At 55.8% G+C, this 52,631-nt stretch carries 54 protein-coding genes, 1 pseudogene and 2 riboswitches; of the genes and pseudogenes, 9 read left to right on the forward strand and 46 right to left on the reverse strand.

The features are described 5' to 3' along the window. Window positions 1–290, forward strand: a 290-nt coding sequence (locus BLO51_RS22700) for a transposase (protein ID WP_174551302.1), incomplete at its 5' end; no start/stop codon positions are given. Window positions 291–304: 14 nt separating this feature from the next. Here the strand turns inward: BLO51_RS22700 and BLO51_RS22705 are convergent. From BLO51_RS22705 to BLO51_RS22715, 3 genes are all read right to left on the reverse strand, one after another. Beyond that, the gene (locus tag BLO51_RS22705) at window positions 305–760 is read right to left on the reverse strand and encodes an alpha/beta hydrolase (RefSeq protein ID WP_090675469.1); all 456 of its coding nucleotides are present in this window, start codon (window positions 758–760) and stop codon (window positions 305–307) included. A 195-nt stretch (window positions 761–955) separates the two neighbouring features. Then, window positions 956–1,282, reverse strand: a complete 327-nt coding sequence (locus tag BLO51_RS22710; protein WP_090675471.1) for a hypothetical protein — start codon at window positions 1,280–1,282, stop codon at window positions 956–958. Window positions 1,283–1,409: 127 nt separating this feature from the next. Continuing rightward, on the reverse strand, window positions 1,410–2,213 hold the full coding sequence (locus BLO51_RS22715; RefSeq protein WP_090675472.1) for an RDD family protein: 804 nt from the start codon (window positions 2,211–2,213) through the stop codon (window positions 1,410–1,412). 73 nt (window positions 2,214–2,286) lie between these two features. Between BLO51_RS22715 and BLO51_RS22720 the strand changes: the two genes are divergently transcribed. Continuing rightward, on the forward strand, window positions 2,287–3,342 hold the full coding sequence (locus BLO51_RS22720; protein WP_090675474.1) for a stage II sporulation protein M: 1,056 nt from the start codon (window positions 2,287–2,289) through the stop codon (window positions 3,340–3,342). Here BLO51_RS22720 and BLO51_RS22725 read toward each other — a convergent pair. From BLO51_RS22725 to BLO51_RS22750, 6 genes are all read right to left on the reverse strand, one after another. Next, the gene (locus tag BLO51_RS22725; protein WP_245719782.1) at window positions 3,320–4,699 is read right to left on the reverse strand and encodes a DUF58 domain-containing protein; all 1,380 of its coding nucleotides are present in this window, start codon (window positions 4,697–4,699) and stop codon (window positions 3,320–3,322) included. The two genes, BLO51_RS22720 and BLO51_RS22725, sit on opposite strands and share 23 nt — an antisense overlap. Then, window positions 4,650–5,570 (reverse strand): AAA family ATPase, encoded by a 921-nt coding sequence (locus BLO51_RS22730; protein ID WP_090675477.1) that lies wholly within the window; start codon window positions 5,568–5,570, stop codon window positions 4,650–4,652. The genes BLO51_RS22725 and BLO51_RS22730 overlap by 50 nt, the downstream gene beginning before the upstream one ends. A gap of 5 nt (window positions 5,571–5,575) precedes the next feature. Then, complete coding sequence (locus tag BLO51_RS22735; RefSeq protein WP_090675479.1) at window positions 5,576–6,709, reverse strand: DUF4350 domain-containing protein; 1,134 nt, start codon at window positions 6,707–6,709, stop codon at window positions 5,576–5,578. After that, window positions 6,702–7,334, reverse strand: a complete 633-nt coding sequence (locus BLO51_RS22740) for a DUF4129 domain-containing protein (RefSeq protein WP_167670289.1) — start codon at window positions 7,332–7,334, stop codon at window positions 6,702–6,704. Before BLO51_RS22740 ends, BLO51_RS22735 begins: the two co-directional genes overlap by 8 nt. After that, window positions 7,327–8,430 (reverse strand): DUF7847 domain-containing protein, encoded by a 1,104-nt coding sequence (locus tag BLO51_RS29395; protein ID WP_090675482.1) that lies wholly within the window; start codon window positions 8,428–8,430, stop codon window positions 7,327–7,329. The genes BLO51_RS22740 and BLO51_RS29395 overlap by 8 nt, the downstream gene beginning before the upstream one ends. Window positions 8,431–8,561: 131 nt before the next feature. Further along, window positions 8,562–9,563 (reverse strand): ABC transporter substrate-binding protein, encoded by a 1,002-nt coding sequence (locus tag BLO51_RS22750; RefSeq protein WP_090675483.1) that lies wholly within the window; start codon window positions 9,561–9,563, stop codon window positions 8,562–8,564. 231 nt (window positions 9,564–9,794) lie between these two features. On the opposite strand from BLO51_RS22750, the gene BLO51_RS22755 reads away from it, so the two are divergent. From BLO51_RS22755 to BLO51_RS30900, 4 genes are all read left to right on the forward strand, one after another. Then, the gene (locus BLO51_RS22755; RefSeq protein WP_090675485.1) at window positions 9,795–10,805 is read left to right on the forward strand and encodes a FecCD family ABC transporter permease; all 1,011 of its coding nucleotides are present in this window, start codon (window positions 9,795–9,797) and stop codon (window positions 10,803–10,805) included. Continuing rightward, the gene (locus BLO51_RS22760) at window positions 10,802–11,854 is read left to right on the forward strand and encodes a FecCD family ABC transporter permease (RefSeq protein ID WP_090675486.1); all 1,053 of its coding nucleotides are present in this window, start codon (window positions 10,802–10,804) and stop codon (window positions 11,852–11,854) included. The genes BLO51_RS22755 and BLO51_RS22760 overlap by 4 nt, the downstream gene beginning before the upstream one ends. 181 nt (window positions 11,855–12,035) lie before the next feature. Beyond that, window positions 12,036–12,872, forward strand: coding sequence for an ABC transporter ATP-binding protein (locus BLO51_RS22765; RefSeq protein ID WP_090675552.1), 837 nt, complete (start codon window positions 12,036–12,038; stop codon window positions 12,870–12,872). Between the two features lie 102 nt (window positions 12,873–12,974). Next, window positions 12,975–13,106, forward strand: a complete 132-nt coding sequence (locus tag BLO51_RS30900; protein WP_281180415.1) for a hypothetical protein — start codon at window positions 12,975–12,977, stop codon at window positions 13,104–13,106. A gap of 64 nt (window positions 13,107–13,170) precedes the next feature. Here BLO51_RS30900 and purD read toward each other — a convergent pair whose 3' ends face one another. The 14 genes from purD to BLO51_RS22835 all read right to left on the reverse strand — a co-directional run bounded on the left by purD (window position 13,171) and on the right by BLO51_RS22835 (window position 28,209). Then, window positions 13,171–14,430, reverse strand: a complete 1,260-nt coding sequence (gene purD, locus BLO51_RS22770) for a phosphoribosylamine--glycine ligase (RefSeq protein ID WP_090675488.1) — start codon at window positions 14,428–14,430, stop codon at window positions 13,171–13,173. A gap of 13 nt (window positions 14,431–14,443) precedes the next feature. Beyond that, window positions 14,444–15,178, reverse strand: coding sequence for an IMP cyclohydrolase (locus BLO51_RS22775; RefSeq protein WP_090675490.1), 735 nt, complete (start codon window positions 15,176–15,178; stop codon window positions 14,444–14,446). Between the two features lie 90 nt (window positions 15,179–15,268). Beyond that, on the reverse strand, window positions 15,269–16,456 hold the full coding sequence (locus BLO51_RS22780; protein ID WP_090675492.1) for a phosphoribosylaminoimidazolecarboxamide formyltransferase: 1,188 nt from the start codon (window positions 16,454–16,456) through the stop codon (window positions 15,269–15,271). Then, window positions 16,453–17,085 carry a phosphoribosylglycinamide formyltransferase gene (gene purN, locus BLO51_RS22785; protein ID WP_090675494.1) on the reverse strand — a complete coding sequence of 211 codons (633 nt, stop codon included), beginning with the start codon at window positions 17,083–17,085 and terminating at the stop codon, window positions 16,453–16,455. The genes BLO51_RS22780 and purN overlap by 4 nt, the downstream gene beginning before the upstream one ends. After that, a complete protein-coding gene (purM, locus tag BLO51_RS22790) occupies window positions 17,082–18,122 on the reverse strand; it encodes a phosphoribosylformylglycinamidine cyclo-ligase (RefSeq protein ID WP_090675496.1) in 1,041 nt (346 codons plus the stop codon). Before purM ends, purN begins: the two co-directional genes overlap by 4 nt. A gap of 289 nt (window positions 18,123–18,411) precedes the next feature. Continuing rightward, window positions 18,412–19,950 (reverse strand): amidophosphoribosyltransferase, encoded by a 1,539-nt coding sequence (purF, locus tag BLO51_RS22795; protein ID WP_090675499.1) that lies wholly within the window; start codon window positions 19,948–19,950, stop codon window positions 18,412–18,414. Then, on the reverse strand, window positions 19,932–22,178 hold the full coding sequence (purL, locus tag BLO51_RS22800; RefSeq protein WP_090675500.1) for a phosphoribosylformylglycinamidine synthase subunit PurL: 2,247 nt from the start codon (window positions 22,176–22,178) through the stop codon (window positions 19,932–19,934). The genes purF and purL overlap by 19 nt, the downstream gene beginning before the upstream one ends. Next, window positions 22,156–22,851, reverse strand: coding sequence for a phosphoribosylformylglycinamidine synthase subunit PurQ (gene purQ / locus BLO51_RS22805; protein ID WP_090675502.1), 696 nt, complete (start codon window positions 22,849–22,851; stop codon window positions 22,156–22,158). Before purQ ends, purL begins: the two co-directional genes overlap by 23 nt. 19 nt (window positions 22,852–22,870) lie before the next feature. After that, window positions 22,871–23,119: a phosphoribosylformylglycinamidine synthase subunit PurS gene (purS, locus tag BLO51_RS22810; protein WP_090675503.1), complete on the reverse strand. Its 249-nt coding sequence runs from the start codon at window positions 23,117–23,119 to the stop codon at window positions 22,871–22,873. A gap of 95 nt (window positions 23,120–23,214) precedes the next feature. Continuing rightward, window positions 23,215–24,108 (reverse strand): phosphoribosylaminoimidazolesuccinocarboxamide synthase, encoded by an 894-nt coding sequence (locus BLO51_RS22815; RefSeq protein WP_090675505.1) that lies wholly within the window; start codon window positions 24,106–24,108, stop codon window positions 23,215–23,217. Window positions 24,109–24,136: 28 nt separating this feature from the next. Next, window positions 24,137–25,432: an adenylosuccinate lyase gene (purB, locus tag BLO51_RS22820; protein ID WP_090675507.1), complete on the reverse strand. Its 1,296-nt coding sequence runs from the start codon at window positions 25,430–25,432 to the stop codon at window positions 24,137–24,139. A 28-nt stretch (window positions 25,433–25,460) separates the two neighbouring features. Beyond that, the gene (gene purK, locus BLO51_RS22825) at window positions 25,461–26,654 is read right to left on the reverse strand and encodes a 5-(carboxyamino)imidazole ribonucleotide synthase (RefSeq protein ID WP_090675509.1); all 1,194 of its coding nucleotides are present in this window, start codon (window positions 26,652–26,654) and stop codon (window positions 25,461–25,463) included. After that, on the reverse strand, window positions 26,651–27,136 hold the full coding sequence (gene purE, locus BLO51_RS22830; RefSeq protein WP_090675510.1) for a 5-(carboxyamino)imidazole ribonucleotide mutase: 486 nt from the start codon (window positions 27,134–27,136) through the stop codon (window positions 26,651–26,653). Before purE ends, purK begins: the two co-directional genes overlap by 4 nt. Window positions 27,137–27,294: 158 nt before the next feature. Further along, window positions 27,295–27,396: riboswitch (purine riboswitch) on the reverse strand. A 114-nt stretch (window positions 27,397–27,510) separates the two neighbouring features. Further along, a complete protein-coding gene (locus BLO51_RS22835; RefSeq protein ID WP_090675512.1) occupies window positions 27,511–28,209 on the reverse strand; it encodes a DUF6483 family protein in 699 nt (232 codons plus the stop codon). 162 nt (window positions 28,210–28,371) lie between these two features. Further along, a riboswitch (cyclic di-AMP (ydaO/yuaA leader) is annotated at window positions 28,372–28,526 on the forward strand. 4 nt (window positions 28,527–28,530) lie between these two features. Between BLO51_RS22835 and BLO51_RS22840 the strand changes: the two genes are divergently transcribed. Continuing rightward, complete coding sequence (locus tag BLO51_RS22840) at window positions 28,531–29,406, forward strand: stalk domain-containing protein (RefSeq protein WP_090675514.1); 876 nt, start codon at window positions 28,531–28,533, stop codon at window positions 29,404–29,406. Between the two features lie 83 nt (window positions 29,407–29,489). Here BLO51_RS22840 and BLO51_RS22845 read toward each other — a convergent pair whose 3' ends face one another. After that, window positions 29,490–31,373 carry an FAD-dependent oxidoreductase gene (locus BLO51_RS22845; protein WP_245719783.1) on the reverse strand — a complete coding sequence of 628 codons (1,884 nt, stop codon included), beginning with the start codon at window positions 31,371–31,373 and terminating at the stop codon, window positions 29,490–29,492. A 257-nt stretch (window positions 31,374–31,630) separates the two neighbouring features. Between BLO51_RS22845 and BLO51_RS22850 the strand changes: the two genes are divergently transcribed. Further along, window positions 31,631–32,395 (forward strand): AAA family ATPase, encoded by a 765-nt coding sequence (locus BLO51_RS22850; protein WP_090675516.1) that lies wholly within the window; start codon window positions 31,631–31,633, stop codon window positions 32,393–32,395. 77 nt (window positions 32,396–32,472) lie between these two features. Here BLO51_RS22850 and BLO51_RS22855 read toward each other — a convergent pair whose 3' ends face one another. Both BLO51_RS22855 and BLO51_RS28770 read right to left on the reverse strand, forming a co-directional pair. Continuing rightward, complete coding sequence (locus BLO51_RS22855) at window positions 32,473–32,670, reverse strand: hypothetical protein (protein ID WP_090675518.1); 198 nt, start codon at window positions 32,668–32,670, stop codon at window positions 32,473–32,475. A gap of 135 nt (window positions 32,671–32,805) precedes the next feature. Continuing rightward, entirely contained in the window at window positions 32,806–33,471 is a 666-nt protein-coding gene (locus BLO51_RS28770) for a hypothetical protein (protein WP_143006944.1), read from the reverse strand. A gap of 139 nt (window positions 33,472–33,610) precedes the next feature. Between BLO51_RS28770 and BLO51_RS28775 the strand changes: the two genes are divergently transcribed. After that, window positions 33,611–33,793, forward strand: coding sequence for a hypothetical protein (locus BLO51_RS28775; RefSeq protein WP_143006945.1), 183 nt, complete (start codon window positions 33,611–33,613; stop codon window positions 33,791–33,793). 13 nt (window positions 33,794–33,806) lie between these two features. On the opposite strand, the gene BLO51_RS22865 is transcribed toward BLO51_RS28775, so the two are convergent. From BLO51_RS22865 to BLO51_RS31275, 20 genes and pseudogenes are all read right to left on the reverse strand, one after another. After that, entirely contained in the window at window positions 33,807–34,496 is a 690-nt protein-coding gene (locus BLO51_RS22865; RefSeq protein WP_090675521.1) for a hypothetical protein, read from the reverse strand. Next, window positions 34,493–34,978 carry a VanZ family protein gene (locus BLO51_RS22870; protein WP_217266774.1) on the reverse strand — a complete coding sequence of 162 codons (486 nt, stop codon included), beginning with the start codon at window positions 34,976–34,978 and terminating at the stop codon, window positions 34,493–34,495. Before BLO51_RS22870 ends, BLO51_RS22865 begins: the two co-directional genes overlap by 4 nt. A 22-nt stretch (window positions 34,979–35,000) precedes the next feature. Further along, entirely contained in the window at window positions 35,001–36,344 is a 1,344-nt protein-coding gene (tuaD, locus tag BLO51_RS22875) for a UDP-glucose 6-dehydrogenase TuaD (protein ID WP_090675524.1), read from the reverse strand. A gap of 3 nt (window positions 36,345–36,347) precedes the next feature. Further along, window positions 36,348–37,250 (reverse strand): UTP--glucose-1-phosphate uridylyltransferase GalU, encoded by a 903-nt coding sequence (gene galU / locus BLO51_RS22880; protein WP_090675525.1) that lies wholly within the window; start codon window positions 37,248–37,250, stop codon window positions 36,348–36,350. Beyond that, window positions 37,237–38,406: a DegT/DnrJ/EryC1/StrS family aminotransferase gene (locus BLO51_RS22885; protein WP_090675527.1), complete on the reverse strand. Its 1,170-nt coding sequence runs from the start codon at window positions 38,404–38,406 to the stop codon at window positions 37,237–37,239. Before BLO51_RS22885 ends, galU begins: the two co-directional genes overlap by 14 nt. Before the next feature lie 16 nt (window positions 38,407–38,422). Continuing rightward, window positions 38,423–39,073 carry an acetyltransferase gene (locus tag BLO51_RS22890; protein ID WP_090675529.1) on the reverse strand — a complete coding sequence of 217 codons (651 nt, stop codon included), beginning with the start codon at window positions 39,071–39,073 and terminating at the stop codon, window positions 38,423–38,425. 1 nt (window position 39,074) lies between these two features. Beyond that, window positions 39,075–39,680, reverse strand: a complete 606-nt coding sequence (locus BLO51_RS30515) for a sugar transferase (RefSeq protein WP_281180417.1) — start codon at window positions 39,678–39,680, stop codon at window positions 39,075–39,077. 120 nt (window positions 39,681–39,800) lie between these two features. Next, window positions 39,801–40,850 (reverse strand): annotated as a pseudogene (locus BLO51_RS30520) (glycosyltransferase family 4 protein); the annotation flags it as partial. Then, the gene (locus tag BLO51_RS22900; RefSeq protein WP_090675532.1) at window positions 40,847–41,863 is read right to left on the reverse strand and encodes an NAD-dependent epimerase; all 1,017 of its coding nucleotides are present in this window, start codon (window positions 41,861–41,863) and stop codon (window positions 40,847–40,849) included. The pseudogene BLO51_RS30520 and the gene BLO51_RS22900, both read right to left, overlap by 4 nt. Further along, window positions 41,860–43,056 carry a glycosyltransferase family 4 protein gene (locus BLO51_RS22905; RefSeq protein ID WP_090675534.1) on the reverse strand — a complete coding sequence of 399 codons (1,197 nt, stop codon included), beginning with the start codon at window positions 43,054–43,056 and terminating at the stop codon, window positions 41,860–41,862. Before BLO51_RS22905 ends, BLO51_RS22900 begins: the two co-directional genes overlap by 4 nt. 14 nt (window positions 43,057–43,070) lie before the next feature. Further along, window positions 43,071–43,475, reverse strand: coding sequence for an acyltransferase (locus tag BLO51_RS22910; RefSeq protein ID WP_090675536.1), 405 nt, complete (start codon window positions 43,473–43,475; stop codon window positions 43,071–43,073). Further along, the gene (locus BLO51_RS22915; RefSeq protein WP_090675538.1) at window positions 43,453–44,880 is read right to left on the reverse strand and encodes a hypothetical protein; all 1,428 of its coding nucleotides are present in this window, start codon (window positions 44,878–44,880) and stop codon (window positions 43,453–43,455) included. The genes BLO51_RS22910 and BLO51_RS22915 overlap by 23 nt, the downstream gene beginning before the upstream one ends. Then, window positions 44,873–45,994 carry a glycosyltransferase gene (locus BLO51_RS22920; RefSeq protein ID WP_090675539.1) on the reverse strand — a complete coding sequence of 374 codons (1,122 nt, stop codon included), beginning with the start codon at window positions 45,992–45,994 and terminating at the stop codon, window positions 44,873–44,875. Before BLO51_RS22920 ends, BLO51_RS22915 begins: the two co-directional genes overlap by 8 nt. A gap of 30 nt (window positions 45,995–46,024) precedes the next feature. After that, the gene (locus BLO51_RS22925; protein ID WP_090675541.1) at window positions 46,025–47,365 is read right to left on the reverse strand and encodes a flippase; all 1,341 of its coding nucleotides are present in this window, start codon (window positions 47,363–47,365) and stop codon (window positions 46,025–46,027) included. 60 nt (window positions 47,366–47,425) lie between these two features. After that, a complete protein-coding gene (locus tag BLO51_RS22930) occupies window positions 47,426–49,255 on the reverse strand; it encodes a polysaccharide biosynthesis protein (protein WP_090675543.1) in 1,830 nt (609 codons plus the stop codon). 20 nt (window positions 49,256–49,275) lie between these two features. Beyond that, the gene (locus tag BLO51_RS22935) at window positions 49,276–49,956 is read right to left on the reverse strand and encodes a CpsD/CapB family tyrosine-protein kinase (protein ID WP_090675545.1); all 681 of its coding nucleotides are present in this window, start codon (window positions 49,954–49,956) and stop codon (window positions 49,276–49,278) included. Then, a complete protein-coding gene (locus tag BLO51_RS22940) occupies window positions 49,940–50,695 on the reverse strand; it encodes a YveK family protein (RefSeq protein ID WP_174551304.1) in 756 nt (251 codons plus the stop codon). The genes BLO51_RS22935 and BLO51_RS22940 overlap by 17 nt, the downstream gene beginning before the upstream one ends. Window positions 50,696–50,749: 54 nt before the next feature. Then, window positions 50,750–51,547, reverse strand: a complete 798-nt coding sequence (locus BLO51_RS22945; protein WP_090675549.1) for a tyrosine-protein phosphatase — start codon at window positions 51,545–51,547, stop codon at window positions 50,750–50,752. A 559-nt stretch (window positions 51,548–52,106) separates the two neighbouring features. Beyond that, window positions 52,107–52,283 (reverse strand): hypothetical protein, encoded by a 177-nt coding sequence (locus BLO51_RS22950; protein ID WP_174551303.1) that lies wholly within the window; start codon window positions 52,281–52,283, stop codon window positions 52,107–52,109. Between the two features lie 29 nt (window positions 52,284–52,312). Continuing rightward, on the reverse strand, window positions 52,313–52,631 hold a 319-nt coding region (locus BLO51_RS31275; RefSeq protein WP_425415824.1), incomplete at its 5' end, for a transposase.

Below are 52,631 nucleotides of genomic sequence, written 5' to 3' on the forward strand. Positions count from 1 at the left end.
ATCCAAAGGGCAAAATCGTCATCGTGTTGGATAACGCTCGCATTCATCATGCCAAGTTATTGCAGCCGTTTTTGGAAGAGATGAAAGGCCGACTCGAACTGGTTTTCCTGCCGCCTTACAGTCCGAAATTGAATCTTGTTGAAGGGTTATGGAAATGGCTGAAATCCGATGTAATTAACAATGTGTTCTATCACACGGTGGCCGAAATCCGTAACAATGTTCAGCAGTTTATGGACGAAATCATGAAATCTCGGTGGTCGATCATAGATCGGCTTTGTGTTAGGTTCTAATTCTAATGAATTCATTAGTTCAACTTATATAGTTGAAAATCCTTCATTAATTTTTCCTTATCAAGCATCAAAATTTCGCCATTTGGCAACTCATACGAGCCTCCGCCCGGATGACCTATGCTCAGTACCATATAACCATGGGACGCAAGCTCTTCGAATTGAACTGTGTTGGCTTCACAAAAGAGGGTTAATCCATGGCTGAACAGGAGAAGCGGGTGCTTGCCATCACATATGGGAGCGCTGATATATGAATTCGTTTCAATACCGCTGGTTCCCGGAAGGATACTCTCGCTGACATATTTTTTCCGTTTTCCTTCGCCGATATCTTTTGCTGGATAAAAGCATAGGCAGGGAATAACGCGTTTTTTATCGTCTTTTTCATCCAGATTGTATTCATAAGAAAAGGACGTATATCCTACTAGGAAAGGGCCACTGGGTTTTCTGAGTTTGTGTTTCTCTTTGATCTTCATGATATTCTCCTTTCAAAATAGAAGTTGTATTTACGATCATATGTTAAAAATTTCTCAATCAACATTATACCAAATAATAGTCCATTAAATAACGCAGCGCGATCAACCGTCAATTAGCAATTTACGCCCCCCGCCTCCAAACAACAAAACGGAGCCGTCCCTTTCCGGGAGTCGGCTCCGTCCGCATGTGCCCGATTATTGATAGAAATTGCTGCGGGCGAAGTTTTGATTTTGCTGCGCTTGAAAGCTCGCTTGATTAAACTGTGCGACCGTTTGCTCCAACTGGTTGCAAATTTGCGCCATTTGCTGCATTTGCTGAATCGCCGTCTGGTGGCCTTGCAGCGCCGTTTGAATCACTTGTACCGCCTGCTGCTCACGCTGGGACAAAATTTGCAGCTGCTGCGCATTTTGCTGCTCTTGCTGGAGCAGACGCTGGTAATTCGCGCTCGCTTGATCCGTTTGCTGGATCATTTGTTGAATCATGTGCTGGCATTGACTCAATTGCTGAGTAGCATTGAACATGGACGGAATTCCTCCTTGGCATGCTTTCTGGAAATAGTTGGCTTCACTTTCAGCCCACTTTAGTATGCATGCGTCTCTCCATCCTTATGCATCCCTGCATAACATTTTTTTGCCGCTCCCGCTCCGCTTACAGCGTCCATTCTTCCGACAACTGCACGTACAGCTCGATCAGAAAAGCCGTCGGCTGGCCCGCATACAACTCCCGTTCCACCTCCAGCTTGGTACCGAGCCGATCGGCCACCTGTCGGGCAAGCTCCTCGCGCTTGAACTTATCCAGCGAGGGCAGACGCTCTACGAACGTGGACAGCAGCAGCCAGTCCTCCCGCTCGATCCGCCTGCAGAACACATCGGACAGCTTGAGTTCGTATGTCGGTCGAATGCGATTCTTGGCCAGCCACTTCCGGGTCCGCTTGCGCAAGGCAAGCCGCTCGTGCTGCATATCGCGGATGACGAGCGTGCCTGCCGCCAAGTCTCCGATCCGCTTGTCCATCGGATGGAAGAACATCCACAGCATGCCAACAAAATAAAAGGAAGGCAAGAAATCGATCAGCCGGAAAAAATTGCGGATGATGGCCGACAGCAGCGTAATCGGCTGGCCGTTCTCTTGAATGACGCGCAGGCCCAGCCATTTTTTGCCGAACGTTTGCCCGCCCATATAATACTCCGTCAACACATAGTAGCCGCCGATCAATGCAAAGCCGAGCACGATCAGGAAAGCGGCGGCATATTCCCCAAGCGCTTCGTCCAAGCCGATATCCAATAGCATCAGGATCAGACCGACCAGCAGACTGACGGCCCCGAAGGCAGCCAGCAGCAGCACGTTATCTATGAGCTGAGCGGCCGTCCGGCTGCCGATGCCCGCCGTCCGGAACTGGAGCCGGACATGCTCCGGCGTCACGATTGACGCTTCCTTGATATTCACCTCGTTCATTTCCCCGCTCCTCCTTTCCATTATTGTGGTAATATTAAACTATTCGAGAGACGGAAGGAGATCGTTCGCACCTATGAACATTCAGCGCTTTATCCGCGAGCACAAGCCCGTATGGACCGAGCTTGACGGACTGCTGACCTTATTCGAGAAAAAGCGCCGCACGGTACAGGCCCCGCAGGTTGACCGGCTGACTTTCTTGTACCGAACGGCTTCCGCCCATCTGGCCTACGCGCAAACGTACTACCCCGGCGATGAGATCGGACTTTACCTCAATCAGCTCGTAGCGCGGGCGCACCATGCCCTGCATGCCGAACAGTGGAAAACGTCCCATCGGCTCGGCGACTTTTTCAAGCGCCGGTTTATCGGCTACCTCCTGGAACGTAAACGGTTCATTGCGCTGGCGTTTCTGCTGTTTATGGTCGGAGCGCTGTCCGGCTTCGCCGCCGTCTGGCAGGACCCGTTGAACCTGTACGCGCTCGTATCCCCCGAGATGGCCGACGGCATCAATCCCCAAGCGGTGGGCAAAAACCACGGCGAAGTGCAAAGCGCCGTCATGTCCACGTCCATCATGACCAACAACATCCGGGTCGCCGTTCTCGCGTTCGTGAGCGGCATCACCTTCGGGCTGCTGACGGTTTACGTGCTGTTTTACAACGGCATCCTGATCGGCGCGCTGACCGCCGTCTTCTGGCAATCCGGCAAAAGCTACGTGTTCTGGGCGTACATTTTGCCGCACGGCGTCATCGAGCTGACCGCCATCTTCATTGCCGGGGGCTCCGGCTTGTATATGGGCTACCGGATGATTAACCCCGGACCGTATACGCGAAAATATATGCTTCTGCGCTCCGTCAAACAATCGGCACTGCTGATGGTCGGCACGATTCCGTTGTTCGTCATTGCCGGGATCATCGAAGGCTACATTACGCCTTCCGGCTTGTCGCTGGAAACGAAGTACATCGTCGCGGGCGCCACACTGATTGCCCTCGCGCTATATGTCGCTTACGGCCGCTTGAACGAACGCAGGCATGCGCAGCTTGCCGCCGATGGCACCATCCCGAAGGACGAAGCCGGGACGAGGACGGCGGACCTCTTCTCCTCCCCGGCCTCTATATCGAATCGTTCGATTTAAGATCCAGATACCGGTTAACCGCCGTCCAAGCCAACTGTCCGACGGGAACGTCCACAATGTCGATCCCGCCGGCCGCCATCTCGGCGGCGACCGTTTGCCGGTCGACGGCAAACTTGTGCGCCACGCTTTTCACATAAGCCTGGCGCCTGCCCGCCGTCTCGGCCAACGCCCACCCCTGCAGCACTTCGTCCCGCAGCCCGAGCAACAAAATCCGATGCTGCCGCTTCAGCCGCATCAGCAGCGGACGCAGCCCCTCCTCGAACATATAATTGTCCATATCGGAGAACAGGACGGTCAGGCTCCGCTTCTTTTGCACGCGCAGCAAATGCTGCAAAGCCGTGCTGTAGCTGGCCTCCACGAAGTCGCTCTGCAGGTTGTAGACCGCCGCCGTCAGCGTCTGCAGATGGAGAAGTCCGCTGTCCGGCGGCACATATGCCTTCACCCGGTTCGAGAAGGCGAGCAGTCCCACCTTATCCCCTTGCTTGAGAGCTACGGCGGCAAGCGCCAGCGCCGCTTCGAGCGACACGTCCAGCTTGGTCCGGCCGTCCAGCTCGATCCCCATCATGCGTCCGCAGTCCAGCAGGATGGTGACGACCTTGCCCCGTTCGGGGCGGAATACGTTGGTCATCAGCGTGCGGGACCGCGCCGACGCTCTCCAGTTGACGAACCGCGGGTCGTCGTCGGGGACGTATTCGCGAATCGCGTGAAATTCCGAGCCGGACCGCTCCTTCCGGTAAATCCGCCTGCCTTCCAGCGTCAGCTGATTTTGCATCGAAGATAAGATGCCCCGGACCCCCGACATATCGGGGTAAATGCGGATCGTCTGCCCCAGCTCCACTCGCGCCTGCTTCTCCCACAGCCCGATTCGCCCTCTCAGCCGGAGCCATACCGAGCGAAAATGATATTCTCCCCGCTCTCGGCCCAGTGTCGTGTAGCGGACTTCCGCCGCCTTCCCTTCCCAGGCTGCCGTCAGCGAGGCTCCCGGCGAAAGGAACGTTTGCGGCAGGTCGTCGGCCACCGTCAGCTTCAAGGATACGGGCTGCGGGACTTCCGCGCGCACCGTCACCTCGAACGGGCTGCCGATATCGGCCTGTTCGGGCAGGCTGCGGCTGACGCGCAAGCTGCGCCGCCTGGGAAGCAGCGACAGATCGAGCGCGCTCAGCCCGAGCAGCGCGCCGCAGACCAGCCACTGCACGGCGGCTCCAGCCCCGTTCCCGGCGGCATAGCCCACGCCTACAAGAACCGCCCCCGCGCCTGTCAGCAGGGCCATGCGCGGCGTCGGCACGATCAGCCTCCGCTCAATCGCGTCAGCGAGGGACCGGAATCGTGGCCAGCGTTTCCTGGATGAAGTGGTCACCGGTCTCTCCCTCCAATTCAACCTGCGGCGTCAGCAGCAGACGGTGCCGCAGCGCCGGAACAGCTACGGTCTTGATATCGTCCGGTGTGACGAAGCTGCGCCCGTCCAGCAGCGCCCAAGCGCGGGCTGCCATCATGAGCGCGATCCCCGCCCGCGGGCTCGCGCCGAGCAGAAGCCGCTTGTCTTCGCGGGTTTTGCGGATGATCACGGCAATATATTCGACCAGACTATCCTGCACGACTACCTCTTGCAGCTCCGCACGAAGCTGCTTCAGACGGTCCAGCGAGAACGCGGCGTTTTCCTTCCGCTCCGCAGTGGCGAAGAAAGGAACGTGTTCTTTTAAAATCGCAAGCTCCGATTCCAAGTTCGGGTACGACACGGTCAGTTTGAATAAAAAGCGGTCTAACTGCGCTTCAGGCAGCGGATACGTGCCTTCGTACTCCACCGGATTCTGCGTCGCGACGACGAAGAACGGATCGGGCAGCCGGTACGTCGTGCCCTGAATCGTCACCTGCCGCTCCTCCATCGCTTCGAGCAAGGCGGCTTGCGTTTTCGGAGGCGTACGGTTAATCTCATCGGCCAGCAGCAGGTTCGTAAAGACCGGACCACGAATCGTCTGGAATTCGTTGTCTTTCAAATTGAAAATCACGCTGCCGGTAATGTCGCTCGGCATCATGTCCGGCGTGAACTGCACCCGACTGAACGAACCGACCGTTAATTCGGCAAGCGTGCGCACCATTTTCGTTTTCCCAAGGCCGGGAACTCCTTCGAGCAATACATGCCCCCCGGCCAAAAATGCGGTCAGCAGCAGACGAATATTGTGCCGCTGTCCGATCACGTTCTTCTCCATCTGTTCCAGCAACTGCTGCAATCGGCTCACTCCCTCTCCAGTCTACGGATCACGCCATCGGCCATCCGGCTGTCTTTCTCGAACTGCTTCGGCGAATAGCTCGCCGCTTCCTCGGCGGCCTGCCAGCTTCGCATCACCGCCGCAAGCTGCTCCAGCTCCTCCTTGCTTAAGTGCGGCTTGGCGGCCGCAAGCGCCTGCGTTACGGTCGCATCGAAGCGTACGCCCCATCGCTCGCGCATGAGGCCGCGGACGTATCTCGCTTGGTGCGCCAGCGCTTCCCGCGCCAGCCCGCGCCGCTCGTACCACCCTGCGGCCGCGAGCAGCGTCTCGTCCCCGCGCCGCACCGTCCATGCACGCGGCGTGTAAGCCGGTCCGAAGCGCACGCCCTTCATCCAGAGCCACAGCAGCGCTCCCAGGGTCAGTTGCAACAGCACGGCGAGCAGCCAGCCGGGATATACTGCAAGCAGGCCCGGTTTTTCGTAAAGCCCATGATGATACTCGTCGAACCACAGCCCCACGGTCTCCGGGCTTGTCTGTAGGTACGGCCGGATCAGCTCAAAATGCGAATGCTCCAAAATGCCGTCGTTCCTCATCCACTCCGGAACGAGCAGCAGCGTCATGCTGCCCTGCCCGATTGCGGCGCGTCCGGCAATAATGCCGCGCTCATCCTTCAGCAGCGGCTTCATGCCCGGCGCTTCCTTCAGGCGGTAAGCGGACGCAACCTTTCCGCTGAGCCCGGTACCCGACTGCCCTGTCAAGTCGGTGATCGCCACAGGGGCCGATCCGGCTTGCCCTGTCTTCGTGAAGGTAAATTCATCCAATTGTTCCGGGGCGTCATGAAACAGCACAAGCTCATTGCCCCCGCTTACCCATGTACGGATCTCTTCCCATTCCTTGGCCGCCAGCGTATACGGTTGAATGACGATCAGCTTATGACGCCCCCCGCTTGGCAGAGACCGCCAAGGCTGCTTCCATGCTTTTACGGGTGCGCCCTGCTCTTTAAGCAGCGTAAATACCGCTTTAGTCCCGTCGCGGTCTGCGGACGTCGACAGATACGGAGGAAGATCCGGCAGATCGGGCTTCACCAGAACGTATCCGAACAGCAGAAAGGCGACGATGCTGACCGCCAAAGCGATCTGCAGCTTGTTCCGCTTAAGCATAACCCGCCTCCTCCCGCCGGTACGGCGCCAACAGCTCGGTCATCCGTCCGTATTCGTGCGCTCCCGCCGTACCGCCTCCATAATAAACGAGCTCGAACAATGAAGCGGCCTGTTTGAACGACTCGACCGCCCCCGGCTGCCGCTCGTACAGCTCCTCCGCATATTCGCGGTTCGTCTTCCACCGCTCCGCCCGCACCCAATCGCGTTCGTCCATCAGCAGAAGCATCGCCAGAAACGTCCGGCGCACCGCCTCCGGATAGTTGCCCTCCGCTGCGCATTCCTCCGCTTCCCGAAGCAATGCGGCGAAGGAGCGATCCAGCTCCGCAGCGCTGCGGAATACGCTGCGCCGTCGGCTGCGGCGAAGAAGAATCAAGCTGCGCACCAGCCAGACGATGGCCGCCACAAGGATGGCAAGCAGGATGCCGAGCAGGACGTAGGCCAGCACCTTCGGAGTGCCGGGCGGAACGGACATGTCCGGGAACAGATCCATCACCTTCCGCCACATCCGCTCCAGCCACTCGATAATGGGATTCCGTCCGTCGTTTCGCAAATACGCCGTGTACTCGTCGCGTTCCAGAATACTCTCCAGCTGTTTCTTTTCCGCTTTCCAACCTTCGTTAATCATTTTTCCTCTCCGGCTCCTCCGAACGGTTGGCATCGGCAGGCTCGCGTTCCGGCGACGGCTTCGCGAGACTTCCGTTTTCCCGTCCGGCCGCATCTCCCGTTTCCACCGGTTGGCTGCCGTATGAACCGTACGACTGACCGGCGGCAAGCATCTGCTCCAGATCGGCCCCCTCGTTACGCACCCGCAAGTCGAAGTACGTCACCGCATAAGGAATCATATAGATCGGCGTGATCAGCAGCGACAGCACAATGTAAATCAACTGGCCGAGCAGAGACAATTTGAATACCGCGATCAGCAGCGCATAAGTCCCCATCGTAAAGACACCGTAAATGATCGACAGGACGAAGTAGATGCCGAATATGCGCCAAAAGTTCCCTTTGGTCAGCCTCCAGCTCCGGCCCAGTGACGAACGGCCGTCCTCCAGCGCGACGACCGGCAAATAAAAGCCGAATCGGATCGCAAAAAAGCCGATTCCCGCCGTCAGCACCACCACAAGCAGCAAATACAAGACAAACAGCAGAACAATCAGCACGATGCTGCCGCCGAACGGGTCGGAACCGATCTCGGCAATGCCGGCGCCGATGCCGATCGATACCGCGGCGACAATAATAACCCCGAACACGACAATGGTCGAGATCGCCATGTACACGCCTCCGAGGATCAATCCGAACAGCAGCGTATTTCCTACCATCGGCCAGAAACGGGAGAATGAGCTTTTCAACAGCTCCTTGAAGCCCACGGAAGCTCCTTCGGCGGCGGCGCGGACCAAGTGAAGCTGCGACGAGACCGCTGCCGGAAGCACGGCCACCACGTAAATCGGCAGCAGCAGGAACGAAAACAACAGCAGTCCTATGTTCAGTTCTTCACCCGACCCTCCAGCTTCGGCGAATCGTTCCAACGAATCGGCAATCGTTTCCCCGGATTCCGGGAGAAGCGAAACACTGCTCAAATCGAAGAGCACTACGTTTTGCAAAAGATAAAGCGGACCGAAAAACAGCAGCGTCAGCAAAAATGTCACCGTAAAATGCTTGCGGTAGATCTGAAAGCTCCTGTCCATAATCGCACCGATCCCCATCGGCCTTTCAAATGAAATCATTGTTTCTCCTCCTGCCCCACATATTCGACATCATTATACACGAACTTTCAGCGGGATAGCACCAATAAATTACAGCATGTAAAAAGCCGACCGTCTGATTCGACGGCCGGTCCGGGTGTTGCTATGGGGGCTTAAGGCTTCACGTCATACATTTTGTACAAGCCGTCCAGCATCAGGTTGGCAGCTTTGACGCCGCCCGCCGTATTCCAAATGACATCGTCCACTTTGAACACTTTATTGTTTTTGACGACCTTCAAGTTTTTCCAGAGCGGATCGTTCATCCATTCTTCTTCCTGCTTGGTTCCTTTGCCGTCCCCAGTCTCATAGGTGAAATAAATGACCCGGTCGGCGGCTTCAAGCTCCGTCAGCCGTTCTTTCGTAATGTCCTCGAACGCCTTCTCGTCGTTCTTCGCATCAGAGCGGGCAATCCCGATTTGCTTAAAGATAACGCCGGTAAACATATTGCCGTAGTAGTAACGGGTTTTGCCGCCCATGAAGCGGACAACGGCCACTTTCTCGCTCAGCTTGCTGCCGGCTTTTTGCTTGAAATCCTCAATCCGCTTGTCGAATGCGGCGATGATCTTGTCGCCCTCGGCTTTTTTGTTCAAGGCTTCGGCGTACAGCTTGAAATTTTCCTTCCATTCGCCGCGCAGCGTTTCCGAATAGACCGTTGGGGCGATGGCCTTGAGCTGGTCGTAAATTTTTTCGTGGCGCATTTTGCTGCCGATGATAAGATCCGGCTTGAGCGATGCGATCAGCTCCAAGTTCGGCTGCTGCTCGCCGCCGATTACTTTGACACCTTCCATGTCGGCCTTGATATGGTCGAACCATGGGTTGCCGGTGTACGATTGCACCGCGCCGATCGGCTTCACGCCGAGCGCGAGCAGCGCTTCCGTCCCTTCATTGGTCAAAATGACGACCTTCTGCGGGTTAGCCGGAACCTCGCTTTCGCCCATGGCATGCTTGACTTTGCGCTGACCGTCCGCTTTGGCCGGGGCGGCGGCTCCTCCGGATTGGGCATCCGGCTGCGCTGCGGGCTTCTGGCCGCAGGCCGTCAGCCAGACAGACAATAATAAGACGACGGCAAGCAGCGCCGCCGATTTCAGACGAAACGACCGGTTAAGGGAAAACATGTGCGACCTCCTGATCTCTGGTTGTTCTCGGTGTCTTCGTTACATTAGTGAATGCCGCAAATGATTGATAATCATTATCATTTACTTGGTTAATATTACTGAGCATTGCCTTGCTTGTCAACTATTTTTATGATAATGCTTCTCTGATTCATTGACACTTGATAATGGTTCTCATACAATAAAATAAAGCGTTCATACTACAGGTTAAGACAGGAAGCAGGCTATCTTTTTATGCGCAATCCACTTCATCGTCGCTCTTCCAAAATCATCGGCCTGATCGCAGCTCTCGTACTGCTCGCTCTGGCTATGGCGGCCAGCGTCATGTTCGGCCTTAACTATTATTCTTGGGACCGCGTTATCGCGTCCTATATGCAGTTTGACGGCTCCAACGATCATATTATTATCCAGACGGCGCGTGTGCCCCGGGCGCTTATCGCCGCTGCGGTCGGCGCAAGCCTCGCCGTAGCCGGCGCGCTGATGCAAGCCATTACCCGCAATCCGCTCGCATCGCCGAGTATTTTCGGCGTCAATGCAGGAGCGGCGTTTGCCATTGTATTTTCCGTTACCCTGTTCGACGTCTCGGGCATGATCCAATATACCTGGATCGCGTTCCTGGGGGCAGCCGTCAGCGCCGGGGGCGTATACTTTCTCGGTTCGATCGGGCGCGACGGCCTGACCCCGATCAAGATTACGCTCGCCGGCTCGGCCGTCACCGCCTTCTTCGCGTCGCTGACCCAAGGCATCTTGCTCGGCAGCGGCAAAGCGTTCGATCAAGTGCTGTTCTGGCTCGTCGGCTCGGTGGCCGGACGGACGTTGGAGATGCTTAGCGCGGTTCTGCCTTATATGCTCGCGGCCTTAGTAGGAGCCCTGCTTCTCTCGCCGCAAATCAACGTGCTGGCGATGGGCGAGGACGTCGCCAAAGGACTCGGCCAACGCACCCTGCTTGTCAAAGCCGCAGCGGCCGTCGTCATCGTACTGCTGGCCGGCGGCGCCGTATCGGTAGCGGGGCCCGTCATATTCGTCGGCATCATCGTGCCGCATATCGTCCGCTATCTGGTAGGGATCGACCACCGCTGGCTGCTTCCTTACTGCGCCGTGCTTGGCGCGCTGCTGCTGGTTAGCGCCGACGTTGGGGCCCGCTTCATCGCCATGCCGAAGGAAGTTCCCGTCGGCGTCACGACGGCCCTGATCGGCGTCCCCTTCTTCGTGTATATCGCGCGCAAAGGAGGGCAGCTGTCATGAGCCGACAATCCAGCCGTTACTTTGCCGTCCGCGGAAAAGCTTTCTCGTATCTTGTCAGCAAAAGAGCGCTGGCCGTGACGTTATTGCTGCTCTTTGTCACGATTGCCGTCATGATTCTCAGCACCGGCATCGGCAGCGTTTATATCCCGCCGGGCGAAGTCGTCCGTTCGGTCTTCGGCTTCGGAGCCGATTCCAGCGAGATGATCGTCCGCTCGCTTCGACTGCCGCGCATTCTGATAGCCGTGCTCGTCGGAGCGTCACTTGCGGTAGCCGGGGCCATTCTGCAAGGCGTCGTGCGCAACTCGCTGGCTTCGCCCGACACGGTCGGCATGACCGGCGGCGGAACGCTCGGAGCCGTCTCGTTCTTTTTCTTTTTCTCGGACAAAATTACGATTCATCTGCTGCCGGTATTCGCTATCGCCGGCGCCTTCATCGCCACGTTCGTCGTCTATGCCCTTTCGTGGAAAGGAGACGGCGTTACCCCGCTTCGACTCGTGCTGATCGGCATCGGCTTCGCGGCGGCGATGAGCTCGATCTCGTATATGATGCTAATCTCCGGTCCCGTCGTTCTGGCGAATCAATTGCTCACGTTCATGACCGGAAGCATTTACGGCGTTTCTTGGGAGAAATCCGTCACGCCGTTGCTGCCTTGGTTTATCGTGCTGCTGCCGCTGATAATCGTCTATTCGCGGCATATCAACATCCAGGAGCTCGGCGAAGAAGTCGCCCGCAGCGTAGGCAGCGCCGTCCAGCGTCAGCGGTTCCTGCTGCTGCTGCTCAGCGTCGCCTTGGGCGGAGCCGCCGTAGCATTCGGCGGAGCGATCGGCTTCATCGGCTTGATGGCGCCGCATATGGCCCGCAAGCTCGTCGGCCCGGCCTTCGGCGCGCTGGTGCCGGTATCCGCGCTCATCGGAGCGATCGTGCTGCTGCTGTCCGACCTCGCCGGCCGGACGCTATTTGCGCCGCTCGATATTCCTGCCGGCGTATTCACCGCCTGCATCGGCGCGCCGTTCTTTGTCTATTTGCTGTACCGCAGCCGCAACCGTTAATTACGTTATCAACCTGTCGATATCGATGCAAAGCCTTGACACGGACACCATGTAAAACAGAGAAGCCCGGCCTATGCCAAGCGGAGCGGCGGAATCGACCGAGGAGCGCAAACGGTCGACACCGTTCCGTCTGCGCCATATCTGCTTATCACCGGGCTTCGAGACCGAAGGAGAAGATGTTATGATTGCCATCCAATCGAAAGACCTGTGCCTCTGTTACGGGGATACGTGCATTTTTCAAGAGCTGAACATCAAAATCCCGAAAGGAAAAATAACAGTGTTTATCGGCGGCAACGGCTGCGGCAAATCGACGCTGCTCCGCTCTCTCGCCCGGCTGCTCAAACCGCAGAGCGGACAAGTAGTGCTCGACGGCAGCAACATCGCGACGATGTCCACCAAGGAAGTCGCCAGACGCATGGCGATTCTTCCGCAAGGCCCTGCGGCTCCGGAAGGCTTGACGGTGCTGCAGCTTGTCAAGCAGGGCCGCTACCCGTATCAAAGCTGGCTCCAGCAGTGGTCCAAGGAAGACGAAGCTATGGTGCAGCACGCGCTTGAGCTGACGCACATGAAGCCGCTCGCCGAGCGTACGGTCGATTCCTTGTCCGGCGGCCAGCGGCAGCGGGCCTGGATCGCCATGACGCTGGCTCAAGGCACGCCGACGATTCTGCTTGACGAACCGACGACGTACCTCGATCTGGCGCATCAAATCGAAGTGCTCGATCTGCTGTACGAGCTGAACGAAAGCGAGCAGCGCACCATCGTCATGGTACTTCATGACATTAACCTTGCCTGCCGCTATGCGCATAACGTCGTAGCCATTAAAGACCGTAAAGTATGGGCCGAAGGCCGCCCGCAGGATATCGTCACCGAAGACTTGATCCGCAGCGTGTTCGATCTGGAATCGCGAATCGTCGAGGACCCGCTGTTCGGCACGCCGATGGTCGTTCCTTTCGGCAGAGGCAAACAGCCTCTGGCGGCCCAAGCGGCAGCTCCCAAGCTGGCGGTGGCCGGAAAATAATACGAATACCGAAGAAAGCGCCTCTCCTGCAAAAGGAGTCAGGCGCTTTATTTTTCTGCGGTTAGGGAACACTAATTCGAAAATGGACTGGGAGGAATATCCTTGCGCGCTTTTTCCTATTATGTGCATAACTATTGGCTGTCGGGTATTTTGGTGGTCGGAGCGATATGGGCTGTTTTTTACGTTTATCGCAATTGGGACAAAATCATGATTAAAGGAAGCGGACGCAAGTAGGCAAGGCTTCGCTGCACACAAAAAAACGAGGCAAAGGAATCACTTCCTTTACCCCGGTTCGTGTTTACACGAGCGCTTTCTTCGCAATGTCCGTACGATTGTGCTTGCCTTGGAAACGGATGCGTTCGGCATCCGCGTAAGCTTTGGCGCGGGCCTCGGCAATATCGCGGCCAAGCGCAGTGACGCCAAGCACGCGGCCGCCGTTAGTTACAACTCCGCCATCCTTGATGGCCGTTCCGGCGTGGAATACGATCGAATCTTGCACGTCCTCCAAGCCTTCGATCGGAAGTCCTTTCGGATACGAGGCTGGATAGCCTTCGGACGCCAAAATGACGCAAACGGCCGCTTCCTCGCTCCACTCGATCTCCATCTGATCCAGCCTACCGTTGACCGCAGCGAGGAAAATATCTAGCAAATCGGTTTTCAGCCGCGGCAGCACGACCTGCGTCTCGGGGTCGCCGAAGCGGGCGTTGAACTCGATCGTCTTCGGCCCGTTTGGCGTCAGCATCAGGCCTGCGAACAGTACTCCGCGGAACGGCCGCCCTTCGGCGACCATCGCTTTGGCCGTGGGCTTAATAATCGTCTCGATCGACTCGTCGATCATGGCTTGCGGGATGTGCGGCAATGGGCTGTAAGTACCCATACCGCCGGTATTCGGCCCTTTGTCGTTATCGTAGACAGCCTTATGGTCCTGTGCAGGAACCATCGGGCATACCGTTTCGCCGTCGACGAACGAGAGAATCGACATTTCCTGGCCGGTGAGGAATTCCTCGATAACAACCCGGTCGCCGGATTCGCCGAACACTTTGGCAACCATAATGTCGTGCAGCGCTTTTTCCGCTTCGTCCAGCGTCTGCGCCACAACGACCCCTTTGCCTGCCGCGAGGCCGTCCGCTTTAATTACGATCGGCGCTTGCTGCTGGCGCAGATAAGCAACTGCGTCCTCGTACTGCTCGAACGATTCGTAAGCGGCCGTCGGGATGTTGTATTTTCTCAGCAATTGCTTGGTGAATACTTTGCTGCCTTCGATAATCGCCGCATTTTGACGGGGTCCGAATACGGTCAGACCTTTCGCTTCCAAGTGATCGACGATGCCTTCGGATAGCGGATCGTCCGGACCGATGACGACCAGATCGATCGTATGGTCGATCGCAACCTGCGCAATTTCCTCAAATTGATTCACTTGAATCGGGACGCATTCGGCTACCGACGCAATGCCGCCGTTCCCCGGTGCACAGTACAGCTCCGTGACTTTGGGGCTTTTCTTCAGCGCCCAGCATATCGCATGCTCGCGGCCGCCGCCGCCTACAACCAGTATCCGCACGTTCAGGCTCCTCCTATTCTTTGTTCACGATCAGCAGTTCGGTTTCTCCGCTTCCGATCCGTACCGTTTTGACGAGCAGCGAGATGCGGTTCTCGTCGTTCAGCGCCTGCCAGTAGGCATCCGCAATCTGCCGGATGTCGTCGCTGGCAATCGGTACAAGCGCAGGTTCGCCTTGGAACGAAGGCAGCGGATTCCCGTCGCCTGCATACGTATGGATACAGTGACCGTAGCCCGGCAGCGCTTTCTCGTACGTATACGCATGACGAAGGGTTTGATCCTCCGTATTGCCGTTCGATTTTAGGATCGACAGCTTATAGGCAAATTGCCCGTCGTTTACATCGATCAAACCACTGATTCGCGGCGTAAAATTGGGCGCATCCGGCTCGTACGTCCGGGTGGCCAGAGCGGCTTCGAACGTGCCGCCGGAAAGCAGCGCCTCGTGAATCGTGTCCGTCTGATCGCCGTTCGTGACGATATGCGCGCCGTTCGCGTGCTTCACCGGGTAGTAGATGATGAGCGACGGATCGGTGAGCTTCGCCGGGTCTTTCGCTTCGGTGCGGACAAATCCGTTGTCTTCCTGAATAAATACACGGTTGCGACTGTTCTCGCTGCGCCCCATGATCCAGTACACCTGCACGAGTCGGGTGCCGTCCGGCGTCTGGCCGATCACGATGCCACGGCCCGGGTACGCATTTTGCCGCAAACTTTGATAATATTGCTCCGCTTGCGCGGCTCTATTCGTCGACACTTGGAATATTCCTCCTCAGGGCATTGCTACGCAATGCCTGCATCGTAAGCATAGGCTTGAACATTGCGGAAGCAATGTTCGCTTCGTTTCTTAATGGTGGAACAAACGGACTCCCGAGTAAGCCATCACCATGCCGTAATCGTTGGCCGCTTTCACGACTTCTTCGTCGCGCATCGAGCTGCCTGCCTGCACGACGTACTTGACGCCGCTGCGGCTGGCGCGGTCCAGATTATCGCGGAACGGCAGGAAGGCGTCGGAGCCGTAGGAAACGCCCTGCAGCTTGTTCAGCCATTCGCGTTTCTCTTCGCGTGTCAGACGCGCCGGTACTTGCTCGAAGCAGGCTTCCCAAGCCGCCTGCTCCACCGGCGTCAGCTCTTCTTCCAGCCACAGATCGATGGCGTTGTTTTGCTCCGCGCGGGAGAGCCCTTGACGGAAGGCCATATTCAGCGCCGTCGGATGCTGGCGAAGGAACCAGCGATCCGCTTTGTCTCCGGCCAGACGGGTGCAGTGAATGCGCGATTGCTGGCCGGCGCCGATCCCGATCGTTTGACCGTCCAGCGTGTAGCAGATCGAGTTAGATTGCGTATATTTCAGCGTCACGAGCGCAATGAGAAGATCGCGTTTTGCGTTCTCCGGAAGCTCTTTGTTGTTCGTCACGATGCGTTCCAGCGCCGTTTCGTCGATGACGGCGTCGTTGCGCTCCTGCTGCAGCGTCATGCCGAACAGCGTACGGGTCTCAACCGGATTCGGAACGTAATCCGGATCGATTTGGAGAATCAGGTAGCCGCCGTTTTTCTTGGCGCGGAGAATCTCCAGCGCTTCGTCAGTATATCCCGGGGCCACGACCAAGTCGGATACCTCCCGCTTCAACAGCTGTGCCGTCGAGGCATCCACAATATCGCTGAGCGCGACGGCATCGCCGAACGAGGACATACGATCGGCGCCACGAGCCCGTGCATAAGCAGTTGCCAGCGGCGACAGCTCCAAGCCTTCCACGAAGTAAGCTTTCTTCAGCTCAGGCGTCAGTGGCGCAGCTACGGCTGCGCCTGCCGGACTGACATGCTTGAACGAGGCGGCGGCCGGCAGTCCCGTTGCGCGGCGCAGCTCCCGCGCGAGCTGGAAGCCGTTAAAAGCGTCTAGCAGATTGATGAAGCCGGGGTCGCCGTTCACTACTTTGATCGGCAGCGTCCCTTCCCCGATTAGCTTCGCTTGCTTTTGATGCGGGTTCATTCCGTAACGGAGCTCCAATACTTGCGTTTGATTCGTCGTTTGGCTCATGATGCGGTCCCGTCCTCCTTAGATTTGTTGGCGGCATCCTCCAAGCGGATGCTTCCCGTAGCAATCGCCTGTATCACTTCGGGGTATAACCGGTGCTCGATGCGATGGATTCGTTCGGCGATGGAAGCCTCCGTATCGCCGGGTTCAATGTCCAAGGCGCGCTGCGCCAAAATCGGTCCGCTGTCGAGGCCCCCGTCAACAAGATGAACGGTCACGCCGGTCACCTTGACCCCGTGCCGGAGCGCTTGCCCTACGGCATCAAGACCCGGGAACGACGGCAGCAGCGAAGGGTGAATATTGAGCATGCGTCCCCAAAACGCATCCACCAGCACATTCGTCACAATGCGCATATACCCTGCAAGAACGACAAGCTCGACTTGCTTTTGCTGTAACATCGTCAAAATTTCCCGCTCATACGTTTCGCGCGAATCGTAGTCCTTCGGACGAAACGTATGAACAGGCACGCCGGCCTGCTTGGCTCGTTCGACTACCCCCGCTTTTGGCCGGTCACAGACCAAAAGCTCGATGCGCGCATCGAGCCGGCCTGCTATTGCCGCATCCGCAATCGCCTGGAAGTTGCTTCCGCTGCCCGAGGCGAATACGGCAATACGCAACGGTTCGGTTCTCATACAACCGCTCCGGTAAATGTAACCTTACACTCCCCTGCCGTTACGCGGCCGAGCGTATAGGCTTTCTCGCCATGCTGCGCGAATAGCTCGGCAGCCCGTGCGACCTGATCCTCCGCCACGATGATGACCATGCCGATCCCCATGTTGAACGTCCGGAACATATCGTTGTTGCTGATGCCGCCTTCCCGCTGCATCAACTGGAAAATCGGCAAAATCGGCCAAGAGCCGTAATCGATCTCGACGTTGACGCCCTCCGGCAGCACGCGCGGAATGTTCTCCAGGAAGCCGCCTCCCGTAATGTGCGCCATACCTTTGATCGGCACCTCTTCGAGCACCGCCAGCACCGGCTTGACGTAAAGCTTCGTCGGCACGAGCAGCGTGTCGCCCAGACGGCCTCCCAACTCGTCGATCGTATCGTGCAGGGTGTGGCCTTTGTCCTCCAGCAGCAGCTTGCGCACGAGCGAGAAGCCGTTGCTGTGAACGCCGCTCGAAGCGAGACCCAGGACGACGTCGCCGGGACGAATCGTGGAGCCGTCGATGATCTTCTTCTTGTCGACGATGCCGACCGTAAAGCCCGCGATATCGTACTCGCCTTCGCCGTACATGCCCGGCATTTCCGCCGTTTCGCCGCCGATCAGCGCACAGCCCGACTGCACGCAGCCGTCGCTGATGCCTTTGACGATCGCTTCGATTTTTTCCGGAATGACCTTGTCGCAAGCTAGATAATCGAGGAAAAAGAGCGGCTCCGCGCCCTGCACGACAATATCGTTCACGCACATCGCCACGGCATCGATCCCGATAGTGTCGTGTTTGTCCATCGCGAAAGCGATTTTCAACTTTGTGCCGACACCGTCCGTACCGGAAACGAGTACCGGCTCTTCATACTTGTCCTTGTTCAGGCCGAACAGCGCGCCGAAGCCGCCGAGGTCTGTCAGCACTTCCGGACGGAAGGTCGTCTTGACGTGCTTCTTCATGCGCTCTACCGCTTCGTTGCCGGCCGCGATATCGACACCGGCTTGTTTATATGCATCGGACACTTGGATTGTTCCTCCCCAAAAAGTGGTTGACTGCTGCGCCCGTTTGGCTGCGGTTTCGTACTGTCTGCCTGCGGCCGCTCTTGAAAACGGGTTATCTTATTTGATATTAGTAGTGGGAATAACCCGTTTTCAAAGGCGGCACGTAAACTCTCCGGCAGACACACGAACCTCCGCCTAAGCGCTCCGTCAAAAAATTTTGCGCAGGAAAACCTGCGCTATCGTAAAAAGGCGGTCCGGGCAGCCCGGGACCGCCGGGTTAGGTCAAAGCATGCTGGCGGCCTTGCCGCAATCAATCGCAGCCGCAGCCAAGAGCGGCTTCGTCGGGTACCGGCGTCGGGTAGCGGTTGTCGAAGCAGGCCGTGCACAGCCCGCGGTTGACTTCCACGTTCGGACGTCCGATAGCCGCAAGCAGTCCCTCTTTGCTGAGGAAGTACAGCGAGTCGGCATTGATCGCTTGGCGGATTCCCTCCACCGACTTGACCGCGGCGATCAGCTCCGTGCGGCTCGGCGTATCGATGCCGTAGAAGCACGGGTTCGCAAACGGCGGCGAGCTGATGCGCACGTGCACTTCCTTCGCGCCAGCCTCGCGCAGCAGGTTGACGATGCGCAGCGAGGTTGTGCCACGCACGATCGAGTCGTCGATCATGACGACGCGCTTGCCTTCAACGATGCTGCGCACCGCCGACAGCTTCATCTTGACGCCCTGCTCACGCAGCTCCTGGCTCGGCTGGATGAACGTCCGGCCGGTGTAGCGGTTTTTGATCAGGCCCAGCTCGTACGGAATACCCGTTTGCTCCGCGTAGCCGATCGCAGCGGAAATGCTGGAATCCGGCACGCCGGTGACGATGTCACCATCGACGAACGCTTCAATCGCCAGCTGGCGTCCCATCCGCTTGCGCGCGGAATGGATGTTCGTCTCGTCAATATCGCTGTCCGGCCGGGCAAAATAAACGTATTCCATCGCGCAGATCGCACGCTGCTTGATCGGCGAGAAGCGGTCTTCTGTCATTGCGCCGGTCTTGAAGTCAAACACCAGCAGCTCGCCCGGCTCGACGTCGCGGTAATATTTGCCCCCGACCGTGTCGAACGCACAGGATTCGGAAGCAAACAGCCACGCGTTGCCAAGACGCCCTATCACAAAAGGCCGCAAGCCGTGCGGGTCGCGCGCGACCATCAGCTTGTCCTTCGTCAAAAACATAAACGCATACGCGCCCTCCACCCGGAGCAGCGTCTCCTTCACGGCGGAAACGATATCGTTCTGCTTCGAGCGGGCAATCAAGTGCGCTACCACTTCCGTATCGCTGGTCGTTTGGAAAATCGACCCTTCTTCTTCCAACTGATCCTTGATTTGCGGCGCATTGGTCAAGTTGCCATTCGTAGCAATCGCCAGATCGCCTCCGCGGTATTTGAACACGAGCGGCTGCGCATTAGCCAGCTTGCTTTCGCCCGCTGTCGAATAACGTACGTGTCCGATCGACGCATTCCCGGTCATGAGGGCGAGGTTGTCGTTGTTGAACACTTCCTTCACAAGCCCCATGCCGCGGTGATAATGAAACGATTCCCCGTTCGCTACACAAATGCCCGCGCTTTCCTGCCCGCGGTGCTGCAGCGCATGGAGGCCGTAGTACGAGAGCGAAGCGGCTTCGGGATGCCCGAACACGCCGAATACTCCGCACTCCTCCCCCAGCTTGTCCATAATGCTGTCCTGGCCGGTATGGCCTTCGTTATAGTAGCGCCCTGTCCAGAGGGGCATTGCCACTCCGGAAGCCGAACGAATGATTTTTGCTGCCTCTTCTCCCTGTCCGCCGATCAGCTGTTCATCAGACATGGAATCGCATCCTTCCAAACCTTTTCTAGTTCCGTCACAGATGCATCAATAACCGGTTTTCCATTGACTTGAAGCTGCAGCGAGCTGCCGCCGACCGTACCGAGCGCTTGCACCGGCACGCCGCGTTCTGTCAGTAGCTTTTGCAGCGCTTCGGCTTTGTCCGGGGCTGCGCTAAGCAGAATACGGGATTGGCTCTCGCTGAACAGCGCGATATCCGGGCGCAGCTCCGAAGCGAAGTTCGCCTTCGCCCCAAGACGGCCGCTCATGCAGCTCTCGGCCAGCGCGACGGCCAGCCCGCCTTCGGACAAGTCGTGCGCGGAAGCGACCAGCCCTTGCTGAATCGCCGTCAGCACCGCATCCAGCATCGTTTTTTCCACGTCCAAATCGATTTGCGGCGGACGGCCTTCCGTGACGCTGTGAACGATAGATTGGAACTCGCTGCCGCCCAGCTCCGCTTTCGTCTCGCCGAGCACCAAGATCACGTCGCCTTCGCGCTTAAAGCCCTGCGTCGTAATATGATCGGTGTCATGCACCAAGCCGACCATCCCGACGACCGGCGTCGGATAAATCGCGCCCTTGGCGTTCTCGTTGTACAAGCTAACGTTGCCGCCGATGACCGGCGTATTCAGCTTGCGGCAAGCTTCGGCCATGCCGTCGACCGATTTCTCCAGCTGCCAGAAAATTTCCGGCTTCTCCGGGCTGCCGAAGTTCAGGTTGTCCGTAATCGCCAGCGGCTCCGCGCCGGAGCAGACGTTATTGCGCGCCGCTTCCGCCACGGCGATGCGTCCGCCGACTTCCGGATCAAGATAGACATAGCGTCCGTTGCAATCCGTGGACATGGACAGCGCCTTGCGGGAGCCGCGAATCGTCACGACTGCCGCGTCGGAGCCCGGCTGAACCGCCGTGCTGGTACGCACCATATAATCGTATTGGTTATAAATCCACTCTTTGTTCGCTACCGTAGGGGAAGCCAGCACCTGCTTGAGCGCGCCGTTCAAATCCGTCACTTCCGGGTAACGAAGCGTGTCGATCCTGCCGTTCTCTTCATAATAAGCCGGTACGGCGGAAGGCTTATGATACATCGGACAATCGTCTACAAGCGCTTTGACCGGCATGTCACCGACCAGCTCGCCCTTATGGAACAGCTTCAGGTTGCCGTCGTCGGTCACTTTGCCCACCTTCGCGCAGTGCAGCCCCCAACGCTCGAAAATCGCTTTCGCCTGAGCCTCGTGCTCCGGCTTCACGACGAACAGCATCCGCTCCTGCGACTCGGACAGCATCATCTCGTAAGGCGTCATGCCTTCCTCGCGCTGCGGCACCTCGTCCAGATACAGCTCCATGCCGTTGCCGGCCTTGCTCGCCATCTCCGAGCTGGAGCAGGTCAAGCCTGCGGCGCCCATATCCTGAATGCCGACAACGATGCCGGAATTGATCAGTTCGAGGCACGCTTCCAGCACGAGCTTCTCCATGAACGGATCGCCGACCTGCACCGCCGAACGCTTCGCTTCGGACTCCGCCGTCAAATCTTCGGAGGCAAACGTCGCGCCGTGAATGCCGTCACGTCCCGTCGCTGGCCCAACGTAGAAGACCGGGTTGCCGACGCCTTTGGCGACGCCCTTTTGGATTTTGTCATGATCGATCAGGCCGACGCACATCGCATTGACGAGCGGGTTGCCTTCGTAGCTCTCATCGAACATGACTTCGCCGCCGACCGTCGGGATGCCGATACAGTTCCCGTACCCGGCAATGCCCGAAACGACGTGCTCAAACAAATATTTGACGCGCTCATTGCTGAGACGTCCGAAACGCAGGCTGTTCAAGACCGCCACCGGTCTTGCGCCCATCGAGAAAATGTCGCGGATAATGCCGCCGACTCCCGTCGCCGCGCCTTGGTAAGGCTCGACCGCCGAAGGGTGGTTATGGCTTTCGATTTTGAACACAACCGCTTGGTTGTCGCCGATATCGACGATGCCCGCGCCTTCGCCCGGCCCCATCAGGACACGGGGGCCGCTTGTCGGGAATTTGCGGAGAACTGCTTTCGAGTTTTTATAGGAGCAATGCTCGGACCACATGACGCTGAACACGCCGATCTCGACGTAGTTCGGCTTACGGCCCAAAAACCCGCAAATTTTGTCATATTCCGCATCCGATACGCCGAACTGCTTGTAAATCTGCTGCCCGGCAATTTGCTCTGCCGTTGGTTCCTTAGCCGATAGCTGCTGCGCCATGCTTCTCCCTCCAAGTGCTCAAAATCGATGTAAACATCTTCCGTCCGTCCGCCGAGCCGAGCAGTTCGTGCACCGCCCGCTCCGGATGCGGCATCATGCCCAGCACATTGCCCGCCCGGTTGCAAATGCCGGCAATATCGTCGACCGAACCGTTCGGATTGTTGCCCGCTTCGTAACGGAACACGATCTGGTTGTTCGCTTTCAGCTCCGCCAGCGTCGCCTCATCGCAATAATAATTGCCTTCGCCATGGGCGATCGGAATATTGATCAATTCGCCCTTCGTATAGTCCGAAGTAAACGGCGTGTTCGTATTTTCCACCTGCAGCATGGCTGCATGGCAGCGGAATTTAAGCGACTGGTTGCGCAGCATACCTCCCGGCAGCAGACCCGATTCCAACAAAATCTGGAAGCCGTTGCAGATACCCAGAATATATTTTCCTTCCTCTGCCGCTTTCACCAAGGCGTTCATGACCGGGGCAAAGCGGGCAATCGCGCCGCAGCGCAGGTAGTCGCCGTACGAGAAGCCGCCGGGAATAAGAATGCAATCATATTTCGATAAGTCCGTTTCCGTATGCCATACGTAATCCACTGGCTGTCCGATCGTATCCTCTACCGCTTTGTAGCAGTCGATATCGCAGTTGGAGCCGGGGAATACCAACACCGCGAAATTCATCACGCGCGCCTCCTTTTGATTAACCCTGTACCAGCTCGAAACGGTAATCCTCGATCACGGTGTTCGCGAGCAGCTTCTCGCACATCGCTTTCAACCGCTCTTCCGCCGCAGCCCGGTCGTTTGTGTTCAGTTCCACTTCCAAATATTTGCCGATTCTCACCTTCTCCACTTCGTCGAAGCCCATCGAGTGGAGCGCGCCCTGTATGGCGGTTCCTTGCACATCCAGAACGCTTTGCTTGATCGTTACGTATACCGTTGCTTTGAACATTAGGAAAAGTACCTCCCACATTAAGTTAATCATTTTGGGCCTATCCTGAAGCGCGTTATCCGCGGAGCGGCGGCTTGCCGCCCCGGCAAGCCAGCTTACCCTTGGACCAAACGGTTATAGATATCGCGGTAACGCCGGGAAGTCTCCTCCACCACTTGCGGAGGCAGCGGGTCCGGCTCGCTGTTTTTGTCCCAATCGGTGCCGGACAAATACGTCCGGACCGGCTCTTTGTCCATGCCGTCGATCTCGATGTCGAGCTCGTATTTGCTTTTGTCCCAGAAGCGGGAGGAATCCGGCGTGAAAATTTCGTCAATCAGGATGATTTCGCCGTCAATAAGACCGAATTCGAACTTCGTATCCGCCAAAATAATGCCGCGCACCTCGCAAAACTCCTGCGCAAACTCGTACAGCCGGATGCTTATCTCTTGAAGCTGCTGCGTCAGTTCCGCACCGACCAGCTCGGTCATCCGCTCGATCGTGATGTCCTCGTCGTGGCCGACGTCGTTCTTCGCGGCGGGAGTAAAAATCGGCTGCGGAAACCGCTCGTTCTTCCGCATGCCCGCTGGCAGCTTGTGCCCGTTCACTTCGCCGGTTTTCTGGTACTGCCGCCAGCCGCCGCCGGTGATGTAGCCGCGCACGACGCATTCGATGTCGATCCGCTGCGCCTTTTTCGTGACCATGAACCGGTCCTTCATAATCTCGCGGTCCGTGATCAGCTCCCCGAGCCGATCCACGTCGGCGTGCACCAGATGATTCGGCTGGATGCCTGCCGTCTGCTCGAACCAGAAACGGCTGAGCGAATTCAGCACGTTGCCTTTGTCCGGCACCGCCGGGCTCAGCACCCAGTCGAACGCGGAGATGCGGTCGGTGACCGCGATCAGGTAGTGCTCGCCGAGATCGTACAGCTCCCGGACCTTGCCTTTGTAGAGCAGCGGCGCTTTTACGTAAGGCTCGGCACTCGAAATGGCCGTTGTCGTCGTTCCACTCATCGCTTCGTCAGGCCTCCCCCGTTTTAGATCAACTCAAGCCGAGACGCTTGAAAATCGTATCCACATGCTTCAAATGCCAGCTCGGGTTGAACGCGTCCTCGATCTCTTCCAGACTTAGATGCTCCCGGATCGCAGGCGTATTCTCGACGATGTCGCGGAACGAACGCTGCTCCTCCCACGCCTGCATCGCGCGCGGCTGCACCGTGTCGTACGCTTGCTCGCGGCTGAAGCCCTTGTCGATCAGCTTCGTCATGACGCGGCCGGAGAACGGCACGCCGTACGTGCTTTGCATGTTGCGCTTCATATTTTCCGGGAACACCGTCAGGTTCTTCACGATGTTGCCGAGGCGGTTCAGCATATAGTTGAGCAGGATCGTCGCATCCGGCAAAATGATCCGCTCGACCGAGGAGTGCGAGATATCGCGCTCATGCCACAGCGTCACGTTCTCGTAAGCGGAAACCATATGGCCGCGGATGACCCGCGCCAGTCCGGAGATGCTTTCGCAGCCGATCGGATTGCGCTTGTGCGGCATCGCGGACGAACCTTTTTGCCCTTTGGCGAACGGCTCCTCCACCTCGCGGAATTCGCTCTTTTGCAGTCCGCGGATTTCCGTCGCAAACTTGTCGAGCGAGGTCGCGATCAGCGCCAGCGTCGCCATGTACTCCGCGTGACGGTCGCGCTGCAGCGTCTGCGTGGAGATCGGTGCCGGCTTCGTGCCGAGCTTGCCGCATACATATTCCTCGACGAACGGATCGATGTTCGCGTATGTGCCGACCGCGCCGGAAATTTTGCCGTACTGCACGCCGTCCGCCGCAAAGCGGAAACGCTCCAGGTTGCGCTTCATTTCCTCGTACCACAGCGCCATTTTCAGCCCGAACGTCGTCGGCTCGGCATGTACGCCGTGCGTCCGTCCCATCATCGGCGTATCTTTGTAAGCAACCGCCTTGTCCTTCAAAATCTCGATGAAGTTCAGCAGGTCCTTCTCCAAAATCGTGTTGGCCTGCTTCAGCAAGTAACCGAGCGCCGTATCGACCACATCCGTGGAAGTCAAGCCGTAGTGCACCCATTTCCGCTCCGGTCCGAGCGTCTCGGATACCGCACGGGTGAAGGCGATCACATCGTGACGCGTCTCCTGCTCGATTTCGTAGACGCGATCGATGTTGAAGCCTGCGTTTTTGCGCAGCTCGACGACGTCCTCCTTCGGAATCACGCCCAGCTCTACCCACGCTTCGCAGGAAAGAATCTCGACTTCGAGCCATGCTTTAAATTTGTTTTCTTCCGTCCAAATGCCGCCCATCTCGGGTCTCGTATAACGATCGATCATGGTTTCTCCATCCTCCGCTTTTATCTTTCTATTCTATAGCTTCCCATATTTTTGAAGCCTCTATCCAATCCAATGCCGTCTCATGCGAGGCCGCGAGCAAGTTCACATGGCCCATCTTGCGGCCGGCTTTGGCTTCCTGCTTCCCGTACAAATGCAGCTTCGCCGTCACGCCCGGCACCTGCTCCGCTTCCGGCTTGACGATCCAGTCCAGCAGCGGCTGCACATGCTCGCCCAACACATTAACCATGACGACCGGCGTCATCAGCGCGGGGTCTCCAAGCGGCAGGTTCGCGATCGCCCGCACGTGCTGCTCGAACTGCGAAGTCCGGCACGCCTCCATCGTATAATGACCGGAGTTATGCGGACGCGGCGCCAGCTCGTTGACGAACAGCTCGCCATCCGCGGTAAGGAACAGCTCGACGGCAATGAGCCCAATCACATCCAGCTCCTCGGCGATCCGCAGCGCCATCCGCTCCGCTTCCCGCTGCACCTCTTCCGGCACTCTCGCCGGTACGATAGACAAGTGTAAAATGTTGTTCACATGCACATTCTCCGCAGCGGGAAAAGCTCTGACTTCCCCACGCGGGCTGCGGGCCGCAATGACCGACAGCTCCTTCGTAAAATGAACGAACTGCTCCAGCACCAGCTCCGTCCGGGCCCGGCTTAACGTATCGTACGCTTCCTGCACTTCGTCCAGCGAGCGGATCACCCACTGGCCTTTGCCGTCGTACCCGCCTGTCGCCGTCTTCAGCACACACGGCGTGCCAAAGCGTCCGACCGCTTCGCGAAGCTCTTCCGCGCTGCCGATTTCGGCATACGGCGCGACCTTGACGCCTGCGGCTTCAATCGCCCGCTTCTCGCGCAGCCGATGCTGCGTTGTGTACAGCAGCTTGCTGCCCTGTGGCACGTACGATTCGGCCATCAGCAGCTTGGTGACATCGGCGTCCACGTTCTCGAACTCGTACGTGATGACATCAGCCAGCTCCGCAAGCTGCCGCGCGGCATCGACGTCATGATAAGGCGCGACGATCTGCCGGTCCGCCACTTGGCCGCAAGGCGAATCCGGCGTCGGGTCCAGTGTCACAAACCGGTAGCCCATAGCGCTTCCCGCCAGAGCCATCATCCGTCCAAGCTGTCCTCCCCCAAGCACGCCAATCGCAGCGCCGGGGGGCAATACTTTCGATGGGTCGTACGTTCGGTTTTGATCCGTCTGCCGCGTCATTCCAGCACGCTCTTTTCAATAACGGTCTGCGCGATTTTTTCGCGGCGCTCCGCTACTTTACGCTGGAGCGCCGGATCGAAGGCGCCGAGCATTTGAGCGGCCAGCAGCCCCGCATTCGTCGCTCCGGCATGTCCGATCGCCACAGTGCCGACCGGAATGCCGCCCGGCATCTGAACGATGGATAGCAGCGAATCGAGGCCGTTCAGCGTGGACGATTTGACCGGCACGCCGATCACCGGCAGCACCGTCTTCGCCGCCACCATGCCCGGCAAATGCGCCGCGCCGCCGGCTCCGGCAATAATGACCTTCAATCCGCGGTCTGCCGCTGACGCAGCGTAATCGAACATCATGTCGGGCGTCCGGTGAGCGGAAACGACTTTCTTTTCATAAGGCACTTCGAGCTCGTCCAGCACGTCGCAAGCATGCTTCATCGTTTCCCAGTCGGACTGGCTGCCCATAATGACTCCAACAAGAACAGACATTGGTAACCTCCGTGTCGGTCGCATCGATGTTTGACCCTATATTTATAGAAGAAAAAAACAAAACGCCCATTGGATAGTACTGACAAGCGCAGTCTATCGGCAGGACGACAAGAATACTCCACAAGCGCAAGCTAAGGTCTGGCATGCGTATGCCGACCCCTGAAACTTCGCTCACTCGTAGTCCAAAAATTTAAGGTTTTCGGGTAGAAACGTTCGGGCCATATTCCCGACATTATACGAGACTATTCGATTTTGTTAAGGCTTTCATCCTCTTTAGTTTAACAGCCATTAACACCGCATGTCAACTCCAAAAGACGAACATTTTTTTATCTAAAACAGAAATAGTTCGCATTTTCGCACAAAAAGCGTACGGCTTATCCTTGCTCCAAAATGCTCTTTTTTATGCGAATCAGCTCGTTCAGCCCGTCTTCCACTTCTTCTTTCGACAAGTTTCCCTGCACCAGCGCTGCCGAATCCAAGCCCAGCCATCGTTCGTACATCCGTATGCCGAATCCTAGCTGTTCGAGCCGCTCCTCGGTTTCCTTCGTCCGCTCCAACTCGTCCAACAAATGGAAAGTCGCATCCTCCGCCCGCCCGTATCGGCCGCTTGCTTCATAATAAGGGATAAGCACCTTCAGCAAACTCGCAGACATAGGAGCCCGTCCAACCAAAGCAAGTGCAGACTCGATCCGGTCTGTGAATTCCTCACGCAGCTCATCGCGCGCATCCAGCTCTCTGGCCGTTAACAGCAGCTCCAACGATTTAGCCGCCGCCGCTCTGGCCGCCGCCTCTTCTCCGGAGTCCGCGTGCAAAGCCGCCTGGGCGTTAAGCATGTCCCCACATACAAGCACTTTTCCCTGATCGACCTCGCCGTCTTTGGACAGCAGTGCCAGCAAATCTTTGACTGACAGCGCATGGACCAGCTTCGAGCCGACGCCGAGCAGCTGCCTCATCGCTTGGTTCAGCAGCTCCATCGCTTCCCGCAGCTGTTGATTCCGCCGATGAAACATCACTTTATGCAGCATTTCCACCGCTTGTTCGATCATCCGTAAAATATAATCCCGCTTATACATAGCGCTGCTCCTTTCCCGGGACCAGGACCGTCCCAAATCAACTGATGTCCCCGAACACTCTTTTATTGTACCGCATTCCTGCCCGGGAGGAAAAAAGCTCTGCTATTTTCCGGTAACTGCTGGATGATTTTATGTATTGATACCAGCAACGAGCCTGTGGTAAATTCTTAAAAGCCGAATCGCACAGCAAAATTTGTGTACGTACGGGGGACGCAATACATGGGGTGAATGCCGCAGGACCGCAAGGTTCGCAGGCTAGGGAGCCTACCTCTTCCCGAACCCGACAACTAACCTCGGAGGCTTACAGGAGGGAAAAAGAATATGAAATTCGGTTTGAAAAGCGTGCTTCTTGTATGCCTGTTCACACTGCCCGCGATACTGCCCGTCTGCGCTCCCGCGGCCTATGCCGATGAACCGGTGCGTCTGGCGGAGGACGTCAAGGTTCAGGTGAACGACAAGCTGGTGCAGTTTCCGGATGCCCAGCCTTTTGTGGATGAGAATCACAAGCTTCAAGTTCCGGCGCGCGTCGTCGCGGACAAGCTCGGCTACCAGCTGAATTGGGAGCCTGCCGGTTCCGAAATCAAAATTACAATCAAAGACAATAAAAACAGCCTGTCGCTGCAAACCGGGAATAAGTCGGTTACGGTCAACGGGCAGCGCGAGCAGCTCGAAAGCGCCGCGGAATTCGTCGACGGCCGCGTCTATGTGCCAGTCCGCTTAATCTCGGATTCGTTCGACATCCAGACGCAATGGGACAACCAAAACCGCATCGCGATTCTCGGCGCCGACGGCAATTATCACGCACCTGCTTGGTATCGCCCAAGCGCAGCCGTTCAAGCGGCCCATGCGCCCGCAGCGGCACCCGCGCCGGCTTACAGCAAAATGATCGAAGTCAAAGCGACAGCCTACACCGCGTCTCCTGCGGAGAACGGCGGATATGGCCCAGTCGATTATATGGGCAACCCCTTGAGACTTGGAACGATCGCCGTAGATCCTTCGGTCATTCCGCTCGGTTCCAAGGTGTTGATCAAAGGCTACTCCTATATGGGCCTGCCCGCTAACGGCCTGTACGCCACAGCGACGGATACCGGAGGCGCGATAAAAGGCAACAGGATCGATATTTTTCTTCCCGAGAGCCGCGCTCAAGCCAGCCTCTTCGGTATGCAGAATGTGCAGGTATACGTACTTAATCCTTAATCAAGCTTGATTCTCATCCAAACCAAAAAAGCAGCCGTCTCGCTTTGAAGTGAGACGACTGCTTTTTTTCGGTTCATATCTTTTTACACGTACGTTTTGCCGGCATAGTTCGCGACTACGTCACGAATCAGCATATAGGCTTCCCCGTTCGTGAGCCGCTTTGGATCTCGGATGGACGAAACTGTATCCTGCTTCACCACGCCCCGGGCGAGCAGCTCCTGCATGGTCGGCGGCGGCTTCCGCGGCAAGCCCATAGCCGAGCCGAGGGCCGCCGCCGCTTTCTCCAGCGTGAGCGGAGCTTCGGCCGGATTGCTTATACCCTGGAGCGAATCGGCAGCCTTTCCTTTAAAATAGGCCGCATGCACTCTCCCTACGCCGTTCAACTGATTGACGAACCGCTGGGCATTCGAGACGCCGTCCAAGTCGAAACCCTCATTTTTTTCCCCGCCTACGGTCAAACTCATGCTCACCGCCGCTTTCAGTCCGGCATAGGCTTTATGCTTCACATAAGCGGGAGGATCAATGAGGAATGGCTTCAGTTCCATCCCCTGCTTGTTCAATCTTTCTTGCAATGCCGCAATGTCCTGCTTGGACTCGGAGAGCTCGCGGAACGACAGCCCCTTGTCTATAACCAGCTTAGCCGCGGCTCCAGCCGCCTGCCCCGTTGCCATGCCGACCGGGATGACGCGCGCGCTGCCGTGCGGCAGCGTATCGAAGCTGGCCGAACGGCCCACCACCAGCAGCCCGTTTACCTCGCGGGGCAGGATACTGCGGAACGGAATCGCATACTGCACCGGATTCATCATGATGGCACCGCGGTCTTGATAGCTCGTGCTCTGGATATCGACATTATAAGAGCCGAAAGCGATGCGGTCCCATTGATCGCGGTTATCGAGCACATCGGTCATGGTCAGACGGTATTGGCCCTTCATATGCCGGGTTTCCCGCACGTACAGCTCCGGCGCCATTCCGGCCAGTTCGAGGTCGGCGAACTCTTTGAAATTTTTCTGCATATAATCGACCACAAGCGGAATTTCTTTCTTTCCGATCTCAAAAGCTTCTTCGACCGATCCGGGGTCCAGCGGATTGATGCCGAAAATTTGCAGCGCGTTAATGAGAATCGTCTCGTCATTTTGCCTCCCGATATTAAGTCCCCGCATGCGAACCTTGTCTTTGTTGCTTGACGGATACTCCCACATCTCGGAGAACCCCCATCCGCTCATCCGGTCAATACCGGTATCCTTGTGCCTGCCGAACGATTCCCATACCTCCTGCGTAACACCCCGCAGCTTAAAGACCAGCGTGACCGCCATCTGGGATTTCGGATCGCCGATATCCTCTCTCCCTATGGTGAACGATACGCCTGCGGCCGCGGCAATATCGGCATCCTGCGTTGCGTCGATCACGGCTTTCGCCTTCACATGATGCCTGCTGCCGTCCTGCCGGATGACCTGCACGCCGGTAACCTTGCGCATGCCGTTCTGGCCGACAACAACAATCGGTTCCATCGTCTTCACCTTCATGAGAAGATCGATGTTCGGTTCCTGACGGACCAACTCGTAGAACGCATTGGCGGCCGTGACAACATCGAACGACGTGCCTTCGATGCGGTCGTACCACTCCTGAAAAATCCCTTTGTTCAAAAAGTTGTGCTTGCCCGGAACAAGCGAAGAATCGGGGGAATAGTTATTATCCAGGCTGTTCAACCAGCCTAGCGTCATCAAGCCGCCGAGAATCTCTCGGTTTTGTCCATCCACCAACAGCACGGACAGGCCATTGCGCGCTGCCGAGACGGCGGCCGCCACGCCTTCCGGATCGGTGCCGGTCACGATGACATCGTAGGCCTCTTTCATCTGAGAGACAGTGCTTACTTGCAGCAGCGGCTTCATTTCCCCGGGTCTGACAGTTTTGTCATTGCTGTACCACCACAGCCAGCCTCCGGCGATGATCACCAACAGCAGGCCCAATCCTATCGTTATTCGAAAGCTGGTTTTTGTTCGATTCGCCACCTCTAAGCGCACACTCCGTTTCGGCTCGATCTACTTACGTTGTATTGGACGCGCCGAACCGACGATTTGTTCCAGAAAACCGCAATTTTTACAAAAATGAAAGAGTTCGACGAGGCCGGTTCGTTGAATTCGTACCCCCAAGCTTACAAGAGTAACGCGACAGCTGACTTTTCTGTATAATAGAGTCAATAATCACTGGAAGGAGGCACTACTTTATGGGAATCTATGATAAAGATCCGTTCGTGAGAAGTATGGAGCTGAGGCGGGAAAACGTGCCGTCTTTTGCCGAATATCCGTTTCACCTCCCGGCTTTGCGCCAGTTGACCACCTTGCACTTCCATCCCAAGGTCACCTACATCATCGGCGAGAATGGCATGGGCAAGTCCACGCTGCTCGAAGCCATCGCCGTTGCCTGGGGCTTCAATCCCGAAGGCGGCAGCTTGAACTTCAATTTCGCGACGCACGAATCCCACTCGGAGCTGCACCGGCATATCCGTCTGGTGCGCGGGATCGATAGGCCAAGGGACGGCTTCTTCTTCCGGGCGGAAACCTACTACAACCTCGCGACCAATATCGATCGGTTGGATAGCGAACCGTCGCCCGCTCCTCCCATCATCAATTCGTACGGCGGCAAGTCGCTGCACAAGCAGTCGCATGGCGAATCGTTTTTTGCGGCCTTCCTTCACCGTTTCGGAGGCAACGGGCTGTATATTCTGGACGAGCCGGAAGCGGCGCTATCTCCCTTGAAGCAAATGTCCATGCTCGCCCGCATCCACGCGCTGGTCAAGAAGAATTCGCAGTTCATCATCTCGACGCATTCGCCCATTCTGATGGGCTATCCGGATGCTCTGGCTTATTATTTGACGCCGGACGGAATCGAGCACATAAATGTGGAAGAAACCGATCACTATATCATTATGAAGCAATTTCTGCATAATCGGGAACGCATGCTTAGAGAGCTTTTTGCCGACGAGGAATAACGAAAAAAGAACAGGCCCGGTTCGTTCCGGTACGCTGTTCTTCGTTTTTTTGCGGGATTATCTGGTTCGAACCGTCGCTAAACGGAATCTTCATTCTTTTGTACGCCGAAGCGTTCCTCGCGGCGGTCAATTGGGCCCGGGCTTCCGGCAACCGGCGGATCGATCTGCACGGCCTGCTCGGTCGTCCGCGTCTGGTGCAGGTCGGTAGCCCCGGCCGCATGAGTGCCCAGATCCTCCAGTTCGGCATTGCCTGCACGATCATGCACTTGGCTCATTCGAATTCCCTCCTTATCGTGAACTACCTATATTTTGCAGTTTGCGCTAACATTTCATACCTGAAAAGCGTCTGTTTTCCGGCCGGATACGAAAAAAACCGGCGATACCCGAAGGCGATCGCCGGTTCCCGATGGTTAATGTACGAGAGCTTGCAGCAGGCTTTGTCCCATTTGAACTTCATTGTTAAACTCGTCTTGATATTCGTTGATGATATCCGTGCTGAAGCCTTTAGACTCCAACTCACCTCTTACGCTATCGAGAATGGCGTTGAATTGAGCTGTTTTTTCGTTAAACGTGCTTTCTCCCTGTTGGAAAATTCTTGCTCTTTCCTTGGAGTTTTTCGCCTGCTTGGCTTGAATGGCGATCCCCATCAATTCCTGCTTGCTTTCATTACGGAGATGGATGAGCTGCTGAGTCGCATTTTTCGTGATTTCCTTGTACTCTTTATCCTTCTCCTTATCGCCGTTACCGTTACCATTCCCGTTGCCGTTGTCGTTGTCGTTTCCGTTACCGTTGCCGTTTCCGTTTCCGTTTCCGTTGCCATTACCATTGCCGTTACCATTTCCGTTTCCGTTTCCGTTTCCGTTGCCTTTACCATTGCCATTGCCTTTACCATTACCGTTTTCCTTATCCTGCTTTTCCTTTTCTTGCTTCTCTTTCTCCTGTTTTTCCTTCTCTTGCTTTTCTTTTTCCTGTTTTTCCTTCTCTAGCCGCTCTTTCTCCTGCTTTTCTTTCTCTTGCTTCTCTTTCTCTAGCCGTTCCTTTTCCCGCTTCTCTCTCTCCTGCTTTTCTTTCTCCAATCGCTCCTTCTCCTGCTTCTCTTTCTCCTGCTTTTCCTGCTCTTTATCTTTCTTCGGCGGTTTTGGAGTGCTCCAGCTGCCAAAATTCATCTCGAACCATTTGTCCAGATTAAACTGTTCTCCGAGGAGCACATTCAAGTTGATCACGGTAGGCCCGTTAAAATGGACCAGTGGCGACTGGTTCTCAAATGTTAGCGATGCCGCTTCGGCTTTCGGCGCAGATAGTGCCGGCGTCGTCAAGGCTGCCGCGATCACGACTGCAAGAAACTTTGTCAAGGTGGCTTTCCTTTTTTTCATAGCTTTCTCTCCCTTAATTTTATAAAATTATGCAGAGCTCATTTTTTCTCCTGAAGAGACTCCTCGTAGCTTTTGCCCTTGCTCAAACCATATTTCGAAGCAATCGCAATCAGCTCGTCGTACTCCTCTTCCGAAAGCTTTTCCAAGATCATGGCCTTGGCCTTCCTTTTATCCTCCAAGGAAACGCCTTGTTTAAACATATTTTGTAATTGTTTTAAATCATTTCCATCTAATTTCTTAAGCAACACAGTTGTAATTTTGACTTGCTCAGCCAGCGAAATTTGATCCTGCACTTCCTTCGCTTTGCCTTCGGATATTTCAGCCTTATAGCCTGTACTGCCCGACTTCGGGTCGGACGGCTTGCCAGCTGCCTGCGGGACCGTGGCCGGTGCCTGCGCTGGCGACTGAGCCTGCTCCGCTTTCCCCGACAGTACCGGGGAATCGCCCGGCTTCCGGACGGAATCCTGTCCGGAAGTGGGCTTCGGAGCCTCCGCCAGCTGCTGCTGCGATACCGGAGGCTGCTTGGAGGCCGGAGCCTGGTGCGCCGGATCGGTCCGCTTCTCCGGATCGTTCACCGGCCGGCTTTTCGCTGGCGCTTCTTCCGCCAGACTGGCAAGAGCCGCCGTCATCCGTTCCTGCAACGCATGAAGCGCCCAATATCCGCCGGCAAGCAGCAGCAACACGACCACCGTCCCGACCGCCAAGGCCTTTTTCATTCTCGTCTTCATGGAACCTCCCCTCTTCGAAGCGCACTGTTCCGTCTGATTTTGCGGAACATCGCCAGGCATAGGATAAGAACCACCAAGCCAAGGAATCCGCCGATTGAATCCAATACAATATCCTGCATTGCGCTGGTACGCTCCACACTTCTCGCTTGATTCCATTCGTCCGCCGAAGCTATGCCAATCACATAAACGATCGCAAGCAATAGCTTGAAGCCAAGCTTCCATCGGGTTCGAACCAACGCGAACAAAGCACAAACTGCCAGCATCGCATATATGAACAAATGCGCACCTTTACGAAACAAAAACTCGATAAATTCAAACGGCTGCTTCCTGGCTTCAATCGTAGAATGATGATAGTGAATGGTCATTTCAGGTACAACGCTAAGCATCCCCTCCTTCGTGAACCAATTATGTAATATTGGCTGTATACTCTGCTTATGGTAGGACTGGGAAGAGAAGTGAAAAATAAGCAGCGTCCACAGCAATACAGGAACAAGGGTAAGGAGCTTAGTAATTGACCGGATGGGATTCACTCCTAGCCGTCAATACTGCCGGCCTGCCAACCGAATGGTAAACAAAGCCGTGTTCGTATATTTCCTGGAGCGAGAAGCAGTTGCGCCCGTCCACCAGGAACGGATATTTCAGCAGCTTGCGAACGGAAGCAAGATCCATGCCCGCAATCTCATCCCACTCCGTTAAAATCAGGCAGGCGTCGCAATCCGTCACTGCCGCCTCAACGCTGTCAAAATAGGCCACCTCGGCAGGCAACAGCGCCCGGGCGTTCGGAATGGCGATCGGATCGTACGCTTGCACGATAGCGCCCTTTTTCACCAGCTCGTCGATAATGACAAGCGACGGAGCGCAGCGCATATCGTCCGTATTCGGTTTAAAGGCAAGCCCGAGCACCGCAATCCGCCTTCCGGCATAGTCGCCGAACAAATCCTGCAGCTTCTTCAGCATCACGTACGGCTGCGTCTCGTTCGTAGAAATAACAGATTTCAGCAGCGTAAAATCATACCCGGCCTGATCGGCCATATGGGCGAGCGCAAACGTATCCTTCGGAAAGCAGGAGCCTCCGTAGCCGATACCGGCCTGCAAAAATTTCCCGCCGATCCGGCTGTCCATCCCCATGCCTTCCGATACTTGGGTCACGTCGGCCCCGACCCGCTCGCACAGATTGGCGATGGCGTTGATAAACGAAATTTTCGTGGCCAGAAATGCGTTGGCCGCATATTTGATCATCTCTGCACTTTGCAGGTCCGTAATGAAAATTTTCGTCTGCAGCGGTTCGTGCAGCTTCGCGATGACCTTGGCCGCCTTGTCGCTCGTCGCCCCGATCACCGCCCGCTCCATGTTCATGCAATCCGCAATTGCCGAGCCCTCGCGCAGAAACTCAGGGTTGGACACGACATCAAAATGAACGCGTTCGTTGATCCGATTGTTGGCGACGATCGTCCGCACCAGCTCTCCCGTACCGACCGGCACCGTACTCTTGTTGACGATAATTTTGTACGTGTTCAAATGCTTACCGATCGTTTTGGCTACTTCCTTCACGTAGCGCATATCCGCTTCGCCGTTCTCCGCCATAGGCGTGCCGACCGCAATATAAATGATGTCGGAATCTTCAATGGCCTCGCCGATTTCGGAGGTGAAGAAGAGACGGTTTTCCGCCACGTTCTTCGCGACAAGCTCCTTTAAACCCGGCTCGTAGATGGGAATCTCGCCGTTTTGCAGCATGGCGATTTTGTCCTTGTTCACATCGCAGCAGATGATGCGGTTGCCTATTTCGGCAAAGCACGTTCCCGACACCAGACCGACGTATCCCGTACCAATCACTGTTATATTGTGCATAACTTATTTCGCCACCTTACTGTAAAATGAAGGCTCGCTTTCATACAGCGTCCGGATATAGTTCATCACGTCATTGCGCAAATCGTCGCGCTGCAGCGCGAAGTCCAACGTCGCTTTGATAAAGCCGAATTTGTCCCCTACGTCGTGCCGGGCCCCTTGGAAATTGTAGGCGATGACCGGCCTTTTCTCGTTCAACCGCTTCAGCGCGTCCGTCAGCTGGATTTCGCCGCCCGCACCGGCCGGGAGACCCTCCAAAATATCGAAAATGTCAGGTGTCAAAATGTACCGGCCCATGATGGCATAGTTGGAAGGAGCCGCTTTTTTCGAAGGCTTCTCGACCAGCGTCTCCAGGAAGAACACCTCTGGCTCGATCGACGATCCCCGGGGAGCGATGATCCCGTATTTGGACACGTCCTCGTCGTTCACTTTTTGCACGCCAACGACCGAGGAGGAATACCGGGAATGGACGCGAATGAGCTGGCTCAGGCACGGCTCGCTCGATTGCACGATGTCGTCGCCGAGCAGAACGGCAAAAGGCTCGTCGCCGACAAAGCTGCGCGCGCACCAGATCGCGTGACCGAGACCCTTCGGCTCTTTTTGACGGATATAGTGGATATTCGCCATCTCGGAGATCGCTTGAATTTGCTCAAGCTCCTTGTTCTTGCCCTTCTTCGACAGCGTCTCTTCCAGCTCAAACGACTTGTCGAAGTGATCCTCGATGGCCCGCTTTCCGCGTCCGCTAATAATCAGGATATCTTCGATCCCGGAGGCAATCGCCTCTTCGATAATGTATTGAATCGTCGGCTTGTCCACAATCGGCAGCATTTCTTTCGGCTGGGCTTTGGTTGCAGGCAGGAAGCGCGTCCCCAGTCCCGCTGCCGGAATGATCGCTTTACGCAATTTCATGAGTCATACCTCCGCATACGAGTGTTTTGACGATCTCAATCACTTTCGCTTGCTCGGTTTCAGTCAGACTGGAGCCGGAAGGCAGGCAAATGCCCTGCTCGAACAGCCGGTCGGATACGCTGTGCCCCTCCTGATGCGGATAATAGACGCAGCCTTGGAACAGCGGTTGCAGATGCATCGGCTTCCACACCGGTCTGGACTCGATGTTCGCCTCCGCGAGCGACCGGATGATGTCCCCCGACGTCGTTGTCGCAGCTTGCGGGTCGACGGTCAATGCCGTCAGCCAACGGGTCGCCTGGCCGAAAGACGCCTCCGGCATAAACTCGATGCCCTCCATAGAACCAAACGCTTCGGCGTAGTTCGCAAAGATGGCGCGCCTCGCTTCGATTCGCTCGGGAAGCTGATGAAGCTGACCGATGCCGATGCCGGCGAGCACGTTGCTCATCCGGTAGTTGAACCCGACCTCGCTGTGCTCGTAATGCGGTGCAGGGTCCCGGGCCTGAGTCGCCCAATATCTGGCCTTCTCCAAAGCTTCGAGGTCGTCCGACACCAGCATGCCTCCGCCGGAGGTGGTGATAATTTTGTTGCCGTTGAACGAGTAGACTCCGAACCTGCCCAGCGTTCCGCTGGCCCGCCCTTTGTACGTCGCGCCCAGCGATTCGGCGGCATCCTCGATGACGGGAACGCCGTATTGGTTGCATAAGTCAAGCAGCGGGTCCATGTCTGCGCTTTGCCCGTACAGATTGACGACAACGACCGCTTTCGGAAGCTTCCCGGCACGCTTAGCTTCAGACAGCGCGCGCTCCAGCGCTTGCGGAGACATATTCCAGCTCTCCGGCTCGGAGTCGATGAAGACCGGCTCCGCCCCTTGATACATCACCGGATTTACGCTGGCGACAAACGTTAAGCTTGAGCAGAACACGCTATCCCCGGCGCCGACTCCAAGCAGCCGCAAAGCCAAGTGGATGGCCGCCGTACCGGAACTGAGAGCCAAAGCTCCGCTGGCTCCGACATACCCGGCAATCTCTTTCTCAAAGACATCGACGTTGGGCCCTAACGGCGCGATCCAGTTGGTGGCGAAAGCTTGCTGCACCCATTGCTGCTCTTCTTGCCCCATATGCGGGGGAGACAGGTAAATCCTTTGATTCAGCGACATTTCGCTACGCCCTCCTCTATGCAAGCTGATCCGGTTGATCAGCGTATTTGATTGGTTTGGCGGGTACGCCTACGGCCGTGCATTGAGCCGGAATGTCGTGGGCGGCAACCGCTCCCGCTCCGAGCGTGCTCCAGCCGCCTATCATTAATCCTTCGATCACTTTCGCGCCAAGCCCGATATGCGTTCCGTCTCCTACCGTGACATCGCCCGCTAAGGCTGCGGAGGGAGAAATATGCACGAAGCTTCCGAGCGTGTTCTCGTGCTCGACGATGGCGCCGGTGTTGATGATGCACTGAGCGCCGATCCTCGCGCCATGATTGATGACGGCTCCCGGCATGACGACCGTACCGCCGCCGATCGTCACCCCGCTTCCGAGCGTCGCCCTCGGATGAATCAACACCGCGTAGCGGGATTCGGGGTACCCGAGCCGCTCCATGACGGTATGTCGGGTGCGATTATTGCCGATGGCAATAAACAGCCGGCAATCGTCGTCCCGGAGCAGCTCCGCCATGTTCGCCACCGGCCCGTGAAGGATGCCGTCCTGCCTAAAGCTGTGCGTATATTTGTCGTCGCCGATCCCGGCCAGCTCATAGTCCCCCTGGCCCCGCATCACATCGAGGACGACCTTTCCATGACCGCCTCCGCCGATCAGGACGAGCTTCTTCATGCTAGAATCCCTCCACCTTCCGGTTGCCCGTAAATTTGCTCGTCGTGGCATGTCCCACCTGCTGAACGCCGTCGGCACGGAATACCTTCTTCACCGTCATCCATAGGATTTTCGCATCCAGCATCAGCGACGGGTGGTCGGTGTACCAGACGTCCAGGGCGAATTTTTCTTCCCAGGAGATCGCGTTTCTTCCGTTCACCTGAGCCCAACCGGTAATGCCCGGACGGACCCAATGCCGCTTCTGTTGCTCCTCCGTATATAACGGCAAATATTCCATCAGGAGCGGCCTCGGCCCGATCAGACTCATATCTCCGCGCAGCACGTTGAACAGCTGAGGCAGCTCGTCCATGCTTGTTTTGCGCAGCAGCTTGCCGAAGGTTGTCAGCCGTTCAACGTCCGGCAGCAGTTCGCCCATGCTGTCCTTCCGGTCGTTCATCGTGCGGAACTTGTACACGTGGAACGGCTTGCCGTGAAGCCCGGGACGCTGCTGTCGGAACAGCACCGGCGAGCCCAGATTCAGGCGGACCAGCAGCGCGACAAGGACGAACAAAGGAGCGAACGCGACGACCGCCGTCAGAGCAGCGGTGAAATCGAGCACGCGCTTGATGCGCTGCACGGATTTTCGTTTACGGGCCGTTTTCTTCTGCTCGATCTCCCCGTACATGCGATGCAGCCGCCCAACGACCGCCTGCTCCGTATATTCGCGCTCGATCACGCTGCGCGCTTCGCTGCCGAATTGCTTCAGCAGCTCGTCGCTTCCGAGCAGCTTGTGCAGAGCGTCGGCAAACGGCTCGGGCTGCTTATAAGGGGACAAAAATCCGGTCTCGTTATGCTTCACCAGCTCCCTTGTTCCGAGAACGTCGCTGCCTACCGCCGGTTTGGAGAAGGCCATCGCTTCCATCAGGAAGCGGGGGATTCCTTCCTTCTCGGAAGAGAGCACGACGATATCCGCCAGCTTGATCCAAGGGTAAATATAGCTCTGATGCCCAATCAGCCTCACTTCCTCCTCAAGGCCCAGCTCCATGATCTTCCTTCGGATTTCCGCTTCGAGCGGACCTTTCCCGGCCAGGACGCAGCAGAAGTCATGCACATGCTTGTCTTTGAGCAGTCGAAGCGATTCCAGCAGAAAGGTATGATCTTTTACGGGCTCGAGCCGGGCCGCCATCAGGATGATTTTCTTTCCTTCGGGGATGAGCGCCTCCTGCCGCACCCGGTCCAGTTCGGCCTGATCGATACGGTAACGGAACTCGTCCAGCCGGTTCAAATCGACACCGTTCCCCTCGTAATAGACCGGCTTACCCGGCGCCAGCTCCTGCAGCTTTCCCATGTCCTCGCGATTTTGCGAGGAAAGCGCGTCACAGAACAGCGCGCCCAGCTTCTCAAGGCTGCGGTAGGTGAAGCTGGTTATCCATTTCTGTCCGTCGAAAAACGGCAGTCCGTGGCTCGTATGCAGGATTATCGGCGTTCGGGCCAGCCACCCGGCCACCCGGCCGATCAGTCCGGCCTTCGCCGTATGCGTATGGACGATATCGAACCGCTCGCGCCGAAGCAGCGAACGCATCTGACGGATCGAACGAAGATCGTCCAAAACATGAATTTTCCGGTTCATCGACACGAAATGGAGCTTCAGGCGGTATCGTTTCATGAACTCCTCGTCATAACCGTCGGGAGACGAAATCAGATGAACCTCATATTCCGCCTTCTGCAGCACCTCCATCTTGTCCGCCAAAATTTTATGGGAGATAGCGCTTGTGCAAATATGAGCGACCTTTTTCATACGGTTACCTCTCGATAATATTGGCAGTACCAATCGGTAAACGCCTTTATTCCGGTTTCGATGCTAGTCTTGGGCGTGAAGCCGACCTCCTGCGCCAGCTCGTCGATATCGGCATATGTTGCCTGCACGTCGCCGGGCTGCATCGGCTTGAATTCGATCACCGCCTCTTTGCCGAGACATTCCTCGATCGTATGAATGAACTTCATCAAAGGAATAGGCCGATTGTTGCCGATATTATAAATTTTATAGGGCGCGTACGAGGAGGACGGGTCCGGCTCCATCCGGTTCCAGCTGTCGTTGTGCGCCGGAGGACGGAACAGCAGGCGCACGATGCCTTGCACGATATCGTCGATGTAGGTGAAATCGCGCATCATCTGGCCTTCATTAAACACTTGAATCGGCTTGCCTTCCATAATCGCCTTCGTGAACGAGAAATACGCCATGTCCGGTCTTCCCCAAGGCCCGTACACCGTGAAGAAGCGCAAGCCCGTCGTCGGCAATCCGTACAGATGGCTGTACGTATGGGCCATCAGCTCGTTCGCTTTTTTCGTGGCCGCATACAGGCTGACGGGATGATTGACCGCATCTGTCGCAGAGAACGGCATTTTCACATTCGCCCCGTAGACCGAGCTGGAGGACGCATAGATAAGATGCGGAATGCGATGCTTGCGGGAGCTTTCCAGCATATGCAGAAAGCCGGTTATGTTGGAGTCGATGTACGCCCCCGGATTGACCATGGAATATCGCACGCCGGCCTGGGCTGCAAGATGTACAACCGCTGCAAAATCATGGGATGCGAATAACGCATCGAGCGACTTTTGATCGCGCAGGTCGAAGTTGTAATGAGCATAGGCATCATACTCTAACAATCCATTTAACCGCTCTTCCTTCAGCCTGACGTCGTAATAGTCGTTTAAGCAGTCTACTCCCACCACGGAGAAGCCTTCCTGAAGCAGCTTCGCCGATAGATGATACCCGATAAAGCCTGCGGATCCGGTGACTAAAATTTTCATCGCCGCGTCTTCCCTTCCTTCACGAATTGAGAAAACTTTTCCCAAAATTCCTGCCGTTCCTGATCCAGCTGGTTTTTCGTATAGTTCCCCGCTTTCCGATAGTTGGCTTGCGCTTGTTCGGTCATCCAGCGTGTGTCGGAGATATATTGCTCGATCAGCCGGGCCAACTGCTTGTCATTGCCGGGCTTATGCAGATACTGCGGATCGATAAGCTCCGGAATGCCCCCGGCGGTCGACCCGATGACTGGACATCCCCGGCTCATCGCCTCGACCGTCGCTCTCGGCAAGCCTTCCTGAAAGCTCGGCTGCAAGTAAAGATCCACTTGATCCAGCCACTCGAATACAGCATCGCCGCTCTGCAGAACGCCGTCGAACCGGACGTGTTCCCGCAAGCCGAGGTTGGCCGCCAGCGCTTCCCACGGCTCTTTGTCGCCTCCGCCAAGCACCCGGAACTCGAAGGCCGGCAGCTTCGGCTTTACCCGGGCCAACGCCGCCAGCGCCGTCGCAATGCCTTTCGTTTTGCCGTTCAGATTGCCGATCAGCCCCAAAATAACGGGCTTCGCCCCGGCTTCGATTTTGCGGAGACGCCGTTCCATTACCTCGGGGCACAAATCCGGAATTTCCACATCCGAGCAGCCTTCGGTATACCCGCTCGTATTCGGATACCGGTGCTGCAAAAATTGCTTCGTCACGTAGATCGCAAACGGCGCTTCCTTCACCTGCGCTTTCGTCTTCAGCGTCGCAATGGGCGCGTACGCCTTCCCTTGCAGATTTCCGTAATTCCACAACGCATCCCAAGCGCAGGCGACCATCTCCACGGCAAAAGGCTTTTTGAGCTTCTTGGCGATCGCCACCGCTTCCGAGCCGATTTCGCTTGGCAGCCGGGCAATTACCGCATCCGACTGTGCGATCGATTCGGTCAGCACACGCTCGATATAGCCTTTTTTCGTCAGCTTGTTCACCGGATTGCTGAGGGAAGGCAGCACGACAAATTCCACATTTTTGCCGCTTGATAAGCTTTTATTCGCAATTTCCGTGTCCGAAGATATTTTTTTCGCCCGGGACGCCACCGTAATTTCGTCAAATACGGTCAAATACCGTTCCCACACCGAGTAGGGCAGCTTTCCGCTGGAAAAAAATTTCCCGGAATCGTTAAAGTAAAACGTATGGTCATGCGCCCATAATACCTTCATGGTCCTCGACCCTCTCAGATAGATTTAATAGGTTTTGCCGGGACTCCGCCGACAACGGTATGCGGGGGCACCGGCTTGGTTACGACCGCTCCGGCGGCCACCACTGCCCTGCTGCCGATGTCCACACCTGCCAGAATGCGGCAGCCGCAGCCGATCCAGACGTCCGATTGAATCGTGATCGGCGCGTATTTGACCGGATTGTCGCGAATCGGCAGGGAGGCGTCATCCCAAGCGTGCTCGAATGAAATCATCGAGGTCTGATGCGCGACCGACACGTCGTTATCGATCGCAATGCCGCCCCCCGCATCCAGATAACACTGTTTATGTATGCTTACATTGCTGCCGATGGAGAGCTTCTCCCAATGCTTAATCTCAACGGACCGGCCGACGAATACGTTATCGCCGCACTTCGGAATCAACCGCTTGAGAAGGCAGTAGCGCGTTGCAAGCCCCAGGGGCTCCGGCAGCAGGTCGGTCGCGTGCCACGAGCTCTTGAGCAGAGGCTTCGGAATGATCGAGAACAGCGCCGTAAGCAGGTTCAGAAATCCTTTGTAACGATGAAATTTGTCCCTTCCTCGGATGGCAAGCCTCTCCTTTCTTGGAATGAACCGCTTTGGGCCTGAATAACCACGCGAGCGTATACGCGTTCATCATGTACAGAATGGGCACAACAGGCACTTTTTTCCGGACCATGTTATCCCCGATCGTCCCTACCCCGTACTCCAGATTCCGCTCGGTCACGGTGACGAAGCCGACCATTACCAGCGTGCAGCCGAAGGTCAGCAGCAGAATAAGGCACATCGCAAAAAACGAACGCGTTTCCTTATGGCGCAAAAACACCGTCACGGACAGTCCGAACGAGATCATCATATAGACCGCCTCCGCCGTACGCATCACAAACTCCATATCCCAATTGAACGCTTTGAACGGATTCGGAGAGATGAACAGAAAGACCGTGAGCATGAAGGAATTCAGAAGCCCGGTCGGCCCCACTTTCAAGAACACCACGCCCAGCGCACCGATGAGCATGAGCAAGGAGATTTTGAAGCTTCGGCGGAACAGCAAGTAAAAGGATAAAATATAAACGATCGAATAATCTCTGAGCATGGACGTGTAGAACAAGACGATGATGAACAAAAGGTATCGGCGGTTTAATAAAAGCTGGGTGCACAGCAGCCCCAGGAAGGCGCACGTGATGTCCTTGCCGAACACGGAGGACATATACATCAGCGCCGGACTTGCAAGCAGCCCGATAATCAGCACCGCGTTATACGTTCGTTTGCCCGCCTCCGAAAGCTCGTACGTGAAAAACTTGTCGTTCAGCCGGTACGTCATATTGCAGCACAGCACGAGCAAAAAGGAATTAAACGTAATAATGACCAGCGGATCGGCCAAATCCAGAAATTTAAAAAACGGCATGTACATGAGCCCGAACACCGGATACGCCGAAGAATCCAGCCACTTGGTCGTAATGTGCTCCGTTGCATAACGGATAAAATCGTCCAGATGCGAATAGAACGTCACCTGCCGGAAATAGCCTCTGGCGTCTGGACCAAATAAAGGGTCCGTCGTCAGGGCATACATCCCTTTGCCGATCAGCATCACCATGAGCCCGATGTAGAGCACGGCCGGCTGGTGGGGCCACTTCAGCATGACGAAAAAGGGAAGCAGCAAAATAAAGAAAAAGACAAGTCCGACATCGAGGTCCCACTGGGTTACCCATTTGGTCGTCAGCATCAACAGGACGGCGTACATCCACAGCAGCATCGTTTGCGCCAAGGGGTTATCCCTTACAAGCGGCAGCTCAACCTTCCGCTCAAGCATGATAAATGTTCTCCAACCGCCGGATGCTCTCGCGGATATCGTAGCCGTACTTTTTCAAGGAACGATGCCTCGTCTGCCAATCCGGCGCAGCCGAACGGCCCAGTATTCCCGTAATCTTGTTGACCCATACCTCGGGCTGCAGCTTAAGATGCTCCACCATACCGAACCTGAGGTCGGCTTCGGTCGGCACATGCTCCGACACGAGGCTGGGCACACCGCCGGCCTGAGCTTCGATGACGACAATGCCCAAGCCTTCGAATAACGACGGCAGCAGGAACACATCGAAAGCGCCGATAATTTCCGGAATATCTTTGCGGGCGCCTAGGAAACGGACCTGTCGCCGAATGCCCATCGTTTCCGCAAGCCGCTCCATCTCCTCGCGCAATCTCCCGTCTCCGACCAGCACGAGCTGCGCCTCAGGGACGGCCTTAACCAATAAGGAGAACGTCTCCAGCAGGAAACGGTGGTTCTTCTCTTCGCTGAACCGGCCGATATGCCCCACCACCGGAATCGACGGGTCGGTCACGCCGATACGCTGCCTGAGCCCGCTCCGATCTGTGGGCAGCTGCTCGTATGGCAGCAGATTGATCGCATTGGGCAGCAGCTCCGTGCGGGTATCTTTCCAGCAGCGGGCCCCGAAAAGCGATTCGCACGCCGGTCTGGAGCAGCCGATCAGATGCGTGCTGTGTTTTAAAATCAGCGATTTCATGTAGTGGCGGTACAAGGTGCGGAACAGCGTCGTCCGCTGTTCGGCATTCACCGTATGACTGTGGCACACGCGAACCGGGACGCCGATCTCCTTGGCCAGCTTCAGCACATACCCACTGAATTGGAAAATATGGCTGTGAATGGCGGCATAGGGACCATTTTCTCTCACGTTATGCAGGAATTGTTCCCGGAACGGGCCAAGCCCTTTCCGGGGATGCGGCTGCAGCAAAATCTTCCCGCCGAGCTCGCGAATCTCGCGGTCGTAGAACCCTTCGCCTTCCAACTGGACCGCAAAATGAAACTCGAACCGTTCCCGGTCGATGTTCCTGTAAATATTCATCAGCAGTGTCTCGACACCGCCGGGGTCCATTTTTCCGACAACATGCAATATTTTAATCGCGCTCATCTTACCCTCCCGGATGACTGAATCCTTTGGCTATGATTTGCTTCCGATACGTCCCGGCATCCACACGCCCGTAACGATCTGCATGGATTGCTTGACCTTGTACATCATGCTGAAATAGCAGAACGCCGTCGACAGCAAGTTCGCCAAAGCCGCTCCGATCATGCCGAGGCTCGGAATCAGCAGCAGATTAAACGCCACATTCAGAACGGTAGAAATCATCAAGATCCGGCTGGACGCGCGCTGCTGCCCGGTCATCGTCATAACCGTTCCGGATTGCCCGCAATAGGAATGAACGAGATGGCTCAGCGAGAGCAGAATAAGTGCGGTAGCACCCGCTTTGAACTCTTCTCCGAACAAACCCAGAATCCACTCGCCCAGCAGCAGAATCGTAACGAACACCAGACCGGCAAAAGCGAACCCCGATCGGCCGGACAGTGTGCATACCTTTTGCATTTGCTTCAAGTCGCCCTTGGCATACGACTCCGAAATCATCGGGGCCGCAATCATATTAATCGATGTGATCGCAAACGAAACCATCGTCGCGATCCGCACGGCCGCCGAGAAAATACCGGACTCGCTCGTGCCGTGCATCATACCGATCATCACGACGCTAAGCTGTCCCAGAATCAAATACATGCCCGAATTCACCATCAAGGTTAGCGATTCCGACAGCCAATGCTTCGTTTGAAACCGGTGCGGATAGTCTCGCGTATGCGGCGTCAGCTTCCGGTTAAGCACCCAAGCCCCGAACAAATACGACAGTAGCATCGACCCGACAAAGATGACCATCGCTTCGAATGCGCTGGCATTGACGTGAAATATGACCGTGTAGGCGTACAAAATGACGATGACGAATACAGGACGCAGCACCTTCTCCGGCAGTTGGGCAACCAGCACTTCCTTGAGCGCCAGCAGCGAGTTTTGCCTTAAAGTTGCCGTCGCCATCAAAGGAATGATCAGCAAGCCGGTCAAAAAGGTGTAATAGAACTCGCCTCCGCTGTTCCTGTACATCACGTAAATGACAATGCCGCTAATTCCCATCAGCACGAGCGACACGAGCAAGGTCAGCTGGTTCGCCCGGCGCAGCAAGCCTTTGACTTCCCCCCACAGCTGGTCCGCCTTGTAAGAAGACACGAACCGGACAATTGCCGTATCGAAGCCAAGGTTGGCGGGAAAAGCCACGAACGTGATAACCGTCATCACAAAAGCATAATATCCGTAGCTGACGACCCCGAGCAGCCTGGCCAGCACGACCTGCATCAATACGGCCAGCCCGACGCCGGCCACATTCATCATGAAGGAGAGGGAGCCGCTTTTCGCGAGAATTCGGGAAACGTTCGTTTCCGTCCGATGTAACGTCGTCTGTTTCATAGTTACCTTCTTCTTCGTTAGTCTGAATCCCGGGAACGTCTCCGGTCGTTTCCGGACCGGTTAGGAAACGTTGCTGTACGTAGGCACCAGATGCTTGAGCACCTCGCGGATTTCCTGCTGCCCTTTGCCGAGCACCCGCTCCAGCTTGCGGATCTCGAATTCCAGCTCCGTCCGGTTGATGTTCATCGGCTTGCCGATGAATATCCGGTCATGCATCGTCGAACTGATGCCTTCTTCGTTCGTTAACAGCTCCTCGTATAACTTCTCGCCTTCCCGCATGCCCGTAAACTCGATATTGATGTCGACATTCGGCTCGAAGCCGGACAAGCGGATCAAGTCGGCCGCCAGATCGTAAATCTTCACAGGCGCGCCCATATCGAGAATGAACACCTCGCCGCCCTTGGCAAAAGCGCCCGCCTGAATGACAAGCTGAACCGCCTCCGGAATCGTCATGAAGTAACGCACCATCTCCGGATGGGTTACCGTCACCGGACCGCCTTGCCGAATCTGCTCCTTAAATCGGGGAATGACACTGCCCCGGGAGCCCAGCACGTTGCCGAAGCGGACGGCGACGAACTTCGTTTGGCTCTGCTTGTCCAGACTTTGAATGAACATTTCGGCGATCCGCTTCGTCGTCCCCATCACGCTCGTTGGATTGACCGCCTTGTCCGTGGAAATTAAGACGAACCGTTCCGCTTGGAACTGATCGGCGCACTCGGCAACATTTTTCGTGCCGAATACGTTATTCTTGACCGCCTCGGAAGGATTTCGCTCCATCAACGGCACATGCTTATGGGCTGCCGCATGGAAAACAACCTGTGGGCGATGATGGCTGAACATCTCCTCCAGCCTTGTCCGATCCTGCACATCGGCAATGACCGTCTCCAATTCGAGCTCCGGCGCAAGCCGACGCATTTCCATCTCAATCGTATAAATGCTGTTTTCACCATGTCCCAGCAGCAGCAGCTTCCGGGGGCGGAAAGGAGCAATCTGCCGGCACAGCTCCGAACCGATCGAGCCGCCGGCGCCCGTAACGAGGACGACCTTATCCTCCACGTAATTGGCGATGCCGTCCAAATCCGTTTTGATCGGATCTCTCCCGAGCAAATCCTCCACCTGCACGTCCCGCACTTGGTTCAAAGTGGTTTTGCCTGTAATAATCTCCTGCAGATGAGGAATAATTTTCAAGCGGGCTTTCGTTTGCTTGCAAATGTTAATAATGTCGGTGATTTGCGTCTTGGACACCGAGGGCATCGCAATAATCACCTCGTCGATGTCGTGTTTTTCGACAATCGCCGGAATTTGTTCCCGGCCGCCCAACACAGGGAGACCATACACCTGAAGCTTTTGCTTATAAGGGTCATCATCGACGAAAGCAAACGGCATCGTGTCGTAATGCTCGTTGCTCTTCAGCTCCTTGGCAAACAGCGTTCCGCAGCTTCCCGCTCCGACGATGAGCGCCTTCTTCGGTTCGTCGGCTCCTTGCCGCTTGCCGCCGAACTTGTCGCAGAACACTCTCCATACAAATCGGCTGCCGCCGAGCAGCAGCAGCATCGTTTCGGCGGTATGCAATGCTATCGCAAACGATACCGGCTGGGCCGAGATCACATTCGTCGCCAAGTAAGATACCAAGCTGCTGACCGCCACTGTTTTCGTCATCGAAATCAGCTCGCCGACACTCGCGTACTGCCAGATCCGGTTGTACAGCTTGAAGAGAAACATAAACGCCGTGCTCGCGATGGAAGAAATCGTTCCATACAGCAGCCACAGCTGTATCTGATCGGCCGGAATGGAGCTTTTATACGAGAAGTAAAAGGCAAAGTAGACACTGAGCCATACCATACCGAGATCGATTGCGACCAAAATTCCCGTTCTTTTGGAATAATTCATCATTCTTCCTCCCACAGGTTTTATTCGTTGCCATAGTAATAATAGGCATTGCCGGATGGCCGGGCGATTCGGTTCAGTACGACGCCCAGAAGGTTGGCCTGCACTAACTCCAATGCGTTTTTCGCTTTCTGCGCCAAATCCCGTTTGATTTTCCCGGAATCGATTACGAGAATGACGCCGTCGCACTTCGCCGCAATAATTTGCGCGTCGGTTACCGCAAGCACTGGAGGCGTATCGAGCAGGACGATGTCATATTGCCGTTTTAGCTCCTCCAGGAGCCCGGTCATTTTTTGCGAAGCGAGAATTTCCGACGGATTAGGCGGAATCGAGCCCGAGGTCATCACCTCCAGGTTCGGGATATCGGTTACCTTGATCGCCACGTCCAGCGTACATTGAGAGGTAAGCATATCCGTCAGTCCGAACCTGTTCGACAGATGGAACGTATGATGCGCCGTCGGCTTGCGCAGGTCGGCATCGATCAGCAGCACCTTCTTATTCGATTGGGCGTATACGACCGCCAGATTATTGATCGTTGTCGATTTCCCCTCCATCGGGCTGGAAGACGTAATCATCAGCGTCCGGTACAGCCGGTCGACGGATGAGAACTGGATATTCGTGCGCAGCGTCCGGTAGGACTCGGAAATCGGCGATTTGGGATGGCTGTGCGCAATGACGGGACGCCGCTTAACGGATCTGGACATTGGATAGTTCACCGACCTTTCGCTCGGAGGATAAGGACCCTTTGTTCGTTTCCAGATCCTGTTCGTCGATTTGAGTAATTAAAGCAAGCGTCGGCAAGCCCAGGTAGCGTTGGACGTCAGCTTCCGTTTTGACCGTATCGTCCATATATTCCAGCAAAAAGGCGAGCCCGACGGAAAGCATAAGCGAAGCCAGAAAACCTAGCGCGATATTCAATAACGGGTCCGGCTTAACGGGCAGAGGCTGCTTGGCCGGATCGGCTTGGTTCAACAAAATCACGTTATCGACCTTCATGATTTTCGGAATTTGGCTTTGAAACACATGGAACACGGCATTGACCATATGGGCCGCCTTCTCGTAGGACGAATCCTGAATCGAGATGGTGAGTACTTGGGTCTCGTTCACCGAGCTCAGTTTGATCTTGTTGATCAACTGCTCGGAGGTCATGCCGAATTCGGGATGCTCCTTCGCCACAATGTCCATAATGGCCGGGGTCTTAATAATTTCCTTGTAGGTCGTGACGAGCGAAATATTCGTATTTACAGAATTCAAGTCCAATTTCACAACACCGGCTTGATCGGGTGATGAGTTAATAATCAGTTTCGTCGAAGCTTCATACACGGGCTTCATGAAAAAATAGCTTACGATACCGGCAGCCGTACAACTCATCGCGACAATGAGAACAATCAGCCATAAACGCTTGCGCAATACGCTCATCACCGCTTTTAAATCGAAATCCATGGTCACGTTATAAATAGCCTCGCTTTCGTTTGATGAGATTTTCCCGATTTTCCTTTATAACGAACGATTCCTCCTAAAAAAACGCGGTAGTTGGGTAAAGAATAAGCTCTTGCGAACTTGCGGAACCGGCCTCCAAATCTCAAAGCTCCGGTCCTTGAGCAAGCATTCCGCATTATGCCGATAATACTTCACATAATCACCTCCGAGCTTTTCAGTCACGATGTCGTAGGCCCGCCGCAAATGAAACGGGCGGCGAACGGCATCATGCGCATCCGACGCGATAAAATGCACCAGATTTCTTCGGCATAGCTCTAAAGCAACCGAACGGACCTGCGGTCCGAAATACCCTGTTATGGAATGGGAGGTCACTTGCGCGAGAGCCCCGTACTCTATCAGCTTCAGCAGTTTGTCCGGCTGCTCCGCGATTTCCTTGTTGCGTTCCGGATGGGCGATGACCGCCGTCAGATCTCGAATCGACAGCTCGTGAAGAATCTCCTCGACCCGTTCGGGAAGCTTGGACGACGGAAATTCGATCAGGATGTAGGACGACCCGTTCAGAGTCAACAATTGATTGGTATAAAAATCGTCAAGCCACTGCGGGTGAGTATGAATCTCTTGACCGCTGCAAACCGTTAAAGGAATTCGGTGCCGCAAGAGCTGTTCCTGAAAAAACGACACCGCCGTTTCGACAGTTTGCGCAGGATTGTAATAGCTGCCCTTTCGATGATGAGGCGTGGCGACGATCGTCGAAATCCCTTCCTGAACGGCCAAGCGAGCAAGCTCAAGCGACTGCTCCAAGCTGGCAGGGCCATCATCCAAACCATGAAGAACGTGACTATGTATGTCGATCAATGTCTGCTTCCTCCTGCTCTATCCAGGCTAATGTAAATTATGGCACATTTTCAAAGCGAACGATGAGGGAACAGAGTTGTGTATTTGATTAGTTAAAAATGATTATTTTTCAATCATGGATACAGGATTTAACAGGCTTTTAATGTGATAAAATATACACATTGAAAAAGATTTTACCAATTAAATGTAACGTATTTCATAAAATTTATTTATTATACATAAATTTACATCCATAGTTTTTTAAAGAATGAAAGCGTTTTAATTTTCCGTGAAAATGGAGAAGACTTCTTTCAACAAAAGGCCTCGCGAGTATTATTAACAAAATATGAATCCACTTCCTTGGGTATATTTGGAATACATAATTTGGTCGATTTTGGGACTTTGGATTGAGTACAGGTAAAAACACCCAATGGCTTGGTTCAAATTGGAAAAATACGAACCTACGCGCTCCTCCCTGTAAAACGAACTATGTCTGGGTCGTTGAACACATTTTTTACTGCCCCTGAGGCCCGAAAATAGGAAGAGCATCCAGCTGGTTCATGTCTGGATGCCCTTGATTTCAGTTTAAAGTTTGCGCCTGACGAATAAGCAGATCGCCAAGCTCTGCCGGGATTTTCTGTCCTCGTAGTGCCGAAACTTCATGGATATAGGCGTGAATTTGCTTATGCTCAAGCTTTTTTACCAACGAATTAACTACACCATGGCCGCCCGGTCCTGTTACCAATTGGCGTGTCACGTTCGCAAGGCTCTCATCACGCCTGTTGATTAACCAACTTTTGGGATATCAAGACGTGAGAAATAGACGTATTTATCCAGAATCTTAGTAACAGCAATGAGCCATTCCGCCTGGAATTGATTCTCTTGCATGAGTTCCTTAAATCGGATGAGTGGCATGGACTTGCAAGCGATGATGAGCGATTTGGAATGGTCATATAGCCATCTCAAGACGACATACGTCATGAGTGCAGCGAACAACTGGTTGAATACGGCATTTTTCGTGGATCCAAACAGAACAGGGACATTCAAGTTTTGCTTGATCCATCGGAAGAAAACTTCGATGCCCCATCTTGCCTTGTACATCTCG

The sequence above is a fragment of the Paenibacillus tianmuensis genome (assembly GCF_900100345.1).
Lineage (GTDB): Bacteria > Bacillota > Bacilli > Paenibacillales > NBRC-103111 > Paenibacillus_G > Paenibacillus_G tianmuensis.

Coding starts and splice junctions, on each gene's coding strand:
- BLO51_RS22705 (WP_090675469.1), bottom strand. CDS start 760: ATGAAGATCAAAGAGAAACACAAACTCAGAAAACCCAGTGGCCCTTTC.
- BLO51_RS22710 (WP_090675471.1), bottom strand. CDS start 1,282: ATGTTCAATGCTACTCAGCAATTGAGTCAATGCCAGCACATGATTCAA.
- BLO51_RS22715 (WP_090675472.1), bottom strand. CDS start 2,213: ATGAACGAGGTGAATATCAAGGAAGCGTCAATCGTGACGCCGGAGCAT.
- BLO51_RS22720 (WP_090675474.1), top strand. CDS start 2,287: ATGAACATTCAGCGCTTTATCCGCGAGCACAAGCCCGTATGGACCGAG.
- BLO51_RS22735 (WP_090675479.1), bottom strand. CDS start 6,709: ATGCTTAAGCGGAACAAGCTGCAGATCGCTTTGGCGGTCAGCATCGTC.
- BLO51_RS22740 (WP_167670289.1), bottom strand. CDS start 7,334: ATGATTAACGAAGGTTGGAAAGCGGAAAAGAAACAGCTGGAGAGTATT.
- BLO51_RS29395 (WP_090675482.1), bottom strand. CDS start 8,430: ATGATTTCATTTGAAAGGCCGATGGGGATCGGTGCGATTATGGACAGG.
- BLO51_RS22750 (WP_090675483.1), bottom strand. CDS start 9,563: ATGTTTTCCCTTAACCGGTCGTTTCGTCTGAAATCGGCGGCGCTGCTT.
- BLO51_RS22755 (WP_090675485.1), top strand. CDS start 9,795: ATGCGCAATCCACTTCATCGTCGCTCTTCCAAAATCATCGGCCTGATC.
- BLO51_RS22760 (WP_090675486.1), top strand. CDS start 10,802: ATGAGCCGACAATCCAGCCGTTACTTTGCCGTCCGCGGAAAAGCTTTC.
- BLO51_RS22765 (WP_090675552.1), top strand. CDS start 12,036: ATGATTGCCATCCAATCGAAAGACCTGTGCCTCTGTTACGGGGATACG.
- BLO51_RS22780 (WP_090675492.1), bottom strand. CDS start 16,456: ATGAGCCAAACGACGAATCAAACGCAAGTATTGGAGCTCCGTTACGGA.
- purN (WP_090675494.1), bottom strand. CDS start 17,085: ATGAGAACCGAACCGTTGCGTATTGCCGTATTCGCCTCGGGCAGCGGA.
- purF (WP_090675499.1), bottom strand. CDS start 19,950: ATGTCTGATGAACAGCTGATCGGCGGACAGGGAGAAGAGGCAGCAAAA.
- purL (WP_090675500.1), bottom strand. CDS start 22,178: ATGGCGCAGCAGCTATCGGCTAAGGAACCAACGGCAGAGCAAATTGCC.
- purQ (WP_090675502.1), bottom strand. CDS start 22,851: ATGAATTTCGCGGTGTTGGTATTCCCCGGCTCCAACTGCGATATCGAC.
- purS (WP_090675503.1), bottom strand. CDS start 23,119: ATGTTCAAAGCAACGGTATACGTAACGATCAAGCAAAGCGTTCTGGAT.
- BLO51_RS22815 (WP_090675505.1), bottom strand. CDS start 24,108: ATGAGTGGAACGACGACAACGGCCATTTCGAGTGCCGAGCCTTACGTA.
- purB (WP_090675507.1), bottom strand. CDS start 25,432: ATGATCGATCGTTATACGAGACCCGAGATGGGCGGCATTTGGACGGAA.
- purK (WP_090675509.1), bottom strand. CDS start 26,654: ATGACGCGGCAGACGGATCAAAACCGAACGTACGACCCATCGAAAGTA.
- purE (WP_090675510.1), bottom strand. CDS start 27,136: ATGTCTGTTCTTGTTGGAGTCATTATGGGCAGCCAGTCCGACTGGGAA.
- BLO51_RS22835 (WP_090675512.1), bottom strand. CDS start 28,209: ATGTATAAGCGGGATTATATTTTACGGATGATCGAACAAGCGGTGGAA.
- BLO51_RS22840 (WP_090675514.1), top strand. CDS start 28,531: ATGAAATTCGGTTTGAAAAGCGTGCTTCTTGTATGCCTGTTCACACTG.
- BLO51_RS22850 (WP_090675516.1), top strand. CDS start 31,631: ATGGGAATCTATGATAAAGATCCGTTCGTGAGAAGTATGGAGCTGAGG.
- BLO51_RS22855 (WP_090675518.1), bottom strand. CDS start 32,670: ATGAGCCAAGTGCATGATCGTGCAGGCAATGCCGAACTGGAGGATCTG.
- BLO51_RS22865 (WP_090675521.1), bottom strand. CDS start 34,496: ATGAAGACGAGAATGAAAAAGGCCTTGGCGGTCGGGACGGTGGTCGTG.
- tuaD (WP_090675524.1), bottom strand. CDS start 36,344: ATGCACAATATAACAGTGATTGGTACGGGATACGTCGGTCTGGTGTCG.
- galU (WP_090675525.1), bottom strand. CDS start 37,250: ATGAAATTGCGTAAAGCGATCATTCCGGCAGCGGGACTGGGGACGCGC.
- BLO51_RS22885 (WP_090675527.1), bottom strand. CDS start 38,406: ATGTCGCTGAATCAAAGGATTTACCTGTCTCCCCCGCATATGGGGCAA.
- BLO51_RS22890 (WP_090675529.1), bottom strand. CDS start 39,073: ATGAAGAAGCTCGTCCTGATCGGCGGAGGCGGTCATGGAAAGGTCGTC.
- BLO51_RS22900 (WP_090675532.1), bottom strand. CDS start 41,863: ATGAAAATTTTAGTCACCGGATCCGCAGGCTTTATCGGGTATCATCTA.
- BLO51_RS22905 (WP_090675534.1), bottom strand. CDS start 43,056: ATGAAGGTATTATGGGCGCATGACCATACGTTTTACTTTAACGATTCC.
- BLO51_RS22915 (WP_090675538.1), bottom strand. CDS start 44,880: ATGCTTGAGCGGAAGGTTGAGCTGCCGCTTGTAAGGGATAACCCCTTG.
- BLO51_RS22920 (WP_090675539.1), bottom strand. CDS start 45,994: ATGAGCGCGATTAAAATATTGCATGTTGTCGGAAAAATGGACCCCGGC.
- BLO51_RS22925 (WP_090675541.1), bottom strand. CDS start 47,365: ATGAAACAGACGACGTTACATCGGACGGAAACGAACGTTTCCCGAATT.
- BLO51_RS22930 (WP_090675543.1), bottom strand. CDS start 49,255: ATGAATTATTCCAAAAGAACGGGAATTTTGGTCGCAATCGATCTCGGT.
- BLO51_RS22935 (WP_090675545.1), bottom strand. CDS start 49,956: ATGTCCAGATCCGTTAAGCGGCGTCCCGTCATTGCGCACAGCCATCCC.
- BLO51_RS22940 (WP_174551304.1), bottom strand. CDS start 50,695: ATGGATTTCGATTTAAAAGCGGTGATGAGCGTATTGCGCAAGCGTTTA.